General features: G+C 66.0%; 61 protein-coding genes and 1 other RNA gene (2 of these 62 running past the window's edge). 25 read left to right on the plus strand and 37 right to left on the minus strand.

Going from position 1 to position 54,525, the window contains the following annotated elements; all coding sequences use genetic code 11:
* The 3 genes in view from MU449_RS09870 to MU449_RS09880 are tightly spaced (at most 31 nt apart) and all read right to left on the minus strand, a layout consistent with a single transcriptional unit that may run on beyond the window.
* Positions 1–613 carry the 5' portion of a carboxypeptidase M32 gene (locus tag MU449_RS09870; RefSeq protein WP_244737868.1) on the minus strand. The gene continues 860 nt to the left of window position 1, outside the view, so 613 of the gene's 1,473 nt are visible here — the first part of the coding sequence; its start codon is at positions 611–613; its stop codon lies off the left edge, out of view.
* Between the two features lies 1 nt (position 614).
* The gene (gene ctaA, locus MU449_RS09875; protein ID WP_244737870.1) at positions 615–1,760 is read right to left on the minus strand and encodes a heme A synthase; all 1,146 of its coding nucleotides are present in this window, start codon (positions 1,758–1,760) and stop codon (positions 615–617) included.
* Between the two features lie 31 nt (positions 1,761–1,791).
* On the minus strand, positions 1,792–2,280 hold the full coding sequence (locus MU449_RS09880; protein ID WP_244739025.1) for an Lrp/AsnC family transcriptional regulator: 489 nt from the start codon (positions 2,278–2,280) through the stop codon (positions 1,792–1,794).
* A gap of 139 nt (positions 2,281–2,419) precedes the next feature.
* Between MU449_RS09880 and cobA the strand changes: the two genes are divergently transcribed.
* The 6 genes from cobA to MU449_RS09910 are packed head-to-tail and all read left to right on the plus strand — an operon-like array spanning position 2,420 to position 7,170.
* The gene (gene cobA, locus MU449_RS09885; protein ID WP_244737872.1) at positions 2,420–3,184 is read left to right on the plus strand and encodes a uroporphyrinogen-III C-methyltransferase; all 765 of its coding nucleotides are present in this window, start codon (positions 2,420–2,422) and stop codon (positions 3,182–3,184) included.
* A complete protein-coding gene (locus MU449_RS09890) occupies positions 3,181–3,498 on the plus strand; it encodes a DUF2849 domain-containing protein (RefSeq protein WP_244737875.1) in 318 nt (105 codons plus the stop codon). The genes cobA and MU449_RS09890 overlap by 4 nt, the downstream gene beginning before the upstream one ends.
* A gap of 9 nt (positions 3,499–3,507) precedes the next feature.
* Positions 3,508–5,175: a nitrite/sulfite reductase gene (locus MU449_RS09895; RefSeq protein WP_244737876.1), complete on the plus strand. Its 1,668-nt coding sequence runs from the start codon at positions 3,508–3,510 to the stop codon at positions 5,173–5,175.
* On the plus strand, positions 5,165–5,902 hold the full coding sequence (locus tag MU449_RS09900) for a phosphoadenylyl-sulfate reductase (protein WP_244737879.1): 738 nt from the start codon (positions 5,165–5,167) through the stop codon (positions 5,900–5,902). The genes MU449_RS09895 and MU449_RS09900 overlap by 11 nt, the downstream gene beginning before the upstream one ends.
* On the plus strand, positions 5,899–6,294 hold the full coding sequence (locus tag MU449_RS09905; protein ID WP_244737881.1) for a DUF934 domain-containing protein: 396 nt from the start codon (positions 5,899–5,901) through the stop codon (positions 6,292–6,294). The genes MU449_RS09900 and MU449_RS09905 overlap by 4 nt, the downstream gene beginning before the upstream one ends.
* Before the next feature lie 48 nt (positions 6,295–6,342).
* A complete protein-coding gene (locus MU449_RS09910; RefSeq protein WP_244737884.1) occupies positions 6,343–7,170 on the plus strand; it encodes a ferredoxin--NADP reductase in 828 nt (275 codons plus the stop codon).
* Here the strand turns inward: MU449_RS09910 and MU449_RS09915 are convergent.
* Positions 7,167–7,754: a hypothetical protein gene (locus MU449_RS09915; protein WP_244737889.1), complete on the minus strand. Its 588-nt coding sequence runs from the start codon at positions 7,752–7,754 to the stop codon at positions 7,167–7,169. The two genes, MU449_RS09910 and MU449_RS09915, sit on opposite strands and share 4 nt — an antisense overlap.
* Positions 7,755–7,995: 241 nt before the next feature.
* On the opposite strand from MU449_RS09915, the gene infC reads away from it, so the two are divergent.
* Complete coding sequence (gene infC, locus MU449_RS09920) at positions 7,996–8,457, plus strand: translation initiation factor IF-3 (protein WP_244739027.1); 462 nt, start codon at positions 7,996–7,998, stop codon at positions 8,455–8,457.
* An 8-nt stretch (positions 8,458–8,465) separates the two neighbouring features.
* Here infC and MU449_RS09925 read toward each other — a convergent pair whose 3' ends face one another.
* A complete protein-coding gene (locus MU449_RS09925) occupies positions 8,466–8,858 on the minus strand; it encodes a lysozyme inhibitor LprI family protein (protein WP_244737892.1) in 393 nt (130 codons plus the stop codon).
* Positions 8,859–8,951: 93 nt separating this feature from the next.
* Between MU449_RS09925 and pyrC the strand changes: the two genes are divergently transcribed.
* The 3 genes from pyrC (at position 8,952) to MU449_RS09940 (ending at position 12,223) form a co-directional block, all read left to right on the plus strand.
* Positions 8,952–9,986: a dihydroorotase gene (gene pyrC, locus MU449_RS09930; RefSeq protein WP_244737895.1), complete on the plus strand. Its 1,035-nt coding sequence runs from the start codon at positions 8,952–8,954 to the stop codon at positions 9,984–9,986.
* The gene (locus MU449_RS09935) at positions 9,983–10,660 is read left to right on the plus strand and encodes an orotate phosphoribosyltransferase (RefSeq protein ID WP_244737897.1); all 678 of its coding nucleotides are present in this window, start codon (positions 9,983–9,985) and stop codon (positions 10,658–10,660) included. The genes pyrC and MU449_RS09935 overlap by 4 nt, the downstream gene beginning before the upstream one ends.
* An 81-nt stretch (positions 10,661–10,741) precedes the next feature.
* The gene (locus MU449_RS09940; RefSeq protein WP_244737899.1) at positions 10,742–12,223 is read left to right on the plus strand and encodes a replicative DNA helicase; all 1,482 of its coding nucleotides are present in this window, start codon (positions 10,742–10,744) and stop codon (positions 12,221–12,223) included.
* On the opposite strand, the gene MU449_RS09945 is transcribed toward MU449_RS09940, so the two are convergent.
* Together MU449_RS09945 and MU449_RS09950 are read right to left on the minus strand one after the other, a co-directional pair.
* Positions 12,220–12,987 (minus strand): EcsC family protein, encoded by a 768-nt coding sequence (locus MU449_RS09945; RefSeq protein WP_244737901.1) that lies wholly within the window; start codon positions 12,985–12,987, stop codon positions 12,220–12,222. The genes MU449_RS09940 and MU449_RS09945 overlap by 4 nt on opposite strands.
* A 52-nt stretch (positions 12,988–13,039) precedes the next feature.
* The gene (locus MU449_RS09950; RefSeq protein ID WP_244737903.1) at positions 13,040–14,701 is read right to left on the minus strand and encodes a DUF4153 domain-containing protein; all 1,662 of its coding nucleotides are present in this window, start codon (positions 14,699–14,701) and stop codon (positions 13,040–13,042) included.
* 126 nt (positions 14,702–14,827) lie between these two features.
* Between MU449_RS09950 and gatC the strand changes: the two genes are divergently transcribed.
* The 5 genes from gatC (at position 14,828) to rnpB (ending at position 18,367) form a co-directional block, all read left to right on the plus strand.
* Entirely contained in the window at positions 14,828–15,115 is a 288-nt protein-coding gene (gatC, locus tag MU449_RS09955) for an Asp-tRNA(Asn)/Glu-tRNA(Gln) amidotransferase subunit GatC (protein WP_244737904.1), read from the plus strand.
* Positions 15,112–16,590 carry an Asp-tRNA(Asn)/Glu-tRNA(Gln) amidotransferase subunit GatA gene (gatA, locus tag MU449_RS09960; protein WP_244737909.1) on the plus strand — a complete coding sequence of 493 codons (1,479 nt, stop codon included), beginning with the start codon at positions 15,112–15,114 and terminating at the stop codon, positions 16,588–16,590. The genes gatC and gatA overlap by 4 nt, the downstream gene beginning before the upstream one ends.
* A 22-nt stretch (positions 16,591–16,612) precedes the next feature.
* The gene (locus MU449_RS09965; protein ID WP_244737910.1) at positions 16,613–17,317 is read left to right on the plus strand and encodes a hypothetical protein; all 705 of its coding nucleotides are present in this window, start codon (positions 16,613–16,615) and stop codon (positions 17,315–17,317) included.
* Entirely contained in the window at positions 17,314–17,949 is a 636-nt protein-coding gene (locus MU449_RS09970) for an N-acetylmuramoyl-L-alanine amidase (protein ID WP_244739030.1), read from the plus strand. The genes MU449_RS09965 and MU449_RS09970 overlap by 4 nt, the downstream gene beginning before the upstream one ends.
* A 12-nt stretch (positions 17,950–17,961) precedes the next feature.
* Positions 17,962–18,367, plus strand: an RNA gene (rnpB, locus tag MU449_RS09975) — RNase P RNA component class A.
* On the opposite strand, the gene MU449_RS09980 is transcribed toward rnpB, so the two are convergent.
* Entirely contained in the window at positions 18,368–19,129 is a 762-nt protein-coding gene (locus MU449_RS09980; protein ID WP_244737913.1) for a MauE/DoxX family redox-associated membrane protein, read from the minus strand.
* Positions 19,130–19,300: 171 nt separating this feature from the next.
* On the opposite strand from MU449_RS09980, the gene rpmG reads away from it, so the two are divergent.
* On the plus strand, positions 19,301–19,468 hold the full coding sequence (gene rpmG / locus MU449_RS09985; RefSeq protein WP_018301779.1) for a 50S ribosomal protein L33: 168 nt from the start codon (positions 19,301–19,303) through the stop codon (positions 19,466–19,468).
* A 143-nt stretch (positions 19,469–19,611) separates the two neighbouring features.
* On the opposite strand, the gene MU449_RS09990 is transcribed toward rpmG, so the two are convergent.
* Positions 19,612–20,388 (minus strand): Bax inhibitor-1/YccA family protein, encoded by a 777-nt coding sequence (locus MU449_RS09990; RefSeq protein WP_244737915.1) that lies wholly within the window; start codon positions 20,386–20,388, stop codon positions 19,612–19,614.
* Between the two features lie 497 nt (positions 20,389–20,885).
* On the opposite strand from MU449_RS09990, the gene MU449_RS09995 reads away from it, so the two are divergent.
* The 3 genes from MU449_RS09995 (at position 20,886) to MU449_RS10005 (ending at position 22,788) form a co-directional block, all read left to right on the plus strand.
* A complete protein-coding gene (locus MU449_RS09995) occupies positions 20,886–21,242 on the plus strand; it encodes a helix-turn-helix domain-containing protein (RefSeq protein ID WP_244737916.1) in 357 nt (118 codons plus the stop codon).
* Positions 21,243–21,248: 6 nt separating this feature from the next.
* Entirely contained in the window at positions 21,249–22,034 is a 786-nt protein-coding gene (locus tag MU449_RS10000; RefSeq protein ID WP_425310327.1) for an inositol monophosphatase family protein, read from the plus strand.
* A gap of 61 nt (positions 22,035–22,095) precedes the next feature.
* Complete coding sequence (locus tag MU449_RS10005; protein WP_244737918.1) at positions 22,096–22,788, plus strand: metal-dependent hydrolase; 693 nt, start codon at positions 22,096–22,098, stop codon at positions 22,786–22,788.
* Here the strand turns inward: MU449_RS10005 and MU449_RS10010 are convergent.
* Genes MU449_RS10010 through MU449_RS10035 form a run of 6 tightly spaced genes read right to left on the minus strand, consistent with a single transcriptional unit; the run spans position 22,783 to position 28,887 of the window.
* Entirely contained in the window at positions 22,783–23,766 is a 984-nt protein-coding gene (locus tag MU449_RS10010; protein ID WP_244737919.1) for a bile acid:sodium symporter family protein, read from the minus strand. The two genes, MU449_RS10005 and MU449_RS10010, sit on opposite strands and share 6 nt — an antisense overlap.
* A 20-nt stretch (positions 23,767–23,786) precedes the next feature.
* Complete coding sequence (locus MU449_RS10015) at positions 23,787–24,356, minus strand: nucleotidyltransferase family protein (RefSeq protein WP_244737920.1); 570 nt, start codon at positions 24,354–24,356, stop codon at positions 23,787–23,789.
* Positions 24,353–25,252: an XdhC family protein gene (locus tag MU449_RS10020; RefSeq protein WP_244737922.1), complete on the minus strand. Its 900-nt coding sequence runs from the start codon at positions 25,250–25,252 to the stop codon at positions 24,353–24,355. Before MU449_RS10020 ends, MU449_RS10015 begins: the two co-directional genes overlap by 4 nt.
* Positions 25,249–27,429 carry an aldehyde oxidoreductase molybdenum-binding subunit PaoC gene (paoC, locus tag MU449_RS10025; protein ID WP_244737923.1) on the minus strand — a complete coding sequence of 727 codons (2,181 nt, stop codon included), beginning with the start codon at positions 27,427–27,429 and terminating at the stop codon, positions 25,249–25,251. The genes MU449_RS10020 and paoC overlap by 4 nt, the downstream gene beginning before the upstream one ends.
* 1 nt (position 27,430) lies before the next feature.
* The gene (locus MU449_RS10030) at positions 27,431–28,372 is read right to left on the minus strand and encodes an FAD binding domain-containing protein (protein ID WP_244737925.1); all 942 of its coding nucleotides are present in this window, start codon (positions 28,370–28,372) and stop codon (positions 27,431–27,433) included.
* Positions 28,369–28,887: a 2Fe-2S iron-sulfur cluster-binding protein gene (locus MU449_RS10035; RefSeq protein WP_244737930.1), complete on the minus strand. Its 519-nt coding sequence runs from the start codon at positions 28,885–28,887 to the stop codon at positions 28,369–28,371. Before MU449_RS10035 ends, MU449_RS10030 begins: the two co-directional genes overlap by 4 nt.
* 295 nt (positions 28,888–29,182) lie before the next feature.
* Here MU449_RS10035 and MU449_RS10040 point away from each other — a divergent pair, with 295 nt between their 5' ends.
* From MU449_RS10040 to MU449_RS10055, 4 genes are read left to right on the plus strand one after another with little or no spacing between them, the layout of a single operon-like run.
* Positions 29,183–29,527 carry a response regulator gene (locus MU449_RS10040; RefSeq protein ID WP_244737932.1) on the plus strand — a complete coding sequence of 115 codons (345 nt, stop codon included), beginning with the start codon at positions 29,183–29,185 and terminating at the stop codon, positions 29,525–29,527.
* A gap of 53 nt (positions 29,528–29,580) precedes the next feature.
* Entirely contained in the window at positions 29,581–30,363 is a 783-nt protein-coding gene (gene surE, locus MU449_RS10045; protein ID WP_244737933.1) for a 5'/3'-nucleotidase SurE, read from the plus strand.
* Positions 30,360–31,013: a protein-L-isoaspartate(D-aspartate) O-methyltransferase gene (locus MU449_RS10050; RefSeq protein ID WP_244737938.1), complete on the plus strand. Its 654-nt coding sequence runs from the start codon at positions 30,360–30,362 to the stop codon at positions 31,011–31,013. The genes surE and MU449_RS10050 overlap by 4 nt, the downstream gene beginning before the upstream one ends.
* A 35-nt stretch (positions 31,014–31,048) precedes the next feature.
* Positions 31,049–32,092, plus strand: coding sequence for a peptidoglycan DD-metalloendopeptidase family protein (locus tag MU449_RS10055; protein WP_244737940.1), 1,044 nt, complete (start codon positions 31,049–31,051; stop codon positions 32,090–32,092).
* Positions 32,093–32,107: 15 nt separating this feature from the next.
* Here MU449_RS10055 and MU449_RS10060 read toward each other — a convergent pair whose 3' ends face one another.
* The 5 genes from MU449_RS10060 to MU449_RS10080 form a co-directional block, all read right to left on the minus strand.
* Complete coding sequence (locus MU449_RS10060; protein ID WP_244737941.1) at positions 32,108–32,944, minus strand: ATP-binding protein; 837 nt, start codon at positions 32,942–32,944, stop codon at positions 32,108–32,110.
* Positions 32,941–33,825, minus strand: coding sequence for a twin-arginine translocase subunit TatC (gene tatC / locus MU449_RS10065; RefSeq protein ID WP_244737947.1), 885 nt, complete (start codon positions 33,823–33,825; stop codon positions 32,941–32,943). Before tatC ends, MU449_RS10060 begins: the two co-directional genes overlap by 4 nt.
* A gap of 13 nt (positions 33,826–33,838) precedes the next feature.
* A complete protein-coding gene (gene tatB / locus MU449_RS10070; RefSeq protein ID WP_244737953.1) occupies positions 33,839–34,339 on the minus strand; it encodes a Sec-independent protein translocase protein TatB in 501 nt (166 codons plus the stop codon).
* Between the two features lie 3 nt (positions 34,340–34,342).
* The gene (locus tag MU449_RS10075) at positions 34,343–34,564 is read right to left on the minus strand and encodes a twin-arginine translocase TatA/TatE family subunit (RefSeq protein ID WP_244737958.1); all 222 of its coding nucleotides are present in this window, start codon (positions 34,562–34,564) and stop codon (positions 34,343–34,345) included.
* A gap of 103 nt (positions 34,565–34,667) precedes the next feature.
* Entirely contained in the window at positions 34,668–35,444 is a 777-nt protein-coding gene (locus MU449_RS10080; protein WP_244737959.1) for an SDR family oxidoreductase, read from the minus strand.
* Positions 35,445–35,511: 67 nt separating this feature from the next.
* On the opposite strand from MU449_RS10080, the gene MU449_RS10085 reads away from it, so the two are divergent.
* The gene (locus MU449_RS10085) at positions 35,512–37,110 is read left to right on the plus strand and encodes a peptide chain release factor 3 (protein ID WP_244737960.1); all 1,599 of its coding nucleotides are present in this window, start codon (positions 35,512–35,514) and stop codon (positions 37,108–37,110) included.
* 136 nt (positions 37,111–37,246) lie between these two features.
* Positions 37,247–38,644 (plus strand): DEAD/DEAH box helicase, encoded by a 1,398-nt coding sequence (locus MU449_RS10090; protein WP_244737961.1) that lies wholly within the window; start codon positions 37,247–37,249, stop codon positions 38,642–38,644.
* Between the two features lie 34 nt (positions 38,645–38,678).
* Here the strand turns inward: MU449_RS10090 and MU449_RS10095 are convergent, their stop codons facing one another.
* The 17 genes in view from MU449_RS10095 to MU449_RS10175 are tightly spaced (at most 27 nt apart) and all read right to left on the minus strand, a layout consistent with a single transcriptional unit that may run on beyond the window.
* Complete coding sequence (locus MU449_RS10095; RefSeq protein ID WP_244737962.1) at positions 38,679–40,352, minus strand: ribonuclease J; 1,674 nt, start codon at positions 40,350–40,352, stop codon at positions 38,679–38,681.
* Positions 40,349–41,128 carry a type III pantothenate kinase gene (locus tag MU449_RS10100; RefSeq protein WP_244737963.1) on the minus strand — a complete coding sequence of 260 codons (780 nt, stop codon included), beginning with the start codon at positions 41,126–41,128 and terminating at the stop codon, positions 40,349–40,351. The genes MU449_RS10095 and MU449_RS10100 overlap by 4 nt, the downstream gene beginning before the upstream one ends.
* A gap of 1 nt (position 41,129) precedes the next feature.
* Positions 41,130–41,864, minus strand: coding sequence for a biotin--[acetyl-CoA-carboxylase] ligase (locus MU449_RS10105; RefSeq protein ID WP_244737964.1), 735 nt, complete (start codon positions 41,862–41,864; stop codon positions 41,130–41,132).
* The gene (gene nuoN, locus MU449_RS10110) at positions 41,854–43,290 is read right to left on the minus strand and encodes an NADH-quinone oxidoreductase subunit NuoN (RefSeq protein ID WP_244737965.1); all 1,437 of its coding nucleotides are present in this window, start codon (positions 43,288–43,290) and stop codon (positions 41,854–41,856) included. Before nuoN ends, MU449_RS10105 begins: the two co-directional genes overlap by 11 nt.
* 9 nt (positions 43,291–43,299) lie before the next feature.
* A complete protein-coding gene (locus tag MU449_RS10115; protein WP_244737966.1) occupies positions 43,300–44,841 on the minus strand; it encodes an NADH-quinone oxidoreductase subunit M in 1,542 nt (513 codons plus the stop codon).
* Positions 44,841–46,829, minus strand: a complete 1,989-nt coding sequence (gene nuoL, locus MU449_RS10120) for an NADH-quinone oxidoreductase subunit L (protein WP_244737967.1) — start codon at positions 46,827–46,829, stop codon at positions 44,841–44,843. Before nuoL ends, MU449_RS10115 begins: the two co-directional genes overlap by 1 nt.
* Positions 46,830–46,833: 4 nt before the next feature.
* Positions 46,834–47,139 (minus strand): NADH-quinone oxidoreductase subunit NuoK, encoded by a 306-nt coding sequence (nuoK, locus tag MU449_RS10125; RefSeq protein ID WP_244737968.1) that lies wholly within the window; start codon positions 47,137–47,139, stop codon positions 46,834–46,836.
* Positions 47,140–47,166: 27 nt separating this feature from the next.
* Positions 47,167–47,781, minus strand: coding sequence for an NADH-quinone oxidoreductase subunit J (locus tag MU449_RS10130; protein WP_244737969.1), 615 nt, complete (start codon positions 47,779–47,781; stop codon positions 47,167–47,169).
* A 25-nt stretch (positions 47,782–47,806) separates the two neighbouring features.
* Positions 47,807–48,304, minus strand: coding sequence for an NADH-quinone oxidoreductase subunit NuoI (nuoI, locus tag MU449_RS10135; protein ID WP_244737970.1), 498 nt, complete (start codon positions 48,302–48,304; stop codon positions 47,807–47,809).
* Positions 48,305–48,306: 2 nt separating this feature from the next.
* On the minus strand, positions 48,307–49,344 hold the full coding sequence (nuoH, locus tag MU449_RS10140; protein WP_244737971.1) for an NADH-quinone oxidoreductase subunit NuoH: 1,038 nt from the start codon (positions 49,342–49,344) through the stop codon (positions 48,307–48,309).
* Between the two features lie 12 nt (positions 49,345–49,356).
* The gene (locus tag MU449_RS10145; protein WP_244737972.1) at positions 49,357–49,749 is read right to left on the minus strand and encodes a hypothetical protein; all 393 of its coding nucleotides are present in this window, start codon (positions 49,747–49,749) and stop codon (positions 49,357–49,359) included.
* A 5-nt stretch (positions 49,750–49,754) separates the two neighbouring features.
* Positions 49,755–51,755 carry an NADH-quinone oxidoreductase subunit NuoG gene (gene nuoG / locus MU449_RS10150; protein ID WP_244737973.1) on the minus strand — a complete coding sequence of 667 codons (2,001 nt, stop codon included), beginning with the start codon at positions 51,753–51,755 and terminating at the stop codon, positions 49,755–49,757.
* A gap of 22 nt (positions 51,756–51,777) precedes the next feature.
* Positions 51,778–52,122, minus strand: a complete 345-nt coding sequence (locus tag MU449_RS10155; protein WP_244737974.1) for a hypothetical protein — start codon at positions 52,120–52,122, stop codon at positions 51,778–51,780.
* A complete protein-coding gene (gene nuoF, locus MU449_RS10160) occupies positions 52,119–53,414 on the minus strand; it encodes an NADH-quinone oxidoreductase subunit NuoF (protein ID WP_244737975.1) in 1,296 nt (431 codons plus the stop codon). The genes MU449_RS10155 and nuoF overlap by 4 nt, the downstream gene beginning before the upstream one ends.
* Before the next feature lie 7 nt (positions 53,415–53,421).
* Positions 53,422–53,622 carry a DUF5337 family protein gene (locus MU449_RS10165; protein ID WP_244737976.1) on the minus strand — a complete coding sequence of 67 codons (201 nt, stop codon included), beginning with the start codon at positions 53,620–53,622 and terminating at the stop codon, positions 53,422–53,424.
* Entirely contained in the window at positions 53,619–54,506 is an 888-nt protein-coding gene (gene nuoE, locus MU449_RS10170) for an NADH-quinone oxidoreductase subunit NuoE (protein ID WP_244737977.1), read from the minus strand. Before nuoE ends, MU449_RS10165 begins: the two co-directional genes overlap by 4 nt.
* Positions 54,506–54,525 carry the 3' end of an NADH-quinone oxidoreductase subunit D gene (locus MU449_RS10175; protein WP_244737978.1) on the minus strand. 1,186 nt of this gene lie beyond the right edge of the window, so 20 of the gene's 1,206 nt are visible here — the last part of the coding sequence; its start codon lies off the right edge, out of view — the gene reads right to left on this strand; the stop codon is at positions 54,506–54,508. Before MU449_RS10175 ends, nuoE begins: the two co-directional genes overlap by 1 nt.

The raw sequence follows: 54,525 nt of genomic DNA on the forward strand, positions 1-54,525 counted from the left end.
GCGCCAGCCGCAACTGCGCCTCGGTCCCGAACTGGCCCGCAAGGGCGACGGGCTGATGGTCGGCCCCCAGAATCGCCTCGCGCAGCGCGACAAGACGCGGGCGCATCCGGTCGAACACCGCGCCGATCGTGTCGGCGGTCGCCTCCGGTTCGTAATCGTCGATCAGCGCGTCATAAAGATCGCCACCCCCCGCAAGGGCCGCCGCCTCCTCGCGCCGCAAACGCACCACCTGCCCCAGAACCGGCAGGAACGACGCCACGTCGTCCTTTGCCCGCGCTTCCGCCCAGATCCCCTGTGCAAGAGAGGTGACGCGCGCCAGTTCCTCCGCCAGACGTCCCGGCACCTTGGTGCTGCGTTCATAGTTGCGGCGGATCAGACGCAACTGCGCCTGCCCCTCGTCATCGGAGGCTTCGGCCCGTGCCAACCACTCGGCAATGCGCGGATCGGTGCGGCGGGCGTGCAGCACGCCCTCCATCGCCGCCATCTCCTCGCCCCGCTGCTCGGCGGCGCCGCGCGGCATCATCGTTTCCTGATCCCAGCCCAGACGGCCCGACACCTGCGACAATGCCTCGGTCTGGCGCTGGAACGCCATCAGATCCTCATATGCGGTCATGTCACACCCTTCCTCTGATCGTGGCGACACGCGGATATTGCGACAGATAGCGCGCGCGGATGATCGCGACCCACAGGAAGATCGCCCCCAGCTGGTGGGTGATCGCCACATGCAGATGCGCCGCCGTCAGCGCGGTGAAGATGCCCAGCACCACCTGCCCGATCAGCACGGCGAACACGATGTGGAACGCGCGGCGCGTCGCGGCATGGGCCGATTTGCGCCCCCGCAGCCAGACCACCACCCCGAAGGCGAACAGCAGATAGGCCGCCATGCGATGCACGAACTGCACCAGTCCCGGATTCTCGAAGAACGCCCGCCAAACGGCGCCATCCGGCACATAGAAGGCGTCGGCGGGAAAGAAGGATCCGTTCATCAACGGCCATGTCGGGAAGCCGCGCCCGGCGTCGATACCCGCCACCAGCGCCCCCAGCAAAATCTGCAGGAAGGCGAAGTGCATCAGGCCGGTGGACATGGAGAACAGCTTGCCCTCCCGCACCCGCCGCGCCTGCAGCAGCGCCCCCTCGGGCCGACCCAGTAGCAGCGCATACCACGCAAGGAAGCCAAGGATGATGAAGGCCAGCCCCAGATGCGTCGCCAGACGATAGCTCTGGACGGTCACCATGCCGTCTTCCAGCCCCGAGGACACCATCCACCACCCGATCACCCCTTGAAGGCCACCCAGCACCCCGATCAGGAACAGACGCCCCTTCCAGCCCGCCGGGATCTTTCCCGCCACCCAGAAGCCGACAAAGCCCAGCGCCCAGACCAGCCCGACAAAGCGCCCGAGGAACCGGTGCGCCCATTCCCACCAATAGATGGTCTTGAACTGGGCCAGGGTCATGCCCTCGTTCATGATCTGATATTGCGGGCTTTGGCGGTAAAGATCGAACTCCGCCATCCAATGCGCGGCGGACAAGGGCGGGATCGCCCCCGTGACCGGCTTCCATTCCGTGATCGACAGGCCCGCATCCGACAGGCGGGTCAATCCGCCCACCACGACCATCGCGGCCACCAGAACGAACAACACCACCAGCCAGATGCGGATCGCCCCCCGCGCGCCACCCGTTCCACGGTCGATGCCGCCCGAACGGGGCACATCGCGCGCCGCCCCCTCGCCCACATCTTCGAATATGCTGCGTTTCGCCATGATCACGGGCCCTTTCGTTGCGCGGGCGAGACTAGGCCCCCTTCCCCGCCCCTTCAAGGCCGACCGGGAGCACAGTCGTGTGCTTGATCTCCTCCATCGACAACAGGGCCGTGACGTTGTGGATCTTCACCTGGGAAATCAGCGCCTGGTAGAAGCGGTCATAGGCGCGGGCGTTCTCCACCCGCACCTTGACGATGTAATCGACCTCCCCCGCCAGACGGTGGGCCTCCAGCACCTCGGGGCGTTCGCGCAGAACCGTCAGAAACTTCCGCTGCCATTCCCCATCATGTTCGGACGTGCGGATCAACACGAAGAAACACGCCTCCAGCCCAAGCGATTCCGCGTCCAGCAGCGCGGTCTGCCCCAGGATCACCCCCGTTTCGCGCATGCGGCGAATGCGATTCCAGACCGGCGTCTTTGAACTGCCGACCTTGCGCGCAATGTCGTCCAGCGACTGGGACGAATCCCGCTGCAACTCGGCAAGGATCTTCCGGTCGATCTCGTCCAGACGGGCCGTCATTCGTGCAAACTCCTGCTTGGCGGAACCATGTTCCATCTGCCGTCTTTATGTGAACACCTGTCCTTATTGGCAAGGGCGTATGGCGCGATCATGGGACGATGTTCTATCTTGAACAGGCAACGCAGACCCGGAGCCAGCCATGACCCAGTCCCAGCCCCCGATCCTTCCCGTCGCCTTCGTCGGCGCGGGCCCCGGCGCGGCCGAGATGCTGACCCTGGGGGCCCTGCGCGCGATCGAAGGGGCGGATGTGGTGATCCATGACCGCCTGGTCGGGCCGGAGGTTCTGGCCCTGATCCCCGCCCACGTCACCCGTGTCGATGTCAGCAAAGAGGGATTCGGCCCCTCCACCCCGCAAAGCGCGATCAACGCGCTGATTGTGGGCCATGCGCTGACGGGCGCGCGCGTCGTGCGGCTGAAGGGTGGCGATCCCGGCATTTTCGGCCGTCTGGATGAGGAAATGACCGCGCTGGAGGCGCACGGCATTCCGTTCCGTGTCCTGCCGGGCCTCACCTCGGCCACGGTGGCCGCCGCCGCCATCGGCCAAAGCCTGACGCAGCGCGGGCGCAACCGCGGCCTGCGCATCGTGACGGGGCACGACATGGACGGGTTCGCCGATCAGGATTGGGCGGCGCTGGCCCGGACGGGCGAGGTCGCGGCGATCTACATGGGCAAGAAGGCCAGCCGCTTTATCCAAGGCCGCTTGATGATGCATGGCGCGGCCCCCACCACCCCCGTGACGCTGGTCGAAAACGCCTCCCGCGCCGATCAGCGCGTGGTGTCCGCCACGCTCGCCACACTTGCGGACGAGGCGGGCTGCCTGAACGGCCCCGCCATCCTTCTCTACGGCCTCGCCCCCCGCGCGGCTGTCCACGCCCTGACCGATCTGAACGAGGCCACCGGATGAGCCGGAAGTTTTCCCCCAAAGTCGTGACCGCCAACGATCTGCTGGTCGGCGATGTCGTCTATTTCACCGCCGCCGACCAATGGACCCGCAACCACACGGAGGCGGAGCTGATCGAGGATGAGGCCCACGCCCAGATCCGCCTTCTGGACGCCAGCGCCCAGCGCAACGTGATCGTCGGCGCCTATCTGGCCGATGCCCGGGCGGGCGATCACGGCCCCGAACCCGTCCATTTCCGCGAGGTGTTCCGCACCCGCGGCCCGTCGAACTATGCCATGGGAAAACAGGTGGGCGAACGGCCCGGCCCCCGCAGCTGAGGACATCGCATGTACAGCTACAACGATTTCGACGAAGCGTTCGTGCGCGCTCGCGTCGCCCAGTTCAGCCAGCAAGTCGCCCGCCGCATCGACGGCAGCCTGACCGAGGACGAGTTCAAGCCGCTGCGGCTGATGAACGGCCTCTATCTGCAGCTTCACGCCTATATGCTGCGGGTCGCGATCCCGTATGGCACGCTGAACAGCCGCCAGATGCGGCAACTGGCCCATATCGGACGGACGTGGGACAAGGGCTATGGCCATTTCACCACGCGCCAGAACATCCAGTTCAACTGGCCCGTCCTGTCCGACGTGCCCGCGATCCTGTCCGCCCTGGCCGATGTCGAAATGCACGCGATCCAGACCTCAGGCAACTGCGTCCGCAACGTCACGGCGGACCACTTCGCCGGTGCCGCGGCGGATGAGATCGAGGACCCCCGCCCCTATGCGGAGTTGCTGCGCCAATGGTCCACCGACCACCCGGAGTTCCAGTTCCTGCCGCGCAAGTTCAAGATCGCCATCACCGGCAGCCCCAACGACCGCGCCGTGACCAAGGCGCATGACATCGGCCTGCGCATGGTCCGCAATGGCCGGGGCGAGCCGGGGTTCGAGGTGCTGGTGGGCGGCGGTCTTGGCCGCACGCCGATGATCGGCCAGATCGTGCGGGAATTCCTGCCCGTGGCCGACCTGCTGCCGTATGTCGAGGCGATCCTGTCGGTCTACAACATGCTGGGCCGCCGCGACAACAAATACAAGGCGCGGATCAAGATCACCCTGCACGAAACCGGCCGCGACGAGATCCGCCGCTTGGTGGAGGAACGGTTTGCCGAAATCCGTCCCGAGTTCCACGGCCACGATCAGGCCCTGCTGGACGACATCCGCGCGGCCTTCGCCCCGCCCGCCTTCCGCAACGCACCCGTCGACGCGCATACGGCAGCGCAGGTGGCCCCCGCCTATCGCGCATGGGCCGACACGAACCTGACCCGCCACCGCAACGACCAGTATGCCATCGTGACGGTCAGCCTGAAGGCGCATGGCGACACGCCGGGCGATGCGACGTCGGACCAGATGGACGTGCTGGCCGATCTGGCCCGGCGCTTCGGCCATGACGAGCTGCGGATCAGCCATGAGCAGAACGTCATCCTGCCGCATGTCCACAAATCCGACCTGCCCGAGGTTTATGCCGCGCTGAAGGCCGCGGGGCTGGCCACGGCCAATGTCGGGCTCATCTCCGACATCATCGCCTGCCCCGGCATGGATTACTGCGCGCTGGCGACCGCACGGTCGATTCCCGTGGCGCAAGACATCGCCACCCGCTTCGACGACCTGAAGCTGGAGCATGACATCGGTCCGTTGAAGATCAAGATCTCGGGCTGCATCAACGCCTGCGGGCACCATCACGTCGGCCATATCGGGATTCTGGGCCTCGACCGCGCGGGGGTGGAGAACTATCAGATCACCCTTGGCGGCGACGGCACCGAAACCGCCGTCATCGGCGAGCGCGCCGGGCCGGGCTTCGCCTATGACGAGATCGTACCCGCCATCGAACGTCTGGTGCTCGCCTATCTGGACCAGCGCGAGGGGCCGGAGGAAACCTTCCTCGCCGCCTATCGCCGTCTGGGCCTCGCGCCGTTCAAGGCCGCCCTCTATCCGGCGGAAGGGGCGCAGGATGCGGCATGAGCCGATCGCACAGCGGGCGGAGCATCTGAACCACCGCTACCGCAATCACGCGGCGATCTCGGTCATGGAATTGGCCTTGCGGGATCACGACGTGGGGCAGACGGCGCTGGTCTCGTCCTTCGGGGCGGAATCGGTGGTGCTTTTGCATATGGTGTCGGTGCTGGATCCCGACCTGCCGGTGCTGTTCATCGACACGCAGATGCTGTTCATGGAAACCCTGACCTATCAGAAGGATGTCGCGGACAAGCTGGGTCTGACCAACATCCAGACCATCCGCGCCGATCCGGCGGCGGTGGAGTTCGACGACCCCGACGGCACATTGCACCAGTTCAACACCGACGCCTGCTGCGCCCTGCGCAAGACGATCCCGCTGGAACGCGCCCTCGCCCCCTATGACGCGTGGATCACGGGGCGGAAGCGGTTCCAATCCGGCACCCGCGCGGAATTGCCGTTCTTCGAACCCGAGACGGACACGCGCCTGAAGATCAACCCGCTGGCGATGTGGGGACGCGAGGATGTCGAGGATTACATAATCAACAACCGCCTGCCGCGCCATCCGCTGGTCGCCAAGGGCTATCCTTCGATCGGATGCGCGCCCTGCACCAGCCCCGTGAAACCGGGCGAGGATCCCCGTGCGGGTCGCTGGCGGGGCAGCCAGAAAACCGAATGCGGCATTCATTTCGTGAACGGCAAACCCGTTCGCATCGGAAAGGAGGACGCGGCATGAGCGTCATCGTCACGGATCGGGGCTTTGCCCCCGACGATTTCACCGGCCCCGTCACCCCGCTTGCCGAATGGACCGGGGGCGCCGTCGATCTGGCGAACACGGACGACCCCACGGGGCTGGACCTTGGGTCCATCCCAATGATCCGCGTGGCCTTCCCCTCCTCGACGGACGGGCGCGGCTTCACCCTTGCCGCCCGCCTGCGCCGCATGGGCTATGCGGGCCGCCTGCGGGCCGCGGGCCACGTCATCGCCGACCAATACGCCATGGCCCGTCGCGCAGGCTTTGACGAGGTGGAGATTTCCGACGACCTCGCCGCGCGCCAGCCGGAGGATCAGTGGCAGTTCCGCGCGGATTGGCACGCCCACGACTATCAATCCCGCCTGCGCGCCTGACGCCGGGGTTTCCCTCCTCCCCCTCATGCCCTACGAAAAGGATCAGAGATGACCGAGAGCGCCATGACCCTGACCCAACCCGCCCCCGCCGCCAAGGCCTCCCCCGACACGCAGACGGTGACCTCGGTCACGCACTGGACCGATTCGCTGTTCTCCTTCCGCACCACGCGGCCCCAGTCCCTGCGTTTCCGGTCGGGAGAGTTCGTGATGATCGGCCTTCCGGGCGACAACGGCAAACCGATCATGCGCGCCTATTCCATCGCCTCCCCCAACTGGGACGAGGAGCTGGAATTCTACTCCATCAAGGTGCCGGACGGCCCGCTGACCTCCCGCCTGCAGAACATCAAGGAAGGCGACCAGATCATCCTGCGCCCGAAACCCGTGGGGACGCTGGTCCATGACGCGCTTCTGCCGGGCAAACGGGTGTGGTTTCTGGCCACCGGCACGGGCTTTGCCCCCTTCGCCAGCCTGATGCGCGACCCGGAAACCTATGAGAAGTTCGACGAGGTCATCATGATGCACACCTGCCGCACGGCGGAAGAGCTGACCTATGGCCGCGAACTGGTCGAAGGGCTGGAACAGGATGAGCTGTTCGGCGAGATCGTGGCGGGCAAGCTGCGCTACTATCCCACCACCACACGGGAAGATTCGCCGCTGATGGGCCGCATCACCGACAACCTCGCCTCGGGCAAGGTCTTCACCGATCTGGGTCTGGATCCGATGGACCCCGCCACCGACCGCGCGATGGTCTGCGGATCGCTGGCGTTCAATCAGGACGTGATGAAGGTGCTGGAAGGCTTCGGCCTGCACGAAGGGGCCAATTCCGAACCGCGCGAATACGTGGTGGAAAAGGCCTTCGTGGGCGACGGGGTTTAAAGCCCCAAAGCTTCGCGGGCCGAGGCGAGCGCGGCGGCCAGCGTCTCGGGCGTTTGTTCGGCGGCGGCCAGCGCGCGTTTCAGCGTCTCCTTCGCGGCGCCGGGAATGCTTTGGTCGTCGATATAGTCCCGCACCAGCGCGGGGTCGTAGTTTTCGACCGTGAACAGGTCGGCGGGCGACAACTGGCTGATGGCGTCGGTCGCGGCCTGGCTGGCCGCCGCGGCGGCCGCCTGCGCACGATCGGCGGCGGTGGCGGCCGAATCAGCTGCGGCCTGGGCTTCCTCGGACCCGATGGCATTCTCCATCGCGGCCATCGCCTCGGCCGCTGCGTCCGACGCGGCGGCGGCGGCGGCATCGGCGGCGGCGGATGCGTTGGCGGCGGCGGTGGGGGCATCCTCGGGCGCCATCTCGGCGGCTTCCTGCGCCATTTCCGCAGCTTCCTCGGCCTCGGCCTGCGCCATCTCGGCGGCCTCGGCCTGTGCGGCGGCGGCGGCGGCCTCGCGTTCGGCGGGGACATGCACGAACTGATAATAGCCCAGTCCGGCAAGGGCCGCGATGATCACCAGCGCAAAAATGGTCTTCATTGGAACTCCTGATCCCTCAAGGTCCGTGGCGGACCCCATGTTTTCAGCCCAACGCATGACGATACTGGGCCGTTCCCTGCGGCTTTATGGTTGAAAGATAACGCTTGCGGCCCTATTTTGCGCTATGAATTGCAAATGCTGAAGGACGCTGACCATAGCCCGCAGACCCCACAACGCCCCGCCGCAACGTGACACCGGACCGCGCACCAACGATCGCATCCGCGCGCCGGAAATCCGCCTGATCGGTGCCGATGGCGAAAACGTCGGCGTCGTCACGCCGGCGCGCGCCATGGTGATGGCCGCCGATGCCGGCCTCGACCTGGTGGAAATCTCGCCCAATGCGGAACCGCCGGTCTGCAAGATCATGGACTTCGGCAAGTTCAAGTACGAGACGCAGAAGCGCGAGGCCGAGGCCCGCAAGAAGCAGCACGTCATCGAGATCAAGGAAATCAAGTTCCGCCCCGGCACCGACACGCATGATTACGACGTGAAGATGCGGTCGGTCCTGAAGTTCCTTGGCGAAGGCGACAAGGTGAAGGTCACCCTGCGCTTCCGTGGTCGCGAAATGGCCCACCAGGATCTCGGCCTCGATCTGCTGAACCGCGTTGCCGCCGACGTGAACGCGGCGGAAGCGGGCAAGGTCGAATCGATGCCGAAGCTGGAGGGCCGCCAGATGGTCATGATGATCGGCCCGACCAAGTAAGCCCTACCTCACATCGGGCGCGCGATCTCATCCAGTTCGCGCGTCCGGTCCTCGGTCAGACGCGTGCGGCACTGCGCCTCGACCATCGGCTGGATCGATCCGCCCGCATTGATCCACGCCTCCGCCGCACATCCCTTGTCGCGATAGGTGATCCACGCCCGCTGCGCCGCGCGCAAGGCATCCTCGCCGCCGCGCAAAGGTTCCTCCAGCCCCGCATCCACCGCGCGCAGACGCTCCATCGCGCCGTCATAGGCGGTGTTCAGCGCCGCATCCGCCGCCGCGTAATCGTCGCCCGCGCATTGGCTCATCTCGGCCTGCGTGCCGTCGGTGTTGCAGACAGGGGCCTGCGCCAAAGCGGGCAACGGCAAAAACGCCAAGGCAAGTGCTGAAATTCTGAACATGTGGATATCCTTTCACGCGAAAAAGGTAAGCGCGGCCCCCGACCTTGCAAGTCGTGCTGGAAAAAACGGCGACAATCGGCTAGCGCGAGGGCCATGACACACAGCCTCGCGATCCTTCGCCCCGATGACTGGCACCTGCATCTGCGTGACGGCGCGATGCTGAACGCCGTGCTGCCCGAAACCGCCCGCCATTTCGCCCGCGCGATCATCATGCCCAACCTGATTCCCCCCGTGGTGACGGCGGCGGATGCGGCGGCCTATCGCGACCGGATCATGGCCGCCCTGCCCGAAGGGGCGGCGTTCGAACCGCTGATGACCCTTTACCTGACGGAACAGACCGATCCCGCCGATCTGCGTGCGGCGGTGGAGAGCGGTCTGGTCAAGGCCGTCAAACTCTATCCCGCCGGGGCCACGACCAATTCCCACGGCGGCGTGCGCGACTTCGACCGTGTGCGCGGCGTGCTGGAGACGATGGCCGACCTGGGCACCCCCCTGTGCATCCATGGCGAGGTCACGACGCCCGAGGTCGACATCTTCGACCGCGAGGCGGTCTTCATCGACACCGTCCTCGACCCGCTGCGCCGCGCCACCCCCGGCCTGCGCGTGGTGATGGAACACATCACGACCGCCCAGGGCGTGGCCTATGCCCGCGCGGGCACCGATCTGGCGGCGACGATCACGACGCATCATCTGGTCATCAACCGCAACCACATCCTCGTGGGCGGGATCAAGCCGCATTACTACTGCCTGCCCGTCGCCAAGCGCGAGGAACATCGTCTGGCCCTGCGTGAAGCAGCGACCAGCGGCGAGGCGACGTTCTTCCTCGGCACCGATTCGGCCCCGCATACCGACGCGCTGAAGGAACATGCCTGCGGCTGCGCGGGCTGCTTCACCGCCACCAACACGATGTCGATCCTTGCACATGTGTTCGAGGAAGACGGCGCGCTGGACCGGCTGGAGGCCTTCACCTCGCTGAACGGACCTGCCTTTTATCGCCTGCCCACCAACACCGACCGCATCACGCTGGTGAAGGGTGATGCCGTCACCTACCCGTCGAAGATCGACACGGGCGATGGCACCGTCACCGTGTTCGACCCCGGCTTCCCCCTGCACTGGACCGTCAAATGATCCCCACCGCCTTTCCCCCGCGCGACGAAATCGCCCGCCTGACCGCCCGCATGTTGCTGGAGATCAAGGCCGTCCATTTCAACGCCGACACGCCGTTCACGCTGGCATCGGGCCTGCCGTCGCCCACCTATATCGATTGCCGCAAGCTCATCTCCTATCCCCGCATCCGCGCGACGCTGATGGATTTCATGACCGTGACCGTCATGCGCGACGCGGGGTTCGAAGCGTTCGACAACATCGCGGGCGGCGAGACGGCGGGCATCCCCTTCGCCGCCATGGTGGCCGAACGGATGGCCCTGCCCATGACCTATGTGCGCAAGAAGCCGAAAGGGTATGGCCGCAACGCCCGCATCGAAGGCGCCATGACCGAAGGCCAGCGCGTTCTGCTGGTGGAGGATCTGACCACCGACGGCGGATCGAAGCTGTCTTTCGTCGATGCGATTCGCGACACGGGCGCGACCTGCGCCCATACGGCGGTCATCTTCTATTACGGCATCTTCCCCGATACGGAAAAGACGCTGGCCGATCACGGGGTGCAGTTGCACCACCTGTGCACCTGGTGGGACGTGCTGGCCGAAGCCCGCGCCTCCGCCGCCTTTGATGAGGCGACGCTGACCGAAGTCGAATCCTTCCTCAACGCCCCTCGCGCCTGGCAGGACGCCCGCCGCGCGTAAATCCCCCATGCGGCGCATCCCCCTTTGCGCCGCATTCGGCTTCGCGATAAGGTCGGACCAATCCCGAACCAGCGAAGTCCGATGAACGAAATCACCCAGTTCCGCCCGAATCAGGCCCCCGATGCCGATGTCCTGCCCCACAATATCGAGGCGGAACAGCAGCTTCTGGGTGCCATTCTGACGAATAACGACGTGTTCGACCGCATCGCCTCGCTGTGCCGGGCCGAACATTTCTACGACCCCGTCCATGCCCGCATCTTCGAAGTGGCGGCGGCCCGGATCCAGAAGAACGCCCTTGCCTCCCCCGTGACACTGAAGGCGTTTCTGGAGGATGACGCGGGCCTGAAGGAATTGGGCGGCCCCTCCTATCTCGCGCGGCTGGCGGGGGCGGCGATCTCGGCCTTCGCCGCGCGCGATTACGCGCAGATGATCTATGACCTTGCGGTGCGGCGCGAATTGATCGGTCTTGGGCGCGACATTTCGGCCAAGGCGGCCAAGGTGGATGTGGCCTCCGAACCCAAGGAACAGATCGTCGAGGCGGAACAGCGCCTGTATAAGCTGGGTGAACAGGGCGTGGCCGAACGCGGCTTCCAGTCCTTCCTCAAGGCCGTGACGGATGCGGTGAACGTGGCCAACGCCGCCTATCAGCGCGACGGGGGTCTGGCGGGCATTTCCACGGGTCTGGTCGATCTGGACAAGAAGCTGGGCGGTCTGCACCCGTCCGACCTTCTGATCCTTGCAGGGCGTCCGTCGATGGGCAAGACCTCGCTGGCGACCAACATCGCCTTCAACATCGCCAAGGCCTACAAGCGCGGCATCACCCATGACGGGCATGAAGGCGCGGTCGAAGGTGGGGTCGTCGGCTTCTTCAGCCTTGAGATGTCGGCCGAGCAGCTGGCCGCCCGTATCCTGTCCGAGGCGTCCGAGGTTCCCTCCGAACAGATTCGCCGCGGCGACATGACCGAAGGCGAGTTCCGCCGGTTCGTGGAAGCGGCCAAGTCGCTGGAGGCCTGCCCGCTTTACATCGACGACACGCCCGCCCTGCCGATCAGCCAGGTCGCCGCCCGCTGCCGCCGCCTGAAACGGACGCACGGGCTGGACGTGCTGATGGTGGACTACCTCCAGCTTCTCAAAGGCTCCTCCAAGGAAAGCCGGGTGCAGGAGGTGTCGGAGATCACCCAAGGCCTGAAGGCCATCGCCAAGGAATTGAACATCCCCGTCATCGCCCTGTCGCAGCTGTCACGTCAGGTCGAAAGCCGCGAGGACAAGCGGCCCCAGCTCTCGGACCTGCGCGAATCCGGTTCGATCGAGCAGGACGCCGATGTGGTGATGTTCGTTTATCGCGACGAATATTACAAAGAACGCGAAAAGCCGGGCGACCATGATCTGGAGGCCATGGCGAAATGGCAGCAGGTCATGGAACAGGTGCACGGCAAGGCCGAATGCATCATCGGCAAACAGCGCCACGGGCCGATCGGCACGGTGGAACTGTCGTTCGAAGGGCGCTTCACCCGGTTCGGCAATCTTGTCAAACCGTGGCAATCGGGCAGCGACGGCTTCTAACGCAACGCCTTCGCCCCGGCGGCGCGGAAGGCCTGCATCACCTCCCCCTCGGGATGGGCTTTGGCCAGCTTCAGCAGGCCGAACCGCACATGGGCCAGTTCCTGATAATAGGTGATGAAGGCAAGGTTCACCGTCGCCCCCGTCACCGCCCCCAGAACCGGCACCGTCTGCGCGGCCAGCTTCTGGCTCAGCACCGCCGCAAGACGGGGGGCGATGGTCGCGATCATCCCCTGCGCGCCGATCCCCGTCATCGCAAGGCGCGAGGCCAGAAAGGCGGTGTTCACGCCGTCATCCTCCTCGAACGGGGTGCCCGAGCCGAACACGCGCAGGCATTCCAGCCGCACCGCCTCGTCATTCGGGTCGAACCCGTATTCGACCGCCACCTTCTGAATGGCGGCAAAGAAGATCGACACCGTGGCCGGCAGCTCCACCACCGCCGACGGCAGCCCCCCAAGACCGCCCGCGCCCCCCGACAGGACGGCGGCGATGCGGTGCCCGTGCTTGCCCGATGCGGGCAGCCGCGTGCTGGACCGGGCCATGTTGGCCGCGGAATAGCAGCGACGGAGGCCGAAGGCCGTCGCATCCTCGATCCGCGTGCGCATCGCGTCGGGAATATGGGCCATCAGCCCCTCGGCCCGCGACCCGGCGAAGGAAATGACTTTCATCAGCGGTCCGCCCGCCTGCCGCGCGCGGCGGGACAGGGCCGCGATCTCCGCCTCGGTCGCGGGCGTCAACGGGGGAAGGACGGGGGCGCTCTGGGTCATCGGATCCTCATTCATCTTTGTCATAGGTAAGCGCGCCCCGCCCGCGTGCAAGTTACCGCGACAATCGCAGGACGAAGTCCCCCGCCCGCATTTCATTCTGACGGCGGGGGGTCAGCGCCATCTCCCCCTCCAGATAGGCGGCAAGCGCACCGGGGGCGGTGGAATAGATGCCGCTTCCCTCCACCGGCAGCCGTTCCACCACGCCGTCCTTCAGGACCATCCCTTCAACCATGGTCGATTGCCACCCGCTGAGGATCACCGCCTGATCGCCCCCCAGATCGGGCAGGAAATTCGCCACGATCATCAGGCACCCCACCCGCCCGTCCGTCCGGCGATCCCGAAGGCAGGCGCGATGCCACAGGCGGCGCTGTTCGTCGTCCACCGCCCCAAGGATCCGGTCGCGCGCGGCGGCGGCACCCGGCGGGCGCACGGGCATCAGGGCCGACAGGTCCGCCACCGTCACCGGCGCATCCGCCGCCGCAAGGTCGGCCCGCGCCGGCGGCCCCATGCCCCGCGCCCGCAAGTCGGCCAGCGCCCTCTCTCCCGCCAGCCCCCACCGGGTGAACTGCCGTTCGGACAGGTCGGCCCCCGCGATCACCCGGGCCGCCTGACTGTTCGCCGAAATACGCTCGGCGTTCAGGACCGGCGTCATCCACAAGGCAGCCAGCCCGATCGTGACCAGCGCCAGCGCCACATTCGCCCGCCGGATACGCCCCGCCCATCCCGGCCCCCGCAGAACCGCCCCGGCATAGGCCACCCCATAGGACAGGGCGAGCGCCGTGACCGTCACCCCCAGCACCCGCTGCGGCGTCCAGCCATAGTCCGCGATTCGCAACCACAGCGACCAGCCCGCCAGCCCCGCCGGGATCGGCAACAGGACGGCCAGCGCCTGGGTCGCCCACCGCATCCCCCGACGCGGCACCGGCGCATCGCCCGCGCAATCAAGCGCCGTGGTGATCAGCGTCGTGGCAATCGCGCAGACGGCCAGCAGCGTCATCGCCGCCGACAGGGTGCCGAACGTCTCGGACACCCCCTGCACCGGCAGCGCCACCAGAAAGACGCCCAGAACCACAAGAACCACCGGAATCAGCAGGCGCAGCAACATCAGGACGGGGCCCAGCGACACGCGTTCCCCCGCTTCGGCCATGACGGCGATCCCAAGGCCAAGCGCCACCCCCGAGATCAGCCACGGCCCGACCGCCGTATCCATCAGCCGGTCCAGCACGTCGATGCCCACCATCCCCAAAAGGGCCGACGACAGGACGATCACCCCCCACACCACCGCCACGAACAGCCAGCCCGACATCAGGCGCAGGACGATGGCCCACGCCTCCTGAAACAGGACGGCGTAATCCATCATCCGGCCCCGCGCCGCCGCGACCCAGAACGGCAGCGGCAGCAGGATCAGGATCAGGAACGCCCCGACGCCGGAAAAGGCCGTCACCTGATCGCCATGGCGCAGGGACATGAGGTTCAGCAGCGCCACCGCCGGAGCGGTCACGGCCACTGCCCCCAAAGCCGACCGCGCCATCGTCAGCGGGCCGACCATCGCCAGAAAGGAATGGAAGAACGCGGTCATCGTCGCGGCGATCAGCATCGCCTGTCGCGCCGTCAGCAGGTCCGAGGCATAGTAGTCCTCCAGCAGCCAGAATCCCGTGCCCGCAAGCGCGCCCGCGAATGCCAGCGCCAGCCGCCGCCCGATTGCCGTTCCCATCGGATCCCCCATTGCGTCATCCCCCGCCACCATAGCCGCGCCGCCCCACCCCCGAAAGCCCCGCAGGCTTGCGATCCCGCCCCCTGCGCGCTACACCCGAACCCGATAGAAATCCCGGAGCTTTCCATGTCGATCGACACCGAGACCGCCCGCAAGGTCGCGCATCTGGCCCGCATCCGCGTGGACGAGGCCGACCTTCCCGCGCTGGCAGGCGAACTCAGCAACATCCTCGCCCTGATGGAGCAGTTGAACGAGGTCGATGTGGACGGGGTGGAGCCGATGACCTCGGTCACGCCGATGCGCCTGAAACGCCGCGCCGATGTGGTGACGGACGGCGACATGGCCGACCGCGTCCTGAACAACGCCCCCGACGCGCGCGAGGGCTTCTTTGCCGTGCCGAAGGTGGTGGAATGACCGCGAATACCCTGACGATCGACGCCGCCCGCACCGCGCTGAAGGCGCGGGAGATGACCGCGGTGGAACTGACCGAGACCTGCATCGCCGCGATGGAGGCGGGGGGCGCGCTGAACGCCTTCGTGCACAAGACGCCCGAGATCGCGCTGGAACAGGCCCGCGCCGCCGATGCCCGTCTGGCAACCGGCGATGCGCCCGCGCTGTGCGGCATCCCGTTGGGCATCAAGGATCTGTTCTGCACCAAGGGCGTCCCGTCCCAGGCCGCGTCGAACATCCTGGCGGGGTTCAAGCCGGATTACGAATCCACCGTCACGTCGAAGCTGTTCGATGCGGGCGCCGTGATGCTGGGCAAGCTGTCCATGGACGAATTCGCCATGGGCTCGTCCAACGAAAGCGCCTGCTACGGCCCCGCGATCAACCCGTGGAAGGTCGATGACGTGGCTCGCACACCGGGCGGATCGTCGGGCGGGTCGGCGGCGGCGGTCGCGGCGGATCTGTGTCTGGGGGCCACCGGCACCGACACCGGCGGGTCGATCCGTCAGCCCGCCGCCTTCACCGGCATCGTCGGCATCAAGCCCACCTATGGCCGCGTGTCGCGTTGGGGGGTGATCGCCTATGCCTCCAGCCTTGATCAGGCCGGGCCCATGACGAAGACGGTGCGCGATTCGGCCATCATGCTTCAGGCGATGGCCGGGCATGACGAGAAGGATTCGACCTCCGCCGATCTGCCCGTGCCGGATTTCGAGGCGGCGCTGAGCGGCGACATCCGCGGCAAGGTCATCGGCATCCCCCGCGAATACCGCATGGACGGGATGAGCGATGAGATCGACGCCCTGTGGCAACAGGGCACGGCCATGCTGCGCGACGCGGGGGCCGAGGTGCGCGACATCTCCCTTCCCCACACGAAATACGCGCTGCCCGCCTATTACGTCATCGCCCCGGCCGAAGCGTCGTCGAACCTCGCGCGCTATGACGGGGTCCGGTATGGCCACCGCGCGGCTTTGGCGGCGGGCGACGGCATCGTCGACATGTATGAAAAGACCCGCGCCGAGGGCTTCGGCAAAGAGGTCCAGCGCCGGATCATGGTCGGCACCTATGTGCTGTCGGCGGGCTTCTACGACGCCTATTACAACCGCGCGCGCAAGGTGCGGACGCTGATCAAGCGCGATTTCGAAACCGTCTTCGCCGATGGCGTGGACGCGATCCTGACCCCCGCCACCCCATCCGCCGCCTTCGGCATCGGCGAGGTCAGCAGCGCCGACCCGGTCGAGATGTATCTGAACGACGTGTTCACCGTCACGGTGAACCTTGCGGGCCTTCCCGGCGTTTCGGTTCCGGTGGGCGTGGACGCCAATGGGCTGCCCCTTGGTCTGCAACTGATCGGACGGCCGTGGGAGGAAGGATCCCTTCTCAATCACGCCTACGTGTTGGAGCGTGCGGCCGGGTTTGTAGCCAAGCCCGCCAAATGGTGGTAAGCGCGAAAATCAACGTGACGGAATGGTGAAGATGTCGGTGAAGCGGATCGGTTTGGTGGTATCGGTGTCCTTGATCGCGGGGGCGCTTGCGGCGTGTGCGCCTGCGGTGCCCGACAGCAGCTATCAATCCTATATGCGCAATCAGGCGCAGAACCCGATCCCGCCCGCCTATCAGACGGGCGGCGTGTCGCAGGGATTTTCCACCCAAGGCGCGCTTGACGCGATCAACAACGCCGAATCGGGCGGCGCGCCGGCCGTCATGCCTTCGGGCGAACGCCCGCGCGGCAACGCCCCCATGGGCATCCGTGAGGAATCGGGCGAAATGACCGCTGTGCGCGGCAATACCGGCATGTCGAACGAGAACAGCTTCGAGGCGGTGTCGGCCGAACGCTCCATCGCCGAGGATGCGGCGGTGATCGCGCAGAACCGTTCGCAATATGTGCAGGTGCAGCCGACCGCCCTGCCGCAGCGCAGTTCCAATACCCCCAACATCGTCGCCTATGCCTTGCAGACCTCGCATCCGCGGGGGCAGCAGATGTTCGGTCGCTCGTCCATCCGGTTCAGCAATTCGGCGGAACAATGCGCCAAATACGGCTCGCCCGATCTGGCGCAGATCGCGTTTCTTGAGGGGGGCGGCCCGCAGCGGGATCGCAACAACCTCGATCCTGACGGCGACGGCTATGCCTGTTCGTGGGATCCGGCCCCGTTCCGCGCAGGCGTACGCTGACCCTTTCGCCCAATCACGGCCCCCGCCGCATCGCGGCGCCACCTGACCTGATCGTCCTGCACTATACCGGCATGACCAGCTTTGCGGCGGCGCGGGATCGGCTGTGCGATCCACTGGCCGAGGTGTCGGCCCACTGGCTGATCGACGAGGATGGGACCACCCTGCCCCTGGTGGATGAAGCCCGTCGCGCCTGGCACGCGGGGGCGGGATCGTGGCGCGGGCGGGACGACGTGAACTCGCGCTCGATCGGGATCGAGTTGCAGAACAACGGACGTTCGCCATTTCCGGACCCGCAGATGCGCGCGCTTGAGACGCTGCTGCGCGGTATCATGGCGCGGTGGTCCATCCCGCCGCACGGCGTGATCGCCCATTCCGACCTTGCCCCCGGCCGCAAGATCGACCCCGGCCCGCGTTTCGACTGGCGCCGCCTGGCGCGCGAGGGCCTCTCGGTCTGGCCCGCCCCCGCCCCTGCGGGCGATCTGGAGAGCGATCTGACCCGCATCGGCTATGCCGACCACCCGGAGCGTCTGGCGGCCTTCCGCCTGCGCTTTCGGCCCGGCGCGGCGGGTCCTGCGGACAAGATCGACGGCGCGCTTGCGGCGGGCCTTGACGCGGGCGACGGCGGCGCATAACCCCACCCTCGCGCGGATGGCTGGATGATCGCGGGGGGCAACCTTCGAGGAAAGTCCGGACTCCATGAAGACAGGGCGCCGGGTAACACCCGGCCGGGGCAACCCGAGGGAAAGCGCCACAGAGAAGAGTCTGCCGCGCAGGTCGCGGTCAGGGTGAAACGGTGGGGTAAGAGCCCACCGCGGTCCGGGCAACCGGAACGGCACGGCAAGCCCCGCCCGGAGCAATGCCGAATAGGGACCTCGCGCCCCGTAAGGTCCGCGCGCAAGCGGAGACCACGGTGCAGGGATCTTCAGCCCAGAGGTCCGGGTTGGCAGCACGATCCCGTCGGCAACGGCGGGACCAGATGAATGGTCATCAAAGGGGAAACCGTGAATTCGGGCCCCGGAACAAAATCCGGCTTACAGGCCATCCGCGCGCTCAGACCATCGACAGCATCCACAGGGCCATGAAGACCATCATCAGGTTTTCCAACAGCGACACGAAGCCCAGGGGCACGTTGCTGTTGCCGCCGACACAGGCGCATTTCAACTCGCGCTTCTCGACATAGACGGCCTGGAACACCGACACGGCCCCCACGATGCCGATGAACAGGGCCACCGGGATCGACACCCAGCTCAGCACGCCGGTGATCATCAAAAGCCCGGCCCCTGTTTCCGCAAAGGGATAGATGTAGGCATAGGGCACCCAGCGCTTTGCCAAGAGGTCGTAGTTCAGGAAGCTTGACGAGAAGCTTTCGACATCCTGCAATTTCTGAAAACCCAGAAGACACATGGCAAAGGCGATGGTCCATTGCAGCCACGTGGCGAACCCCGCATCCCCCACGACCCACCGTGCCGCCAGCGCCATCAGCGCGGCCAGAGCGAACAGCACGATCACGGGACGATAGGTCAGCGCGTCCTTGGCGGGCAGCGGCTTGCCGAACCACGCGCGCAGCTCGCTGTGCCCGCCGATCCGCTCGCCGTCGATGAAGGTCTGCGGCGTCGTCTCCACACCATGCCTGGCCTTGAAGGCGTCCACCTCCTCCCGCGTGCGCAGGAAATGATCCTCGACCTCGTATCCGTTGCGTTCCAGCAGCGATTTCGACTTCAAGCCAAAGGGACAGACATGCCCGGGCATCACCATCCGATAAAGAACCGCCTTGCGGGTCGCCCGCGCTTCGATCTCTGGAATTGTCGTCATGCCGCACCGTCCTTTCCTGTTGCTGTCAATGTAAGGGGACACCCCCCGGCAACAAGAGTTTTTCCGGGGATGTCCGGCAGAAACACGGTTGACTCTGCCCCCCGCGCGGGTAAAAGGCGGGCTTCTAGGATTTTACCGGGACATGACGCTCCCGACGCAGTGGAGACGATTATGGCGAAGCCGACGACGATCAAGATCCGTCTGAACTCGACGGCGGGCACCGGGCACTTCTATGTGACCAAGAAGAATGCCCGCACCATGACCGAGAAGATGACGGTCCGCAAATACGACCCCGTCAAGCGGGAACACGTGGAATACAAGGAGGGCAAGATCAAGTAAGATCGCCCCTTTCGACCCGATCGAAGCCCCCGGCCCTGCCGCGGGGCTTTTTTCATGCCCGCCTTCTCCATCCCATGCCTCCCCGTCCCATGAAGAAAGCCCCGGAGTTTCCTCCGGGGCTTTGGCATGACGTGCGGCGCGCGTTACTCGCGATTGCCCATGAACTGCAGCAGGAACATGAACAGGTTGATGAAGTCGAGGTAGAGTTGCAGCGCGCCCATGATGGCCGCTTTGCCCAACCACTCGCTGTCGCCCATCTGCGCGTGCTGGATGTAGGTGTTCTTGATGTTCTGCGTGTCATAGGCGGTCAGGCCGGCAAAGATCAGCACGCCGATGGCCGAGATCGCGAACATCAGCGCCGGCGATTGCAGGAAGATGTTGACGATCATCGCCACGACCAGACCGATCACACCCATCATCAGGAAGGTGCCAAGGCCGGTCAGGTTGCGCTTGGTGGTATAGCCGTAAAGCGACAGGCCCGCGAAGGCGATGGCCGTGATCAGGAACGTCTGCGCGATGGATGCGCCCGTGAACACGAGGAAGATCGACGACAGCGACAGCCCCATCAGCACGGCATAACCGTAGAACACGACCTGCGCGGTGGCGGCCGACATGCGGTTGATCATCGCGCTGAACGCGAACACCGCGATCAAGGGCGCGAACATGATCACCCACTTCAGCGGCGAGGCATAGATCGCCGCCCCGAGCGAGGTCAGATACTGACCATTGCCAAGCTGCGCCGCCGCCAGCGACGGATCGGTGGTGGTGGCCAAGCCCGAGATCGCCCAGGCGGCGGCACCGGTCAGCAACATGCCGATCGACATGACGCCATAGACCTTGTTCATGTGGGCGCGCAGACCCGCATCGATCTGTCCCGCGCGCGTACCGGCGCGAACGCCAGCCGTCTGGTATTGAGCCATAGAAACCTCCGTAACTTCCCTCTCGAACCGCCAACTTCCGCCGAGACCGGGGGGTGCGTCCGAATTATGTCAGATATCGGCAGCCGCGCCACTCATTTCAACTGGGAACGCGTGATACGTCAGTGTCGTATCGTCGCAGGCCCCCGGTTTGATTTCGAACCGTTCGGATTGAAATAAAACGGCCCCAGCGCAACCTCGGGTTGCTTTTTTCGCACCGAGTATGTGTGAAAATAAGGGCTGTATTAATATCTGATCCGTGTAGATGATCATCTTTTCGCGCAATGGTCGCTCAGGTCTTCGTCATTGTTGCCAAGTGCCCTATTATCTGCGATGACCCGCGTCGAAGGTGTTGGTGTTCCGTTCGATCCGGGGCGTCATTGCGGCTTCGTCAGCTGGAATGTTGAGTGTTTGAGGCCGCCTGGATGTGCCGGGCCACCTTGTTCAAGGAATTCGCGATGTGGGACTCCCATGTCGCAAGAAGTGCTACGGAGTAACGAATGCCTCATCCTGTCGACACCCATGTGGGCAAACGCATCCGCCATCGCCGGTGGATGATCGGAATGACACAGCAGCAGCTGGCCGACGCCGTCGGCATCAAGTTCCAGCAGATCCAGAAATACGAAACGGGCGCCAACCGCGTCAGCGCGTCGCGGCTTTGGGACATCTCGCTGGTTCTGGGCGTGCCCATGCCGTTCTTCTTCGACGGGATCGAGGCGGGTCAGGACTCGGGCGCCGGAATGGACATGGCCGCCAACAAGGAAGCGATGTATCTGGTGCGCGTCTACAACGCCATCCCGGAAACGCAGCGCCGCCGCCTGTTCGATCTGGCCCGCGCCCTCAGCTCGGTCGCCTGAGGAATAGTGACCGAGCAGGATCATATCGTCGCCACGGCCCATGCCATGGCCGATGCCGCCCGCGCGGCCATCCTGCCGCATTTCCGCAGCAAGGGACTTGAGGCGGACACCAAGTCGGACCTTCTGTTCGACCCGGTGACCGTGGCCGACCGCGAGGCGGAGGCCGCCATGCGCGCCGTGCTGGCCGAACGCCGTCCGCAGGATGCGATCCTGGGCGAGGAAATGGGCCTGACCACCGGCACCAGCGGCATCACCTGGGTGCTCGATCCGATCGACGGCACCCGCGCGTTTTTGTGCGGCACGCCCAGCTGGGGCATCCTGATCGCCGCCGGGGGGCCGGAGGGTCCCGAATTCGGCCTGATCGACCAGCCCTATATCGGAGAGCGGTTCGAGGGCGGCTTCGGCATCGCGCGGATGACCGGCCCCTTGGGCGAACGCGCCCTCGCCACCCGCCCCGCCCGCCCGTTGGAGCAGGCGCTGCTGATGACGACCTTTCCCGAAGTGGGCACCGCCGAGGATGAGACCGCCTTCCGCCGCGTGGCCGCGCAGGTGCGCCTCGTGCGCTATGGCATGGACTGTTACGCCTATGCCCTTCTGGCGGCCGGTCATATCGATCTGGTGATCGAGGCGGGGCTGCACCCCTATGACATTCAGGGGCCCATGGCGGTCATTCTCGCGGCCGGCGGTGTCGTGACCGACTGGACCGGCGGGCCCGCCGCGCAGGGGGGCCGCATTCTGGCCGCCGCCAATCCGCAGGTTCACGCCGCCGCCATGGCACTGTTGAACGCCTGACCCTTCCTTTTTGTCCGCCCGCCGTTAGGTATGGTCGATATCATGGCAAAAAGAGGCTCCCATGAAGCTTACATGGCTTGGACATGCCGGGTTCCGGCTGGAGATCGAAGACGCCGTCCTCCTGATCGACCCGTGGTTCAGCGGCAACCCCGCCTTTCCCGAAGGCCGCGTGGACGAGGTGATCGCCGGCGCGACCCATATCCTGATCACGCACGGGCATGGCGACCACACGGCGGATGCCCTTGCCCTCAGCAAGCAGCATCACATCCCGCTGGTCGGCATCGCCGATCTGATCGGCTGGTGGTCGGGAGAGGAAGGGATCAAGGGCACCGGGTTCAACAAGGGCGGCACGGTGGACCTGAACGGCGCCAAGGTCACAATGGTGAACGCGGTCCACTCCTCCTCTGTCGACGGGCGCACCGGCCCGATCTATGCCGGGACCGAATCCGGCTATATGATCGCCGGTGAGGGGCACACCATCTATCTGTCGGGCGATACGGACATCATGGCCGACATGGACTGGATGGGCGATTACCACAAACCCGACATCGGCATCCTGGCCTGCGGCGGGTTCTATACGATGGACATGGCGCGGGCCGCCTATGCCGCGAAACGGTATTTCGACTTCAAGACCGTGATCCCCTGCCACTACAAAACTTTCCCCGCGCTGGAGCAGTCGGCCCAGCCGCTGATCGACGCCCTGCCCGGCGTCAAGGTCCTGACGCCCGAAGTGCTGGAAACCCTGACCCTATGATGCGACCTGCGCGGCGGCCTCCGGGGCCGCCGCCCGCTGGGCAATGACCGCACAGACCAGAAGCTGGGACATGTGAAAGATCATCACCGGCAGGATCATCAGGCCGATCATGTCCGGCGCGAACAACGCCGCCGCGATGGGCAATCCGCTGGCAAGACTTTTCGTCGATCCGCAGAAGAACAGCGCCGTGCGGTCGGGCCGGTTCATGCCCGATATCCGCCCGATCAGGCGCACGGCCACCATGCCCAGCGCAAGGAACACCAGAACGACCGCGATCAGCGTGCCCAGCGTGACCGGCGGGATCAGGCGCCACAGGCCCGCCGTCGTGCCCGCGCTGAACGCGGCATAGACGATCAGCAGGATCGCCCCCCGGTCCACCACCGTGGTCAGCATCTTGCGACGGCGCACGAAATCCGAAAGCCAGCGACGCAGGCACTGGCCCAGCACGAAGGGCAGCAGGATCTGCAATGCAATCTTCAGCACCGCATCGCCCGACGCCCCGCCCCCGCCCGAATGCAGCAGCACCGCCGCCAATGCGGGTGTCAGGAACACCCCCAGCAAATTCGACAGCGTGGCCGAGCAGATGGCCCCCGACACGTTGCCCCCCGCCATGCCGGTCAGTGCGATGGACGAATTGATGGTGGACGGCAGAACCGACAGGAACAGAAGGCCCAGCGCCAGTTCGTCCCCGATCAGGGGGCGCGCCGCCCAGGCGACCCCGATGCCGAAAATCGGGAACATCACGAATGTGATGCCGAAGCTGAGGCTTTGAAGCCGCCAGTTGGTCAGGCCGGCCATGACCTCGGCCGCGTTCATCCGCACGCCGTAAAGAAAGAACAGAAGGGCAATGGCGCCCATGGTCACATACCCCAGCACGACCGCGGCCATGCCTTGCGCGGGCACGACCGCCCCCAGCACCACCATGCCGATCAGCAGCATCATGTATCCGTCGATGCCGAAGCGTTTGAGAATGCCCATTCCATGCCCCTTCTGTCCCGTCAGGATGGGGATACGAAAGCCCCGTCCGATTGTATAGCCTTCAGATCCTCGGGCCGGTCCACGTCGTGCAGACGGGATGGTGGAAGGGACACAAGCGTGGGTGAGGCTGCGCGCAGCAACGCGCCCGCCCCCCGGTCGCCGGTCAACGCCGTCAGGTCCGAAAGCCATGCGCGCGGGAAGATAACCGGGGGCATCATCACCCCGTCAAGAACCGCACAGGCCGGTCGGGACGGATCGGTTGCCAGCAGCCGGTCGACATCCCCGGCGGTCAGATCCGGCATGTCGCCCAGAAAGACCGCCAGACGGTCCACTGCGCCAAGACGCGACACGGCGGCGGCAAGGCTGTCGCCCTGCCCCCCGGCGGGAATGCGGTGCGTGCTCACCCCCTCCGCCTCGATCACGGGCCGCACGGCGTCGCTGGACACAACCGCCAGACGTTTGGGAAAGCGCGCCACCAGCCGGGCGGCATGGCAGACCATCGGCACACCGCGCACAGGGGTCAGAAGCTTGTCCTCTGCCCCGAACCGCCGCGACGCGCCGGCCGCCAGAAGAACGGCGCCAAGGATCATCGGCGCGCGGCGGTCAGAACATCCGCCAGAACGCCCACCGCCAAGGTGCGCGCGTCACGGGCCGAGGGGATGGTGCCGAACGGATCGGCCATGCGGTCGATCTGCCCCTCCGGCACCCCGGCGGCGATCAGCGCCGCGCGCCGCCGCGCCCGCGCCTGAAAGCTGCCCTGCGCCCCCACGTAAAAGGCGGGCGAGGCCAGTGCCGTCGTCAGGATCGCCGGTTCCCAATCGTGGTCGTGAAAAAACAACGTGACGGCGGTCCGGTCATCGATCGCCACCCCATCGGGCCAGCCGGGCGACAGCAGCGGCGTCGTCGCGAGGTCGGATGGCATGTCGGTGACATCGGGCGAAAACACCTCGACCAGATAACCGGAGGTGCGGGCCAACGAGGCGAAGGTCGCGGCCTCCGGCCCCTTGCCGAAGACCAGATGACGAATTTCGGGCAAGATGCGCAGGGTCAGGCCGTCCGCCTGCGGGGCCGTCGCCAGATGCCCATCCCGCCCCACGGACAGAACCGCCGCCTGCCGTGCGCGCAGGGCGGCGGCGATGCCCGACAACACGGCCCGATCCGGCGCGGGCACGATCAACACGTCCAAGCCCCCACCGCAGGGCAGCGCCAGATCGACGAAGGCCGACCCGCGACCATAGCGCAGAACCTCGGGCCGATCCGCCGCTTCGGCCCGCAAGGCGACGTCCTGATCGATGCAGCCGGAGGAAAGCGATCCCGTCCGCCTCCCGTCCGCCCCGATCGCCATGGCCGCCCCGACGGGCCGATAGGACGGCCCCTCCACCCCCACGATCATCGCCAGCCGCGCCCCGTCCTCGCACAGCGCGGCCAAGGGCATATCGCCCTCGGGCAGGGCGATGATCGGGGCGGGGTGGCCACCGTCCATCATGCGGCCGGCAGATGGTCGATCAAGCGGTCCACCGTCACCGGGTAATCGCGCACGCGGACGCCTGTCGCATCATGCACCGCGTTGGCAATCGCCGCCGCGACGCCGCACAGGCCCAACTCGCCAATCCCCTTGGCCTTCAACGGCGACGAGTTCGGATCGTCGGCGTTCAGGAAGATCACCTCCTGCACCGGGATATCGGCATGGACCGGCACCTCGTATCCCGCCAGATCGTGATTGGCGAAGAAGCCTTGGGTGACATCCACCTCCATCTTCTCGCTCAGCGCGGCGCCAAGGCCCATGGTCATCGCTCCGATCATCTGGCTGTGGGCGGTGACGGGGTTCAGGATGCGGCCCGCATCGGCAACGGCCAGCATCCGGCGCACCCGCACCTCGCCCGTGACGGCATCCACCCCCACCTCCACGAAATGGGCGGCGAAGGTGGCAAGCTCGTATTCCTTCGAGCGGAAATCACCGAACTCCATCTTGTCCTCGGCCACGATCTCCCCCTCGGCGGCCACTTCGGCCAAGGTGCGGGAGACGTTCCCGTCGGTTACCAGCCCGTCGCGGAAATCCAAGGCGTCGGGTTGCGATCCGATGCGCCGCGCCACCGCCTCGCGCAGGGCGATGCAGGCGGCATAGACGCCGCCGGTCGCACTGACCGCGCCGAATTGTCCGCCCGACCCGGCCGACACCGGGAAGGAGGAATCCCCCAGACGCACCTCGACCGCGCCCAGCTCCACCCCCATCATCTCGGCCGCCGTCTGGCCAAGAATGGTATAGCTGCCGGTGCCGATGTCGGTCATGTCGGTTTCCACGATCAGACGCCCGTCCGGCTGCAACCGAACCCGCGCCCCGGAGGGCATGACGGGCGAGCCGCGATACGCCCCCGCCACGCCCTGCCCGATCAGCCAGTTCCCGTCACGGCGTGTGGCCGGTGCGGGTCGGGACGCGTCCCAGCCGAATGCCTCCGCCCCCCGTTCCAGACACTCGATGAAATGCCGGTTGGAAAAGGTGCGGTCCGGGTCTTCCGGCACGGTCTGCGTGTCGTTCAGGATGCGGAACTGCACGGGATCGACGCCTGCGGCCTCTGCCGCCTCGTCTATCGCGATTTCCAGCGCCATCAGACCCGACGCCTCGCCCGGCGCGCGCATCGCATTCGCTTCCGGCAGGTCCAGCGTCGCCAACCGGTTCACCACCAGACGGTTGTCCCCGGCATAGAAATAGCGGGTCTGGTTCGTCGCATCCTCGCCATCGCCGTCCGGCAAGGTGCCGGAGGTGTTGTCATGCGCGATTGCCGTGATGCGCCCATCCGCGTTCATCCCGATGCGCAGGCGCTGGATCGTGGCCGACCGGTGGGTGGTGTTGTTCATCATCATCGGACGGGGCAGCGCCACCTTCACCGCGCGCCCCACCTTGCGGGCCGCAAGGGCGGCCAGAACCGCATCGGCCCGCAGGAACAGCTTTCCGCCGAACCCGCCGCCGATATAGGGGCTGTCGATCCGCACCTTGTCCTTGGGCATCTCCAGCGTGTTCGCCAGACCCTTCTTGCCCCAGGCAATCATCTGGTTGGAGGTCCAGACCGTCACGGCATCCCCCTCCCACGCCGCGATGCTGGCATGGGGTTCCATCATGGCATGGGACTGTCCGGGCGTGGTATAGGTCTGATCGACCGTCACCGCCGCCTTGGCGAAGGCCGCGTCGAAATCGCCGACGGTCTTTTCCAGCGCGACCTCGGTGTCGGCCGCCTCCATGTCGAACCGCCCCTTTTCGGGCGCGTAATCGACGACGATGGCCTGGGCGGCGGCGCGGGCCTGTTCGAACCCTTCGGCCACGACCACGGCGATGGCCTGATGGTAATGCCGCACCTCGTCCCCCCCGAACAGCGACGTGACGTTGTTGCTGTCGGTGGGCAGGGCGTCCATGTCGAGCGTGGTCAGGATATCGACCACACCCGGCATCGCGCGGGCCGCGGTCGTGTCCATCGACCGGATGCGCCCCTTGGCGATGGTCGCCCCAAGGGGATACCCGATCAGCTGATCCGGGGCCACGTCATGCCGCTCATAGGCATAGGGGGCGCGTCCGGTGACCTTCAGCGGCCCTTCGATCCGCGGATGCGGCTTGCCCAGAACGGTCATACGGTCGGCGGGGGTGCCGCCTGCGGGTTTGTCGAATTTCATCTTACGCCCCTTTCAGCAGGTCGGACGCGATCCGGCCCGCCAACGCGAGTTTGAACTTGTTGTCTTCCGTGGGGGTCGCGCCCTTGAAGGTCTCGGCCAGAAAGGCGTCCACATCGGGCAGCAGGTTTTCCGCCGCCTCCACCCGCCACGGGCGCGGGGCCATTCCGCCGAACGCCATCTGCGCCGTGCCGTCGGGCTGCACGATGGCCGCTACCGACACAAGCGCGAAGGCATAGGACGCGCGATCCCGCACCTTGCGATAGGTCTGCACCCCGCCCACGGGCGGCGGCAGCGTCACATGGGTGATGATCTCACCCTGTTTCAACGCCGTCTCAATATGCGGCGTGTCCCCCGGCAGGCGGTGGAACTCCCCCAAGGGGATGTCCCGCGTGGCCCCGGTGGCGTCCGCCACGGTCACCACCGCGCCCAGCGCGCGCAAGGCCACGGCCATATCGCCGGGATAGGTGGCGATGCACGCCTCGCTGACACCGATCACGCCCAATTGCCGGCTGGCCCCCGTCTGCGCCGCGCATCCCGATCCGGGGGTGCGCTTGTTGCAGGCCATGCCCGTATCATAGAAATACGGACACCGTGTGCGCTGCATCAGGTTCCCGGCGGTGGTCGCACGGTTCCGCAACTGCCCCGAGGCCCCGGCCACGATGGCGCGCGACAACACTGGCCAATCCTTACGCACCCGCGCGTCCGCCGCCAGATCGGTGTTGCGCACCAGGGCGCCGATCTTCAGACCGCCATCGGGGGTCGTCTCGATCCCGTCCAGATCCAGCCCATTCACGTCGATCAGATGGGCGGGGGTTTCCACCCCGATCTTCATTAGGTCCAAAAGGTTGGTGCCCCCGGCGATCACCTTCGCCTCGGGCCGGTCCAGGATCATCGTCGCGGCCTCTGCCACCGAACCTGCGCGGTCGTAGGAAAACGCCCTCATGCCCCAGCCTCCACCGAACGCAACGCCGCGAGGATGTTGGCATAGGCGCCGCAGCGGCAGATGTTCCCGCTCATCCGCTCCTTGATCTCGTCATCCGTCATCTCCACCCGGTCCAGATTGGCGGATACGTGGCTGGGAACCCCGGCGCGGATCTCTTCCAGCATCGCCTTGGCCGAACAGATCTGACCGGGCGTGCAATAACCGCACTGATACCCGTCATGCTCCACAAAGGCCGCCTGCAGCGGGTGCATATCCTCGGGCGTTCCAAGTCCCTCGATCGTCGTGACCTCATCCCCTTCATGCATCACGGCCAGGGAAAGGCAGGAGTTCATGCGCCGCCCGTTCACGATGACGGTGCAGGCCCCGCACTGCCCGTGATCGCAACCTTTCTTGGTTCCGGTCAGGCGCAGATGCTCGCGCAGGGCGTCCAGCAGCGTTACGCGCGGGTCGAGGGTAAGGTTCACATCCTTTCCGTTCACGGTCATGCGAACGGCGGTTGGGGCTGCGGTGGTCATGGCTGGCCTCCTGAAATTCGGGCTGGCGATTGGGGCGATGAATTCGGGGCGAAATCGCCCTTTTCACAAGGTGAACGTGACCGGGCGAACACGGTTCCCGTCAATCGCGTGAATCCCAGGGAACCGGATGCCCCCGGCCCCTGTTCATACCCCATCGAACCGCTGGGCGGCCAAGATAAACGATGATCCGGCGGCGAAAAACGAAGGGGCACGGCAGACGGGCGCATCGCGTCCCGATGTCACGAGTGGAGCGAACACAATGATACACGCACCGATAGAGATAAGCGCCGCGCGCGTGCTTGTCGTCGAGGATGAGCCTCTGATCGCCATGCTTATGGAAGATTACCTGAGCGATCTTGGATATTCCGTCATCGGTCCCGCCCGCGGGGTGAGCCAGGGCCTCTCGCTCTTGCAGGCCGAGGCGGTGGATTTCGCCGTTCTGGACGTCAATCTGGCAGGCGAGGTCTCTTTTCCCATCGCGGATGCCCTGGCGGATCGCGGAATCCCCTTCATCTTTGCCAGCGCAAACAGCCGCGCCTGCCTGACCCCGCGGCATTGCGACGCGCCGATGCTGGGCAAACCCTTCGCCTTGGCCGATCTGGAACGTGTTCTGGGCGGCGCGGACCTTCATCACGTCTGAACGGTTGTCGGCGGGGGTTCGCTCGTCTAATCAGGGGGAAACGGAAGGTTCCCATGCGCATCCTGATCACGAACGACGACGGCATCGCCGCCCCCGGCCTGAATGCGTTGACCGAAATCGCCCACACCCTCGCCGGACCCGAGGGTGAGGTGTGGACCGTGGCCCCCGCCTTCGAACAATCGGGGGTCGGCCATTGCATCAGCTATACCCACCCCACCCTGATTTCCCGCCTGGACGACCGCCGCTATGCCGCCGAAGGCAGCCCCGCCGATTGCGTTCTGGCCGCCATCCATGAGGTGTTCGGCGGCGACAAGCCGGATCTGATCCTGTCGGGCGTCAATCGCGGCAACAACGCGGGCGAAAACGTGGTCTATTCCGGCACCGTGGGCGGCGCGATGGAAGGGGCGCTGCAGGGCGTGCCCTCCATCGCCCTGTCGCAATACATGGGCCCCGCCACGCGCGCGCTGGACGATCCCTTCGAGGCCGCCCGCATCCACGGGGCCGATGTGATCCGGCGCCTGCTGGATCGCGGCATCTGGGACGAGGCCGCCTATCGCATCTTCTACAACGTGAACTTCCCGCCCGTGGCCGCCGCCGATGTCAAAGGGTTGCGCGTCGCGCCGCAGGGCTTCCGCACCGGCAGCCATTTCACGACCGAACCGCATCTGTCCCCCTCGGGCAAGCCGTTCTTCTGGATCAAGGGCGGTGCGCAAGGACCGGCCGAACCGGGCAGCGACGTGACCCTGAATCTGGAGGGATACGTCACCGTGACGCCTTTGCGCTGCGATTTGACCGCCCATGACCGCCTGAAGGATCTGGAGGCCGCGCTGGCATGACCGACCGCGCGGAGGACATCGCCGAACGCAAGATGCGCTTTCTCTACGCCCTCCGGTCGAAGGGGGTGACCGATGGCCGCGTCCTGACCGCGATGGAGCGGGTGGATCGCGGTGCCTTCGTCCGCGGCCTCTTCGCCGAACGCGCCTATGAGGATACGCCCCTGCCCATCGCTTGCGGGCAGACGATCAGCCAGCCGTCCATCGTCGGGTTGATGACGCAGGCGCTGGCCATCGCCCCGCGCGACCGCGTGCTGGAGGTGGGGACCGGCTCGGGCTATCAGGCCGCCGTTCTGGCGGGGCTGGCGCGGCGCGTCTATACCATCGACCGTCACCGCCGCCTTGTGCGCGAGGCGGAGGAGACGTTCCGCACCCTCGGCCTGTCCAACATCACCGCCTTTACCGGCGACGGAAGCCACGGCCTGCCCGATCAGGCGCCGTTCGACCGCATCCTTGTCACCGCCGCCGCCGAAGATCCGCCCGGCCCCCTTCTGGCCCAGCTGAAGGTGGACGGTATCATGGTCGTGCCCGTGGGGCAGACCGACGCCGTGCAGACCTTGGTCAAGGTGGTGCGGACCGAGGCGGGGTTCGAATATGAGGAACTCCGCTCGGTCCGGTTCGTGCCGCTGGTCGAAGGCCTTGCGGCAGACTAAAACGGCGGCACGCCGCCATGCGTAAGAGGTTGCCCATGAAAAGATCCCGCCCCCTTCTGGCCCTCTCGGGTCTTGCCCTGATGGCCGCCTGCGCCGCCCCGCAGGACTGGGACCTGCGCCCCGGCCTGAACACCGGCGGCGCGGCTCAGGGGGCCACGCAGGCCCGCCCGCAGCCCGACGCGCGCGGGGTCATCAGCTATCCCAACTATCAGGTCGTGATCGCGGCACCGGGGGAAACCGTCGGCGCCATCGCGGCCCGCATCGGCGCAAGCGCCGATCAGATCGCGCAATACAATGCCATCGCCCCCAACGCCCCACTGCGCGGGGGCGAGGTGATCGCCCTGCCGCCGGGGGCCACGGCCGAAATGGCGTCCCCCATGGTGGGGGGGCCGGTGGCGACCGGCATCCAGACCTCGGGGATCGAGACGACGACCCTGGCCCCCACGCCGGGATCGGCCCCCGCCCCCACGGCCACATCGGGCGCGCAACCGGCGCAGCACCGCGTGGCACGGGGCGAAACGGCCTATTCCATCGCGCGCACCTACAACGTCTCGCCCAAAGCGCTGGCGGAATGGAACGGGCTGGATGACAGCCTGTCGCTGCGCGAAGGCCAGATGCTGATGATCCCCGTGGCCTCCAACACACCGCCCACCCAGACCGCGTCGGCCGCACCGGCCCCGGTCCCGGCCGCGACGCCCCCGGCCCCCGCGCCTGCGCCCGCCGCCAATTCGACCCAGTTCGCCATGCCCGCCAGCGGCAGCATCATCCGCCCCTATGCCAAGGGCCGGAACGAAGGGATCGACATCGGCGCCGCCGCCGGGTCGAACGTGGTGGCCGCCGCCGACGGCACCGTGGCCGCCATCACCCGCGACACCGACCAAGTGCCGATCCTGGTCATCCGCCACCCGGGCGATCTTTTGACCGTCTATGCGGGCATCGACAATGTGAAGGTGGAACGCGGCGCATCGGTATCGCGTGGGCAGTCCATCGCCACGGTGCGGCAGGCCAGCCCCGCCTTCCTGCATTTCGAGGTGCGCAAGGGGTTCGAGAGCGTCGATCCCGCCCCCTATCTGCAGTGAACCTGCGCGGGGTCGCTACAGCGCGACCCCGTGCCGTGCGGCAAGGTCGGTGAAGAACTGCCACGCGACCCGGCCCGACCGTGCGCCGCGCGTGGCCTGCCACTCGATCGCCTCCGCCCGCAGGGTGGCCTCGTCCACCCGCAGACCGTGTTCGGCGCAATAGCCGCGAATCATCGCCAGATAATCGTCCTGCGAACAGGGGTGGAAGCCCAGCCACAGCCCGAAACGGTCGGAGAGTGACACCTTCTCCTCCACCGCCTCGGACGGGTTGATTGCGCTGGACCGTTCGTTCTCGATCATGTCGCGCGGCATCAGGTGGCGGCGGTTCGACGTGGCATAGAGGATCACGTTGTCCGGCCGCCCCTCGATCCCGCCATCCAGCACCGCCTTCAGCGATTTGTAATGCTGGTCGTCATGGCTGAAGGACAGGTCGTCGCAGAACAGGATGAACCGCCGGTCGGGGGCCGCGCGCAAAGCGGTCAGCAGGCGCTGCACGCTGGGCAGATCCTCACGCGCGAGTTCGACCAGCGTCAGGGGCAGCCCCTCCGCCCGGATCGCGCCATGGATCGCCTTCACGAGCGAGCTTTTCCCCATCCCCCGCGCGCCCCAAAGCAACGCATTGTTGGCCGGCAGACCTTGGGCGAAATGGCGGGTGTTGGCCAAAAGCGTGTCGCGCGCGCGGTCGATCCCCACCAGCAGCGAAAGATCGACGCGGGCCACGCGGGCCACCGGCTCCAATCGGTCGGGGGCCGTGTGCCAGACGAACGCCTCCGCCGCGCCCAGATCGGCGGGTTCGGGCGGGGGTGGGGCCAGACGCTCCAGCGCCGCCGCGATCCGCTCCATCTCGGTCATCGCTTGGCCGAATCCGTCACATCGGTGCCGATCTCCTCATCCTCGAACCACAGGCCCTCGGCCCGCAACTCCGCCTCCCGCCGCTTTTCGATGCGGCGGATCAGGAAGATCGACACCTCATACAAGGGATAGACGGCCCCGAACAGGATCACCTGGCTCATCATGTCGGGGGGCGTGGCCACGGCCGACAGGGCCAGGATCGCGACGATCGCGTATTTCCGCACCGACACCAGCCCGGCGGAGGAGATGATCCCGGCCTTGCCCATCAGCGTCAGCAGAACCGGCAGCTGGAAGCACAGGCCGAACGCCATGATGAACTTCATCGTCAGGCCCAGATATTCCTGCGCCGAACCCTGGAACACGATCCCCGCATGGGCGGCGCGGTCCACCACCTCGCCCACTTGCGGGCTTGGCGGGGCGTTCTGCGCCTGCTGGAACGTCAGGAAGAAGTCGAACGCGATCGGCAGAACCACGTAATAGCTGAACGCCGCCCCCAGAAAGAACATGACGGGCGAGGCGATCAGGAACGGCAGGAAAGCCGACTTTTCGGACCGGTAAAGCCCGGGCGCGACGAAGCGCCAAAGCTGGAACGCGATGATCGGAAAGGCCACCACCAGACCGCCGAAAAAGGCGATGTTGACGGAAACGAAGAACCCTTCCTGCAGCCGGATCATGATCAGACCGCATTCCTGCCCGCGTTTGGCCAGCGCGTTGCACACCGGAAAGGACAGGAAGTTGAAGACCTGGTTGGCGAAGGGAAACACCAGGCAGACGGCGGCGATATAGGCAGCCAACGCCCAGATCACGCGCGAGCGCAACTCCTTCAGGTGCTCGATCAGCGGGGCGCTGCTGTCGTCGATGTCGTCTGCGCTTTGGGTCATGCCGTTGGGCCGTTCATTTCTTGGGGGTCGGACGGCGCGGCACGGCGCGACGGCGGGGGCTTTCGGTGAACATGGCGCGACGCCGCACGGCCTTGGGCCGCGCCCGCACGGCGGGGGGCGGCACCGGCACCTCTTTCGGCGGCGGCATGACGGGTGCGGCGGTCACCGAGGCGGCGCTGTGACGGATCTCCTCCGCCTCCACCGCCTTCTTGACCGAGGCATCGCGCGACGATTTCAGCGGATCCCAGCTTTCGAACTTGGTCGCCGCGTTGCGCATCGTGTCAAGCCCCATGGATTTGGGCGACGCGATCTTGCGCAGATCGCCCGCCACGTCATGGACGCCCGATTCCTTGGCCGCATCCTCCATCGCGTGCGAAAACTCACGCGCCATGGATTTCGCCTTCGATGTGAAACGCCCGATCTGCCGGAACATGTCGGGCAGATCCTTGGGACCGACCACGATCAACGCGATGGCCCCGATCAGGACAAGCTCACTCCATCCGATGTCGAACATGCGTCAGAGGTTCTTGCTGCGCTCACGCTCTTCGGGCGTCACGTCGCGCGCGTCGGTGGCGCGCTGCGTCTCGATCTCGTTGTCGCCCTCCTTGATGCCCTTCTTGAACGAGGTGATGCCCTTGCCCACCTCGCCCATCAGCGAGGACACCTTGCCCCGCCCGAACAGCACAAGAACGATCACGGCAATCAGCAGGATGCCCGGAAGGCCGATATTGTTCAGCATGTCGCCACTCCCCAATGTCGAAACGACGTGAATTGATACAGCCCATATCTAAGGGCATCGGGGCCGCGATAACAGCCCCTTTCGCGCGCCCCATCCTCACATTTCAAAGGCTGAGATTCGCGGCCCCCCCGTCGATCAGGATGTTCTGGCCCACGATGAACCGGGCATGGTCGGAACACAGGAACGCGCACATCGCGCCGAAATCCTGCGGCCGGCCATAGGTGCGGGCGGGGATCGTCGCCTCACGCCGGGCGCGCGCCTCATCCTGGGTGATGCCGTCGGCGGCCATCACCCCGGCATCGAGCGAGGCGGAACGGTCCGTCGCGTGGATGCCCGGCAGCAGATTGTTGATGACCACCCCATGCGGCGCGACCTGCCGCGAGGTTCCGGCGACATAGCCCGTCAGCCCCGCCCGCGCGGAATTGGACAGGCCCAGTTGCGGGATGGGCGCTTTCACCGACCCGGAGGTGATGTTGACCACACGCCCCCAGCCCCGTTCGATCATGCCCGGAAGCGCGCCCTTCATCAGCGCGATCGGGGCCAGCATGTTGGCGTCCAGCGCGCGGATGAAATCGTCCCGGTCCCAATCGGACCACATTCCGGGGGGAGGTCCGCCCGCGTTGGTCACGAGGATATCGAACGGCCCCGCCGCCAGAACCCGGCTCTGCCCCTCGGGGGTCGTCACGTCGCAGGCAACCGTCGTGACCCGCACGCCGAACCGCGCGCGAATGTCGGCGGCGGCGGCCTCCAGCGCCTCGGCCCCGCGCGCGTTCATCACCAGATCGACGCCCGCGTCGGCCAGCGCCTCGGCGCAGCCGCGCCCCAACCCCTTGGACGATGCGCAGACCAACGCCCGTTTGCCGCGAATACCCAGATCCATGTCTCACCTCCGTTTTCGGGCACGCTAGCAGATGGACGGGGGCATTCCCATCAGGTAAAGGCAGGCCATGTTGGACAATCGCCCCACCCTTCCGCCCGAAATCGCCCGCCGCCGGACGTTTGCGATCATCTCGCATCCCGACGCGGGGAAAACCACGCTGACCGAGAAGTTCCTGCTGTTCGGCGGCGCGATCCAGATGGCGGGACAGGTCCGCGCCAAGGGCGAGGCGCGGCGCACGCGATCCGACTTCATGAAAATGGAGCAGGATCGCGGCATCTCGGTCTCCGCCTCGGCCATGTCGTTCGAATTCGGCCCCTACCGCTTCAATCTGGTGGACACGCCCGGCCACAGCGACTTCTCCGAAGACACCTACCGCACGCTGACGGCGGTCGATGCGGCGATCATGGTGATCGACGGCGCGAAGGGGGTCGAATCCCAGACGCGCAAGCTGTTCGAGGTCTGCCGCCTGCGCGACCTGCCCATCCTGACCTTCTGCAACAAGATGGACCGCGAATCCCGGGACGTGTTCGAGATCATCGACGAGATTCAGGAAAACCTCGCCATCGACGTGGCCCCCGCCTCGTGGCCCATCGGCATGGGACGTGAGTTCGTCGGCGCCTACGACCTTCTGCACGATCGGCTGGAGATCATGGACCGCGCCGATCGCAACAAGGTGGCCGCATCCATCAAGATCAGCGGTCTGGACGATCCGAAGCTGGCCGACCACATCCCCGCCGACCTGCTTGCCAAGTTCCGCGAGGAGATCGAGATGGCGCGCGAACTGCTGCCCGCCTTCGACCGTCAGGCGTTTCTGGAAGGCCACATGACGCCAATCTGGTTCGGGTCGGCCATCAACTCGTTCGGCGTGAAGGAATTGATGGACGGCATGGGCGAATACGGCCCCGAGCCGCAGCCCCAGACCGCCAAGGAACGCCAGATCGACAGCGCCGAGACAAAGGTCGCGGGCTTCGTGTTTAAGGTGCAGGCCAACATGGACCCCAAGCACCGCGACCGCGTGGCCTTCGTCCGCCTCGCCTCGGGCCATTTCGAACGCGGGATGAAGCTGCTGCATGTCCGCTCGAAAAAGCAGATGGCCGTGTCGAACCCGGTCCTGTTCCTTGCCGCCGACCGCGAACTGGCCGAAGAGGCCTGGGCCGGCGACATCATCGGCATCCCGAACCACGGACAGCTTCGCATCGGCGACGCGCTGACGGAAGGCGAGGCGCTGCACTTCACCGGCATCCCCAGCTTCGCGCCCGAACTGCTGCAGGGCGTGCGCGCGGGTGATCCGATGAAGGCAAAGCATCTGGAAAAGGCGCTGATGCAGTTTGCCGAGGAAGGGGCCGCCAAGGTTTTCAAACCGGCCATCGGATCGGGCTTCATCGTGGGCGTCGTGGGCGCGTTGCAGTTCGAGGTTCTGGCCAGCCGGATCGAACAGGAATACTCGCTTCCCGTGCGGTTCGAACCCTCGGGCTTCACCTCCGCCCGCTGGGTGCAGGGGCCCAAAGCGGCGGTGGACGCGCTGGCGAACGTCAACAAAGGGCACATGGCCACCGACAGCGACGGTGACATCGTCTTTCTGACCCGCCTGCAATGGGACATCGACCGCGTCGTCCGCGACCACCCCGATGTCAAGCTGACGGCCACGAAGGACATGATGGTCTGACGCCATCCACGAAAACTTGACCGCTGTGGGGAAATAGGATAACCCCACGGCAGGTTTTTGCCGATGACGCCGGGGCGCCCGGAATTCACGCGTCCCTGACCCTTTTGCGGTCCGATACCGCAGCTACAGGACGCAGATGACAAAGTTTACCGATCTCGCGCTGGACCCCCGCGTGCTCAAGGCCGTTCAGGAAGCGGGCTACGATTCCCCCACGCCCATTCAGGCGCAGGCCATCCCCCACGCGCTGGAGGGCAAGGACGTCCTTGGCATCGCCCAGACCGGCACGGGCAAGACGGCCAGCTTCACGCTGCCGATGATCACCCTGCTGGGCAAAGGCCGCGCCCGCGCGCGGATGCCCCGCAGCCTGGTCCTCGCCCCCACCCGCGAACTGGCCGCCCAGGTGGCCGAGAATTTCGAAACCTATGCCAAGCACACCAAGCTGACCAAGGCGCTGCTGATCGGCGGCGTGGCCTTTGGCGAACAGGACAAGCTTATCGACCGCGGCGTGGACGTGCTGATCGCGACGCCGGGCCGCCTGCTCGATCATTTCGAACGCGGCAAGCTGCTGCTTCAGGGCGTGCAGATCATGGTGGTGGATGAGGCCGACCGTATGCTCGACATGGGGTTCATCCCCGATATCGAACGCATTTTCAGCCTGACGCCCTTCACCCGCCAGACCTTCTTCTATTCCGCCACCATGGCACCGGAGATCGAGCGGATCACCAACACCTTCCTGCAGAACGCGGTGAAGATCGAGGTGGCGCGCCAGAACTCCACCTCGAACACCATCGAACAGGCGCTGGTCAACGTCACCCCCAGCCGCAAGGACCGCAGCAGCGCCGAAAAGCGTGACGCCCTGCGTGACCTGATCCGGTCGGAGGGCGAGGCCTGCACCAACGCCATCGTCTTCTGCAACCGCAAGATCGAAGTGGACGTGGTGGCGAAGTCCCTGAAGTCGCACGGCTTCAACGCGGCCCCGATCCATGGCGATCTGGAGCAGCGTCAGCGCATGGCGACGCTGGACGGCTTCCGGGAGGGGACGGTGCACATCCTCGTCGCGTCGGACGTGGCGGCGCGCGGGCTGGACGTGCCTTCGGTCAGCCATGTCTTCAACTTCGACGTTCCGACCCACCCCGAGGATTACGTTCACCGCATCGGCCGCACGGGGCGCGCCGGCCGCAAGGGCAAGGCCTTCACCTTGGCCACCCCGACGGACGAGAAATACGTGACGGCGATCGAGGCGCTTGTGGGCCAGCCGATCCCCCGCGCGGCGGTCTCCGCCCCCGTGGCACCGGCGCCCGCCGCTCCCACCGAGGAGCCGCGCGAGGAGCGCACCACCCGCAGCCGCCGTCGTCGCAGCAGCGACCGTGAGGATCGCGCCCCCCGGGCCGAGGCCCCCAAGGCCGAACGTCCGGCAGCGGAACGCGCGCCCGACACGTCCGGCCCCGTCCTGGGCCTTGGGGATCACGTGCCCGATTTCATGCTGCGCAGTTTCGCGGTGCCGGAACGAACCATCACCGACGAGGACGCGTAAGAAAAGGGGCCTCGCGGCCCCTTTTCTTATCCCCTCATTCGTCCGAGAGGCGGGAGATGACCACCGTCACCTCGGGCTTCTTGCCGATTTCGTTCTGACCGATGTTGCGGACCTGGCGGCGGATGCCCTCCTCCAGACGGTCGTCGTCGCGCATCATCTTGGCACCCGCCTTGTCCAGCCAATCGGTCAGATCCCGCTCCAACCCCTCGCTGAACGGGCCGGTGCGGCCGACATTGGACAGGCCCATCGTCTCCACCCACGCCTCGCCCATCAGCTCGTCATTCTCATCGACCAGCAGGGTGACCATGATATGGCCGTTCAGCGCCATGCGGATCCGGTCGCGCACCACGCCGTCGAACGCGCCGATCAGCATTCCGCCGTCCAGATAGACGCGCTTCGGCTCGATCCGCTCCACCGGCACCGGCGTGTTGCCGGTGATGTCCATGACCATGCCGTTGGTCACGATGGTGCTGCGGATGCCCGCCTCGGTCGCCAGACGCGCATGTTCGCGCAGGTGGCGATGCTCGCCATGCATCGGGATCATCATCTGCGGTTTCACGATGGAATGGACGGCCACCAGATCGGGCCGGTTCGCATGGCCCGACACATGGTAAAGACCGCCGCCATCGTCCTGCAGCGTGACGCCCATTTCCGACAGTTGGTTCATGATCCGGCCCACCGACCGCTCATTCCCCGGAATGGTGCGCGAGGAGAAGAGGAACATGTCCCCTTCCTTCAGGTCGATGCCCAGATACTTGCCGCGCGCCAGCTGCGCCGTCGCCGCGCGGCGTTCGCCCTGGCTGCCCGTCACGATCAGCAGCACGTTGTCGCGCGGCATGTCCAGCACCTGTTCGGGGCTGATGGTGGCCGGGAAATCGGTCAGGATGCCGGTTTCCTGCGCCGTCGCCACCATGCGCCGCATCGCGCGGCCCAGAAGGCAGATCGACCGGCCCGACGCCTGCGCCGCATCGGCCAGCGTTTTCAGGCGCGCAACGTTCGATGCGAAGGTCGTGGCGACGACCATGCCCTTGGCATTGCCGATCAGCTCGCGCAACGGCCCGCCCAGCGTGCTTTCCGAACGTCCCGGATGCGGGGTGAACACATTGGTGGAATCGCACATGAGCGCCTTGACCGGACGCTCCGACGCGATCGCCTCGAACGCCGCGGGATCCCATGCCTCGCCCACCACGGGGGCGGGGTCGAGCTTGAAGTCGCCCGTATGCACCACCCGCCCCGCAGGGCTGTCGATCACCAGGGCCGAGCTTTCGGGCACCGAATGGCTGATTGGCACGAACTGCACGTCGAACGGACCGGCGTTGACCACCGCCGGACGCGCCTCCACTACGGTGATCGCGTCCTTGGGAAGGCCGACATCCTGCATCTTGTGCCGCCCGATGGCCGCCGTGAACTTGCGGGCATAGATCGGGGCGTTCAGCTTGGGCCAAAGATGGGCCAAGGCGCCGATGTGATCCTCATGCGCATGGGTGATGAAGATCGCCTCGATCCGGTCGGCCCGCGCCTCCAGCCACGAAATGTCGGGCAGGATCAGGTCGATGCCGGGGGTGGAATCCATGTCGGGGAAGGTCACGCCCAGGTCGATGACGATCAAACGTTCCCGCCCCGGCGCGCCGTGGCCGTATACATAGCAGTTCATGCCAATCTCCCCCGCGCCGCCAATGGGGAGGTAGATCAGCCGTTCATTCGTCATGCCGTGTCCAATTCTAAGTTATGCCTATGGATCAGAACCAGACCCTGCATGGTCAGATCGTCGTCCACGCTGTCAAATAGGTCGAAACCCTGATCGAACAAAGGGGCGAGGCCCCCCGTGCCGATGACTTTCATCGGCCGATCCCGTTCCTGCCGGATGCGACGGACAACGCCCTCGACCAGCCCGATATAGCCCCAATACACGCCCGATTGCATGCAGGCCACCGTATTCGTCCCGATCGCCGCCTGCGGGCGGGAAATGTCCACATGCGGCAGCGCCGCCGCCGCCATGTGCAGCGCCTCAAGGCTCAGGTTCACGCCCGGTGCGATGGCCCCGCCGATATAGGCGCCGTCGTGATCCACCACGTCGAAGGTGGTCGCCGTCCCGAAATCCACGATGACCAGATCGCCGCCATGCCGATGATACCCCGCCACCGTGTTCACCAGCCGGTCCGGCCCCACGGTCGTGCCCTGATCCACGCGCGGCATCACCGGCAGCGCGCAATCGGGCTTGCCCACCACCAGCGGGCGGCAGTTGAAATATCGGTTGCACAGGACACGCAGGTTGAACACCACCCGCGGCGCGGTGGAGGAGATGATTGCATCCGTCACCGTCACATCCGCCCCGCCCAGGTGCAGCAGGCTGGTCAGCCAGACGTAGTATTCGTCCGCCGTCCGCGTGTGATCGGTCGAGATGCGCCAGGTGCCGACGAATTTCGCGCCGTTCCAGATGGAGAAGACCGTGTTGGTGTTTCCGCAGTCGATGGCCAGAAGCATGTCAGGGATCCGCAAAGAAGATGTCGGCGGCGGGAATGGTGATCCGCCCCGCCTCGGTATCAAGCACAAGCGCGCCGTGGTCGTCCACTGTGCGATAGATGCCGGTATGGCTGGCCGTCATGGTGCGGGCGGTAATCCGTTCGCCCACCCGCGCGGCATGGGCCAGAAAATCGTGCCGGATGCCGTCGAACCCCTGGGCCAGCTGCGCCTCGCGCGCGGCGAAGGCGGGGGCGAGGCGGGCCAGAAGCTGCTCCGGCGTCAGGCGAAAGCCGGTCTCGGCCAGAAGGTTGGTCGGGCGGACGGTCGTCGCCTCCACCGCCTCCGCCGGGGGGGATGCGATGAGGTTCACCCCCATGCCGACGGCCAGCAGACCGCCCTGCCCCTCCAGCAGGATGCCCGACAGCTTGCCCCCGTTCAGCAGAACGTCGTTCGGCCATTTCAACGTGAATGCCGTCTCCAGCCCGGTGACCGCGACCAGCGCATCGCGCAAGGACAGCGCCGCCACAAAGGACCGCAGGGCCGCGCGATCCGCAGGGCCGGTTGGCCGGGACACATGGCTGCCATAGAAATTGCCGCGCGGGCTGGACCAGATGCGTCCGCGCCGCCCCCGCCCCGCCGTCTGTTCGACCGCCAGAACCCAGGCCGGGTGGGCGGTCAGACGGAAGCCCTCGGCATTCGTGCTGTCCACGCGGTCAAGGACATGACGCGCGACCCCCTCCGGCCAATCAGCGGACAAGAGAACCCGCCGCAAGGGCCGCCGCACCGTCCACGCCGAACAGGTTCACCACCCCCGCCAGCATGATCACGCCCGACACCATCAGCACGACCCATTGGGTGCGGCCCATTCCGCCGTCCAGCGGGCTGTCCTCTTTCCCGAAATACATCAGGAACACCACCCGCAGGTAGTAATAGGCCCCGATCACCGATCCAAGGACACCCAGAATGGCCAGCCACCACAGCCCCGCATCCACCGCCGCCCGCAGCACATAGAATTTGCCGAAAAAGCCGATGAAGGGCGGCACGCCCGCCATGGAGAAGAACAACGCCAGAAGCGCCAGCGCCTTCAGCGGTTCCTTCTTGGAATAGTTGCTGAGGCTGTCGATCCGGCTGGTGGCGACTCCGTCCCGCTCCATCGTCAGGATGAAGGCGAAGACACCGATGCTCATCGCGACATAGATGGAGACATAGACGAGCATCGCCTGCACCCCCTGCTCGGTCCCCGCCGCCAGCCCCATCAGGGCAAAGCCCACATGCGCGATGGAGGAATAGGCCAGCAGCCGCTTGATGTCCGTCTGGCCGATGCCCGCGATGGATCCCACGAAGATCGACAGCACTGCCAAGACCGCCAGGATCTGTCCCCAATCGCCCGGCAGCGCCCCGAACGCGTCGTGCATCAGGCGCGCCATAAAGGCGAGGCCGGCGATCTTGGGCGCGGTGGCAAAGAAGGCCGTCACCGGCGTCGGCGCACCTTCATAGACATCGGGCGTCCACATGTGGAACGGCGCGGCCGACACCTTGAAGGCGACCCCGGCCAGCATGAACACCATCCCGAACAGCAGCCCCGTCGGCATTCCCTGATCCAGCGTGGACAGGATGCCCGCGAACTGGGTGGTGCCGGCAAACCCATAGGTCAGCGACGCGCCATACAGGAACATCCCCGAGGACAGGGCCCCCAGCACGAAATACTTCATCCCCGCCTCGGACGAGCGGGCGGAATCGCGGCGGAAGCTGGCGATGACGTAAAGCGCCAGCGACTGCAGTTCGATCCCCATGTAAAGCGCGATCAGATCGCCTGCGGATACGGTGACCATCATCCCCACGATCGAAAGGGTGATCAGGATGGGATACTCGAACTTCAAGAGCGACCGGCGCGCCAGGTAATCCTGGCTCATCAGCAGGACCACGGCGGCGGACAGAAGGATCGCCACCTTGGCGAAGCGGGCGAACCCGTCTTCCACGAACATGCCGAAGAAGGCCGTCCGGTCCGGCCCGCCCGCCACCCCGATCATCACGGCCAGCGCGACATAGACCGCCGCCGTCACCCACATCAGAAGGGGGGCCGTCCGGTCCTTGCCCGCATAGACCCCGAAGAGGATGGAGCCGAGCGCGAAGACCGTCAGCAGGAATTCGGGCAGGATGGTGGTGAAATCGGCTTGGGTCATCTTCTGTCCTCAGTTCATCACGGCGCCGACACCCGGATCGGGAATCGGCATCGCGGCCTGAAAGGTCTGGGTCAATTGGGCGGTGGAGGCAGCGATCAGGTCGGTCAGCACCGCCGGATACAGGCCAAGCCACAGGACCATCACGATCAGCGGCGCGAAAATCGCCTTTTCGCGCCAGCTCAGGTCGGTCACGTTCTTCAACGCCTCACGCAGCAGGTCGCCCAGCATGATCCGACGATAGAAACGCAGGCCATAGGCCGCCGCGAGGATCACGCCGCTGGTCGCGAACAACGCCACCCAGGTGTTCGACTGGAACGCGCCCATCAGCGTCAGGAATTCCCCGACAAAACCGCTGGTCCCCGGCAGGCCGACATTGGCCATGGTGAAGAACATGAAGAACAGCGCATAGACCGGCATCCGCGCGACCAGCCCGCCGAAGGCGTCGATCTCCTGCACGCGCAGCCGGTCGATCACCACGCCCGCGCACAGGAACATCCCCGACGCGACGAACCCGTGCGAGATCATCTGCACCACCGCGCCGTCCATGCCCACCTGCGTGGCCGAGAAGATGCCAAGCGTCACGAAGCCCATATGCGCGATGGAGGCATAGGCGATCAGGCGCTTCATGTCCGTCGCGACCAACGCCACCAGCGAGGTATAGACGATGGCGATCGCCGACAGCCACATCATGATGTCCGCCATCACCACCGCCCCTGCGGGGAACATGCCCACCGAAAACCGCAGGAAGCCATAGCCGCCCATCTTCACGAGGATGCCCGACAGGACCAGCGTGGTGGAAATCGGCGCCTCGGCATAGGCGTCCGGCTGCCAGGTGTGCAGCGGCCACATCGGCAGTTTCACCGCGAAGCTCGCAAGGAAGCCGAGGAACAGCAGCGTCTGCAGACCGCCCATCACGCCCATGCCCGCCACCGTGATGGGGGCGGAGGCGAAATCATGCGCCAGAAGCGCCACGATGTCGGTGGTGCCCGCGTCGAAATACATGGCGATCATCGCCACCAGCATCAGCACCGACCCGGCAAAGGTATAAAGGAAGAACTTGAACGCCGCATATAGCCGCGCCTTCCCCCCCCAGATGCCGATCAGCAACGAGGCCGGAATCAGCGTGCCTTCGAAGAAGATGTAGAACAGCACCAGATCCAGCGATGCGAAAACCCCGATCATCAGCGTTTCCAGCACCAGATAGGCGATCATCATCTCCTTCACGCGATAGGTCACGTTCCAGCACGCGCCGATCACCACGGGCATCAGTGCCGTCGTCAGCAAGACGAAGGCCAGCGAGATGCCGTCCACCCCCAGCTTGTAACGCAGGCCCGCGATCCAGGCGTGATCCTCGATGAACTGGAACCCCGGATTGGCGGTATCGAACTGCGCATAAAGGAAAAGCGAGATCAGGAAGGTCGAGACGGTCGCCAGTAGCGCCAGCCATTTCGCGTTGCGTTGCGCCGCGGCATCATCGCCGCGCAGGAACACGGCCAGGATCAGCGCCGCGATCGCCGGAATGAAGGTGACGATGGAAAGAAGGTTGTCCATCAGCGTGCGCCCCCCGAAAGCGTGACCCATGTGACCAGAACGGCCACGCCGACGACCATCGCGAAGGCATAGTGGAAAACATACCCCGACTGCATCCGCTGCGCGAACCGCGTCAGCTTCGGCACGATCCCGAGGGCGACGCCATTCACCGCGCCGTCGATCCCGCGCTCATCCCCCCGACGCCACAAAAGGGTGCCAAGGCAGCGGGCGGGCGTGACGAAGATGCGGTCGAAAAGCTCGTCGAAATACCATTTGTTCAGCAGGAACGCATGGGCGCCCCGCATCCGTTCGGCCATCCGCGCCGGCAGGGCCGGATCCCGGATATACATCGCCCAAGCCAGAACCAGCCCCGACAGCATCGCCACGAACGGCGCGACCTTCACCCAGGCGGGGACGTCATGCGCGGCATGGATCATGTGGTTCTCGGGCCCGAGGAACAGCGCACCCTGCCCCATCGGCACATCTTCCACGATGTGGAACCATGCGCGGACCGCCGCCTCATCCCCGAAGAACGGGCCATACCACAGCGTTCCGGCCAGAACGGCCCCCACGCCCAGCACCGCCAGCGGGATCAGCATCCCGCGCCCGGATTCGTGCGCGTGATCATGCACCTTGGCCGACCCGCGCGGCGCGCCGAAGAAGGTCAGGAAAATCAACCGCCAGGAATAGAACGCGGTCATCGCCGCGGAAATCACCAGCACCCAGAAGACCAGCCCCGACCCGGCATAGGCCGTCTCGATCACCGCATCCTTGGACACGAAGCCCGCAAAGCCGATATGGGTCAGCGGAATCCCCACGCCGGTCAGGGCCAGCGTGCCGACCACCATGGCCCAGAAGGTCGCGGGCATCTTGGCGCGCAGGCCGCCATAGTTGCGCAGATCCTGTTCGCCGCTCATCCCATGGATCACCGAACCGGCGCCAAGGAACAACAAAGCTTTGAAGAAGGCGTGCGTGAACAGGTGGAACATGGCCACGGAATACACACCCATCCCCGCCGCCACGAACATGTATCCCAGCTGCGACATGGTCGAATAGGCGATGACGCGCTTGATATCGGTCTGCACCAGCCCGATGGTCGCGGCCACGAAGGCCGAGGCCGCGCCGATCACCACGACCAGCGTCTGCGCATGGGGCGCGAATTCATAGATGGGCGACATGCGGCACACGAGGAACACGCCCGCCGTCACCATGGTGGCGGCATGGATCAGCGCCGATACCGGCGTCGGCCCCTCCATCGCGTCGGCAAGCCAGGTGTGCAGACCCAGCTGCGCCGATTTCCCCATCGCGCCGATGAACAGAAGGACGCCCACGATCTCGGCCGCGTTCCAGTTGATCGACAGGAAGGACACCTGCATCTGCGCCAGTTCGGGCGCCGCGGCGAACACATCGGTCAATCGGACCGAGTCGGTCAGGAAATACAGCGCGGCGATCGCCAGCAGAAATCCGAAATCTCCCACCCGGTTGACGACGAAGGCCTTGACCGCCGCCGCATTGGCCGACCCCTTGCGGTAATAGAACCCGACCAGAAGATAGGAGACGAGCCCCACCCCTTCCCAGCCGAAGAACAGCTGCACCAGATTGTCCGCCGTCACCAGCGTCAGCATGGCGAAGGTGAACAGCGACAGGAAGGCGAAGAACCGGGCGCGGTAATGTTCGCCCGGGCGGAAATTGTCGTCATGCGCCATATAGCCGAAGCTGTAGAGGTGCACGAGAACCGAGACCGTGTTGACCACGACCAGCATGATCGCGGTCAGACGGTCCACCCGGACCGACCAATCGCCCATCAGGCTGCCGCTTTCGATCCAGCGCATCAGGACGGCCTGCGTCGCCGGACCCTCGAAGTTCAGGAACACGGCCCAGGACAGCATGGCCGCCAGAGCCACCAGCGCCGTCGCCACCACCTGCGCCGCCGTCTCCCCCAGAAGCCGCCAGCCGAACCCGCAGATCAGCGCGCCCAGAAGGGGCGCCAGAACGATGATCGTGGTCATGCCGTCAGCCTTTCATCACGTTGACGTCGTCGACGTCGATCGACCGCTTGTTGCGGAAGAAGGTCACGAGGATCGCAAGGCCGATCGCCGCCTCGGCCGCGGCCACGGTCAGGACGAACATGGTGAAGATCTGCCCCGTCAGATCGCCCAGGAAGCTGGAAAAGGCGACGAGGTTGATGTTCACCGCCAGCAGCATCAGTTCGATCGACATCAGGATGACGATCACATTCCTGCGGTTCAGGAAGATGCCGAAGATGCCGATGACGAACAGCGTCGCCGCGACCACCAGATAATGTTCCAGTCCCACCATAGTCTTCCCTCCAACCGCAAGCGGCCCTTACAGGCCCTGCCCCGGTTTCACGTCCTTCAGTTCCAGCGTCTTCGCCGGGTCGCGCCACATTTGGTGCAGCACGTTCTGCCGCTTCACGTCCGTCCGATGGCTGAGCGTCAGCACGATCGCCCCGATCATGGCGACCAGCAGGATCAACCCCGACATCTGGAACAGCAGCAGATACCGGTCGAACAGGATCAACCCGATCGCGCGCGTGTTCTCGATCTGCACGGGGTCCGGCGTCACCGCCTGCCGCAGACCCATCGCCCCGTCCGCCTGCACCCAGGCGCCCACGCCCAGGGCCAATTGCACCAGAAGGATCACCCCGATCAGCGCGGCGATCGGCGCATGTTTGATCACGCCCGCCTTCAGCTGCGCGAAGTCCACGTCCAGCATCATCACGACGAACAGGAACAGCACCGCCACCGCCCCGACATAGACGATCAGCATCAGCATCGCCACGAACTCCGCCCCCAACAGGACGAACAGGCCGGCCGAGGACAGGAAGGTGGTGATCAGCCACAGCACCGCATGGACCGGGTTGCGGGCCAGCGTCACGCACAGCCCCGCGACGATGGTCACGAAGGCGAAGGCGTAAAAGGCGATATCGGCAACGGTCATGTGGTCATCCCCTGTATCGGGCCGGTCATCGGTAGGGCGCGTCGAGTTCGAGGTTGCGGGCGATCTCCGCCTCCCACCGCGCGCCATTGTCCAGAAGCTTCTGCTTGTCGTAGAACAGCTCTTCCCGCGTTTCGGTCGAGAACTCGAAATTCGGCCCCTCGACGATGGCATCGACGGGACACGCCTCCTGACAGAAACCGCAATAGATGCATTTCGTCATGTCGATGTCATACCGCGTGGTGCGGCGGCTGCCATCCTCGCGCGGTTCGGCGTCGATGGTGATGGCTTGTGCAGGGCACACCGCCTCGCACAGCTTGCAGGCGATGCAGCGTTCCTCGCCATTGGGATAGCGGCGCAGCGCGTGTTCGCCGCGGAATCGGGGGGACAGAGGGCCCTTTTCATGCGGATAGTTGATGGTCTCCTTTGGGGCCGCGAAGTATTTGAACCCCAGCTTGAACCCTTTCAGGAAATCGAACAGCAGCGCGTATTTGGTCGCGCGGGCCCAGTCGATCGTCTGTGCCATCGTCAGCCTCCCATCGCCCAGCGGGCCCAGAAGCCGCCGAACAGTTCGAATTTCGCCAGAAACGCCACCAGAACCACCCAGGCAAGCGACAGTGGCAGGAACACCTTCCAGCCGATCCGCATCAATTGGTCATAGCGGTAGCGGGGCGTGATCGCCTTCACCATGGCGAACATGAAGAAGAAGAACGCCATCTTCGCGACCATCCACAGCACACCGTCGGGCAGGCCCGGAATGGGCGACAGCCAACCGCCGAAGAACAGGATCGACATCAGCGCGCACATCAGGAAGATCGCGATGTATTCGCCCGCCATGAACAGCAGGAACGCGGTGGAGGAGTATTCCACCTGATAGCCCGCGACCAGTTCCGACTCCGCCTCGGGCAGATCGAAGGGCGGGCGGTTGGTTTCCGCCAGCGCGGAAATGAAGAACAGCACCACCATCGGCAGATGCGGCAGCCAATACCAGTTCAACAGCCCGAAATCGCCATCCTGCGCCCGCACGATGTTGCCGAAATTCATCGACCCGGTGGAGATGATGATCCCGATGATGATCAGGCCCAGCGACACCTCATAGGAGATCATCTGCGCCGCCGAGCGGAGCGACCCCAGGAACGGGTATTTGGAGTTCGACGCCCAGCCACCCATGATCACGCCATACACCTCCAGCGCCGAAACGGCGAAGACGAACAGCACGGCCACGTTGATGTTGGCCAGCACCCAGCCATCGGCGAAGGGGATGACGGCAAAGCCCATCATCGCCAGCGTGAAGGACAAAAGCGGCGCCAGGAAGAAGACGAAGCGGTCCGCCCCGGCGGGGACCACGATCTCCTTGAAGACGTATTTCATCGCATCGGCGAAGGTCTGCAGCAGCCCCCACGGCCCCACGACGTTCGGTCCGCGCCGCATCTGAACCGCCGCCCAGATCTTCCGGTCGCCATAGACCATGAAGATCAGCGAGATCATGACGAACGCTACGACCCCCAACGCCTGAAGGGCGACGAGGACGAAGATCCCCAAACCTGTCTGGAAAAAGTCAGCCATCCCGTCCCCTCGTTACACCGTCGGTATTCCGCTTGCCTTGCAAGCGGCAATGGTCGGGCGGGCGTCGATCACCCGCTCCCCGTCCGGCGCGTCCTTCGACAGGGCATAGACGGCATCCGCCACCCAGGCCCCGCCCCGTTTATCGATGTTCGTGCGGATGCGGCGGGCAAAGCCCAAGCCGCGGATCTCCGCATATTGCGCCGCGGCGCAGTCGGTATAGGCGTCGATGTCCGACGAGGCGCGCGGGCGGTCGATCGCCACACGAAACTGCGCCAGTTCGTCATCGATCATGATCGTCTGCACCCCCAGATGGGTCGGCGCGGGCAGCGGCTCGGCCCCCTCCTCCACGGCGGGGATCTCGCGCGGCAGCGTGGTGCAGGCGGACAGGAGAAGAACCACGGCCACCGCCCTCATTCCGCCGCCAGTGGGGCGTTGGCCCGCGCCTGCGCCTGGGCCGACAGTTCCGCCATCAGCACGGACGCCCGCGCGATGGGGTTCGTCTGATAGAAGTCCTTCACCGGCAGACGAAAATCGGCCTGCGCCGGATCGCGCAGCGGCAGCGGCTGCCATGCGTTCTCGGCCACCTGATCGATGCGCCCCAGATGCGGCACGGCGGCCACCAGCTTCTGGCGCAGTTGCGCCAGCGTGTCGAACGGCAGCACCGCGCCCAGTTCCGCCGACAGGGCGCGCAGGATCGCCCAGTTTTCCTTGGCATCGCCCGGCGGGAAGCCCGCGCGCAGCGCCAGTTGCGGACGGCCTTCGGTGTTCACGAACAGCCCGCCTTCTTCGGTATAGGCGGCGGCGGGCAGGATGATGTCCGCCCGGTGCGCGCCGCGATCGCCGTGGCTTCCCTGATAGACGACGATCGGGCCGGCGGCGATTTCCACCTCGTCCGCGCCAAGATTGAAGACGACCTCCGCCCCCTCAAGCGCTGCACGCAGACCGCCTTCGGTCACGGCGCCCACATCCATCGCGCCCACGCGGGCGGCGGCGGTGTGCAGGACCAGAAGCTTCGCCCCGGTGGCCGATGCGAAATCCATCGCCTGCGCCAAAACCGCCTCGCCATCCGCCTCGGACAAGGCGCCCTGGCCTACGATGACGATCCCGCCCTGATCCGCACGTTCCAGCTTGGTCAGGCTGTCTCGGCCCGTGCCGTGATGGGTGTAGTCATAGGTCAGATCGACCGCCGGTCCGACGACGCCCACCGTCGCCCCCGCCATCCACGCCTTGCGGATGCGGGCGTTCAGAACCGGCGCCTCGACCCGCGGGTCGGTGCCGATCAGCGTGATGCTCTTGGCCGTATCGATATCCTCGATCCGCGCGGTGCCGACATAGGCGGAGCGGTTGCCCACCGGCAAACGCGCGCCGTCGGTGCGGCATTCGACCGAACCGCCTTGCCCTTCGACCAGCAGCTTCAGCGCGAAGGCGGCCTCCACCGGCACCAGATCGCCGACCAGACCGGCCACCCGCTTGCCCTTCATCGCGGCGGCGACGGCGGCCAGCGCCTCGCCCCAGGACGCGCGGCGCAGTTTCCCGCCCTCGCGGATATAGGGCACATCCAGACGCTGGCGGCGCAGACCATCCCAGATGAAGCGGCTTTTGTCGCTCAGCCATTCCTCGTTCACGCCGTCATGGTTGCGGGGCAGGATGCGCATCACCTCGCGCCCCTTGGTGTCCACGCGGATGTTCGACCCGAGCGCGTCCATCACATCGACGCTTTCGGTTTTCGTCAGCTCCCACGGGCGGGCCGTGAAGGCATAGGGTTTCGAGGTCAGCGCCCCCACCGGGCACAGGTCGATGATGTTGCCCTGCAGGTTCGAATCCAGCGTCTGGTTCAGGTAGGAGGTGATCTCGGCACTCTCCCCCCGCCCGGTCTGGCCCATCTGCACGATGCCCGCCACCTCGGTCGTGAACCGGACGCAGCGCGTGCAGGAAATGCAGCGCGTCATCGCCGTCTTGACCAACGGGCCAAGGTTCAGCTCTTCCGACGCGCGCTTCGGCTCGCGATAGCGGCTGAAATCCACGCCATAGGCCATCGCCTGATCCTGAAGGTCGCACTCTCCCCCCTGATCGCAGATCGGACAATCCAGCGGGTGGTTGATGAGCAGGAACTCCATCACCCCTTCCCGCGCCTTCTTGACCATGGGGGAGTTCGTCTTGACCACCGGCGGCTCACCGTTCGGGCCGGGGCGCAGATCCTTGATCTGCATCCCGCAGGACGCGGTCGGCTTCGGCGGGCCGCCCACAACCTCCACCAGGCACATCCGGCAGTTGCCCGCGATGGACAGCCGCTCGTGATAGCAGAAGCGCGGAATTTCCACGCCCGCGAACTCGGCGGCCTGAATGATGGTCATCGAGGCGTCGACCTCAAGCTCCTGACCGTCAATGATGATTTTCTTGAGGTTGCTCATCGGCGACCCTTCCCATCTTCCATCATCGGCACGCCCCCGGGAACACCCAGTTCGGCGCCTCGTACCGCCCGACCGCCGCCGGGTTGAATCGCATCATCCGCGCGGCGCAGGCCCGCACGGCCACATCCTTGGCAACCTTCCCCTGATCGTAACGCAAGGGGTCGGTCGGGCTGTAGATCGCGAGGGTCGCCCCTTCGATCGGCGTGGCCCCGTCGGCCGTGATCACATGCCCCACGCCCGCCGGGCGCAGAACCGACACATAAGGCCCGTCGGTCAGCGACGGCGCGGGCACCGGCGCGGTCGTGTCGGCACAGCCGGCCAAAGCCGCCAGTCCCGCCACCGCCATGATGCCCCGCGCGCCCGTCATTCCGCCGCCATCGCCCCCATGCGTCCCGTCCGCTTGGCCTTGATCCGGTCCTCGATCTCCTCGCGGAAATGCCGGACGAGGCCCTGGATCGGCCATGCGGCCGCATCGCCCAGGGCGCAGATCGTGTGGCCCTCGACCTGCTTGGTCACGTTGACCAGCATGTCGATCTCCTCGACCTCCGCCTCGCCCCGCACCAGCCGGTCCATGACCCGCATCATCCAGCCCGTGCCCTCGCGGCAGGGCGTGCACTGGCCGCAGCTTTCATGGGCAAAGAACTTCGACAGCCGCCAGATCGCCTTCACCACATCGGTGGACTGGTCCATGACGATCATGCAGGCGGTCCCGAAGCTGGAGCGGTTTTCCCGCATCCAGTCGTAATCCATCAGCGCCTCGTTGCACAGGTCCGCCGGCAGGATCGGACAGCTTGCGCCCCCCGGGATCACGGCCTTGAGGTTCTTCCACCCGCCGCGCACGCCGCCGCCATGCCGCTCGATCAGCTCGCGCATGGGGATCGACATCGCCTCCTCGACCACGCAGGGCGTGTTGACGTGGCCGGTCATGGCGAACAGCTTCACGCCCGTGTTGTTCGGACGCCCGAAGCTGGAATACCACTCCGCCCCCCGCCGCAGGATCGTCGGCACGACAGACACGGATTCCACGTTGTTCACCGTGGTGGGCGAGCCATACAGCCCCGCCCCCGCCGGGAAGGGCGGCTTCATCCGCGGCATCCCCTTGCGCCCCTCAAGGCTCTCCAGAAGCGCCGTTTCCTCGCCGCAGATATAGGCGCCCGCACCGTGATGCAGGAACACGTCGAAGTCATAGCCCGATCCGCAGGCGTTGCGGCCAATCAGGCCCGCGTCATACGCTTCGTCGATGGCGGCCTGAAGGGCCTCCTTCTCGCGGATGTATTCGCCACGGATATAGATATAGGCCGCGACCGCCCCCATCGCGAAACCGGCGACCAGACACCCTTCGACCAGCGTGTGCGGGTCGTGGCGCATGATCTCGCGGTCCTTGCAGGTCGCGGGTTCGGATTCGTCGGCATTCACCACCAGATAGGCCGGACGCCCGTCCGACTTCTTCGGCATGAACGACCATTTCAGCCCCGTGGGGAACCCGGCCCCGCCGCGGCCCCGCAAGCCGCTGGCCTTCACCTGATCGATGATCCAGTCGCGCCCGTTGGCCAAAAGCCCCGCGGTGTTGTCCCACAGCCCGCGCTTGCGCGCCCCGGCCAGGGAACGGTCATACATGCCATAGATGTTTTGGAAGATACGATCCTGATCCTTCAGCATGATCCCCTCACTCCTTCCCGCGCCAGGCGCGTGTGACGGCCACGGCCCCCCAGATGAACCCGGCCAAGGCCAGCGCGTCGAACACCAGCATCAGTTCCGGGCCCCAACCCTGACGTCCCCCGACGCTCTGGATCAGCATCCAGATCAGCGCGGTGCCCACGATGATCAGGGACGCGCGCCGCCCCTCGGCTCCGATGCCCCCGCTCATGACTTGTCATCCACGGGCTGGCCCGGTTCGGCCTTGGCGGTCCCGCCCGTGGCGACCCCGTCCTCGTCCTTCATCCGCGCGGCGGGCTTCACCGGGGCTTCCTCCTTGGAAATCCCCGTCTCGTCGATCGGATGCCCTGCGCCGGGGGTGGGTTCGGGCGTCGCCGTCTCCGCCACCTCGGGCTGGCGCTGCCACGGGGTGCGCAGCGGCACCTCGGTCCCGTCGATGCGGCGCACGGTGTCGCCCAGATCGACCGCGCGTTGCACCGCGCCGTTCAACTCCAGCCGCTCGCCTTCGGTCAGGGCGGTCGGCCCGCCCTTTGGCTCGGCCCCGAAGCGGCCGTTCTGCGGGCCGGGACGCGGCACGTCCCCTTCGGCAAATCGGTCGATCAGCGCGGCCAGCGTCTCGGGGGTCAGATCCTCGTAATTGTCCTTCCCGATCTGGGCCATGGGCGCGTTGGTGCAGGCGCCCAGACACTCGACCTCCTCCCACGAGAAGCGACCGTCGGCCGAAACCTGGTGCGGATTCGGCGCGATCTTCTCGCGGCAGACGGCGATCAGATCCTCCGCCCCGCAGATCATGCAGGTCGTCGTGCCGCAGATCTGGATATGCGCCACGCTGCCCACGGGCGACAGGTGGAACATGAAATAGAACGTCGCCACTTCCAGCGCGCGGATATAGGCCATGCCCAGCATGTCCGCGACCGTCTCGATCGCCGGACGGCTCAGCCAACCCTCCTGCTCCTGCGCGCGGAACAGCAGGGGGATGATGGCCGAGGCCTGACGACCTTCGGGGTATTTGGTGATCTGACCTTCCGCCCAGGCCAGGTTCGCCGGGGTGAAGGCGAAGCGGTCGGGCTGAACGGGGTGCAAGCGGCGCAGCATCAGCGGTCAACCTCTCCGA

Source organism: Falsirhodobacter halotolerans (genome assembly GCF_022899245.1).
GTDB classification, from domain to species: domain Bacteria; phylum Pseudomonadota; class Alphaproteobacteria; order Rhodobacterales; family Rhodobacteraceae; genus Falsirhodobacter; species Falsirhodobacter halotolerans.

What these genes read in the sequence shown, in the direction of transcription:
- MU449_RS10130 (WP_244737969.1), bottom strand. Translation starts at nt 47,781, where the DNA reads ATGACCGTTGCCGATATCGCCTTTTACGCCTTCGCCTTCGTGACCATC.
- paoC (WP_244737923.1), bottom strand. Translation starts at nt 27,429, where the DNA reads ATGAAATTCGACAAACCCGCAGGCGGCACCCCCGCCGACCGTATGACC.
- MU449_RS10115 (WP_244737966.1), bottom strand. Translation starts at nt 44,841, where the DNA reads ATGGACAACCTTCTTTCCATCGTCACCTTCATTCCGGCGATCGCGGCG.
- rpmG (WP_018301779.1), top strand. Translation starts at nt 19,301, where the DNA reads ATGGCGAAGCCGACGACGATCAAGATCCGTCTGAACTCGACGGCGGGC.
- nuoL (WP_244737967.1), bottom strand. Translation starts at nt 46,829, where the DNA reads ATGACCACGATCATCGTTCTGGCGCCCCTTCTGGGCGCGCTGATCTGC.
- MU449_RS09895 (WP_244737876.1), top strand. Translation starts at nt 3,508, where the DNA reads ATGTACAGCTACAACGATTTCGACGAAGCGTTCGTGCGCGCTCGCGTC.
- MU449_RS09880 (WP_244739025.1), bottom strand. Translation starts at nt 2,280, where the DNA reads ATGACGGCCCGTCTGGACGAGATCGACCGGAAGATCCTTGCCGAGTTG.
- MU449_RS10075 (WP_244737958.1), bottom strand. Translation starts at nt 34,564, where the DNA reads ATGCTGAACAATATCGGCCTTCCGGGCATCCTGCTGATTGCCGTGATC.
- MU449_RS10015 (WP_244737920.1), bottom strand. Translation starts at nt 24,356, where the DNA reads ATGATCCTTGGCGCCGTTCTTCTGGCGGCCGGCGCGTCGCGGCGGTTC.
- MU449_RS09950 (WP_244737903.1), bottom strand. Translation starts at nt 14,701, where the DNA reads ATGGGAACGGCAATCGGGCGGCGGCTGGCGCTGGCATTCGCGGGCGCG.
- MU449_RS09965 (WP_244737910.1), top strand. Translation starts at nt 16,613, where the DNA reads ATGGTGAAGATGTCGGTGAAGCGGATCGGTTTGGTGGTATCGGTGTCC.
- MU449_RS10165 (WP_244737976.1), bottom strand. Translation starts at nt 53,622, where the DNA reads ATGAGCGGGGGCATCGGAGCCGAGGGGCGGCGCGCGTCCCTGATCATC.
- nuoN (WP_244737965.1), bottom strand. Translation starts at nt 43,290, where the DNA reads ATGACCCAAGCCGATTTCACCACCATCCTGCCCGAATTCCTGCTGACG.
- nuoI (WP_244737970.1), bottom strand. Translation starts at nt 48,304, where the DNA reads ATGGCACAGACGATCGACTGGGCCCGCGCGACCAAATACGCGCTGCTG.
- MU449_RS09940 (WP_244737899.1), top strand. Translation starts at nt 10,742, where the DNA reads ATGAACGAAATCACCCAGTTCCGCCCGAATCAGGCCCCCGATGCCGAT.
- MU449_RS10100 (WP_244737963.1), bottom strand. Translation starts at nt 41,128, where the DNA reads ATGCTTCTGGCCATCGACTGCGGAAACACCAACACGGTCTTCTCCATC.
- MU449_RS09890 (WP_244737875.1), top strand. Translation starts at nt 3,181, where the DNA reads ATGAGCCGGAAGTTTTCCCCCAAAGTCGTGACCGCCAACGATCTGCTG.
- MU449_RS10085 (WP_244737960.1), top strand. Translation starts at nt 35,512, where the DNA reads ATGTTGGACAATCGCCCCACCCTTCCGCCCGAAATCGCCCGCCGCCGG.
- MU449_RS10090 (WP_244737961.1), top strand. Translation starts at nt 37,247, where the DNA reads ATGACAAAGTTTACCGATCTCGCGCTGGACCCCCGCGTGCTCAAGGCC.
- MU449_RS10010 (WP_244737919.1), bottom strand. Translation starts at nt 23,766, where the DNA reads ATGGGCATTCTCAAACGCTTCGGCATCGACGGATACATGATGCTGCTG.
- MU449_RS10020 (WP_244737922.1), bottom strand. Translation starts at nt 25,252, where the DNA reads ATGATGGACGGTGGCCACCCCGCCCCGATCATCGCCCTGCCCGAGGGC.
- MU449_RS09980 (WP_244737913.1), bottom strand. Translation starts at nt 19,129, where the DNA reads ATGACGACAATTCCAGAGATCGAAGCGCGGGCGACCCGCAAGGCGGTT.
- nuoE (WP_244737977.1), bottom strand. Translation starts at nt 54,506, where the DNA reads ATGCTGCGCCGCTTGCACCCCGTTCAGCCCGACCGCTTCGCCTTCACC.
- ctaA (WP_244737870.1), bottom strand. Translation starts at nt 1,760, where the DNA reads ATGGCGAAACGCAGCATATTCGAAGATGTGGGCGAGGGGGCGGCGCGC.
- MU449_RS10155 (WP_244737974.1), bottom strand. Translation starts at nt 52,122, where the DNA reads ATGACGGGCGCGCGGGGCATCATGGCGGTGGCGGGACTGGCGGCTTTG.
- MU449_RS10035 (WP_244737930.1), bottom strand. Translation starts at nt 28,887, where the DNA reads ATGACCACCGCAGCCCCAACCGCCGTTCGCATGACCGTGAACGGAAAG.
- gatC (WP_244737904.1), top strand. Translation starts at nt 14,828, where the DNA reads ATGTCGATCGACACCGAGACCGCCCGCAAGGTCGCGCATCTGGCCCGC.
- gatA (WP_244737909.1), top strand. Translation starts at nt 15,112, where the DNA reads ATGACCGCGAATACCCTGACGATCGACGCCGCCCGCACCGCGCTGAAG.
- nuoG (WP_244737973.1), bottom strand. Translation starts at nt 51,755, where the DNA reads ATGAGCAACCTCAAGAAAATCATCATTGACGGTCAGGAGCTTGAGGTC.
- tatB (WP_244737953.1), bottom strand. Translation starts at nt 34,339, where the DNA reads ATGTTCGACATCGGATGGAGTGAGCTTGTCCTGATCGGGGCCATCGCG.
- nuoK (WP_244737968.1), bottom strand. Translation starts at nt 47,139, where the DNA reads ATGGTGGGACTGGAACATTATCTGGTGGTCGCGGCGACGCTGTTCGTC.
- MU449_RS09900 (WP_244737879.1), top strand. Translation starts at nt 5,165, where the DNA reads ATGCGGCATGAGCCGATCGCACAGCGGGCGGAGCATCTGAACCACCGC.
- MU449_RS09905 (WP_244737881.1), top strand. Translation starts at nt 5,899, where the DNA reads ATGAGCGTCATCGTCACGGATCGGGGCTTTGCCCCCGACGATTTCACC.
- MU449_RS10095 (WP_244737962.1), bottom strand. Translation starts at nt 40,352, where the DNA reads ATGACGAATGAACGGCTGATCTACCTCCCCATTGGCGGCGCGGGGGAG.
- MU449_RS10005 (WP_244737918.1), top strand. Translation starts at nt 22,096, where the DNA reads ATGAAGCTTACATGGCTTGGACATGCCGGGTTCCGGCTGGAGATCGAA.
- nuoH (WP_244737971.1), bottom strand. Translation starts at nt 49,344, where the DNA reads ATGGCTGACTTTTTCCAGACAGGTTTGGGGATCTTCGTCCTCGTCGCC.
- MU449_RS09935 (WP_244737897.1), top strand. Translation starts at nt 9,983, where the DNA reads ATGATCCCCACCGCCTTTCCCCCGCGCGACGAAATCGCCCGCCTGACC.
- surE (WP_244737933.1), top strand. Translation starts at nt 29,581, where the DNA reads ATGCGCATCCTGATCACGAACGACGACGGCATCGCCGCCCCCGGCCTG.
- MU449_RS09945 (WP_244737901.1), bottom strand. Translation starts at nt 12,987, where the DNA reads ATGACCCAGAGCGCCCCCGTCCTTCCCCCGTTGACGCCCGCGACCGAG.
- MU449_RS10050 (WP_244737938.1), top strand. Translation starts at nt 30,360, where the DNA reads ATGACCGACCGCGCGGAGGACATCGCCGAACGCAAGATGCGCTTTCTC.
- MU449_RS09995 (WP_244737916.1), top strand. Translation starts at nt 20,886, where the DNA reads ATGCCTCATCCTGTCGACACCCATGTGGGCAAACGCATCCGCCATCGC.
- tatC (WP_244737947.1), bottom strand. Translation starts at nt 33,825, where the DNA reads ATGACCCAAAGCGCAGACGACATCGACGACAGCAGCGCCCCGCTGATC.
- MU449_RS09915 (WP_244737889.1), bottom strand. Translation starts at nt 7,754, where the DNA reads ATGAAGACCATTTTTGCGCTGGTGATCATCGCGGCCCTTGCCGGACTG.
- MU449_RS09910 (WP_244737884.1), top strand. Translation starts at nt 6,343, where the DNA reads ATGACCGAGAGCGCCATGACCCTGACCCAACCCGCCCCCGCCGCCAAG.
- MU449_RS10055 (WP_244737940.1), top strand. Translation starts at nt 31,049, where the DNA reads ATGAAAAGATCCCGCCCCCTTCTGGCCCTCTCGGGTCTTGCCCTGATG.
- pyrC (WP_244737895.1), top strand. Translation starts at nt 8,952, where the DNA reads ATGACACACAGCCTCGCGATCCTTCGCCCCGATGACTGGCACCTGCAT.
- MU449_RS09925 (WP_244737892.1), bottom strand. Translation starts at nt 8,858, where the DNA reads ATGTTCAGAATTTCAGCACTTGCCTTGGCGTTTTTGCCGTTGCCCGCT.
- cobA (WP_244737872.1), top strand. Translation starts at nt 2,420, where the DNA reads ATGACCCAGTCCCAGCCCCCGATCCTTCCCGTCGCCTTCGTCGGCGCG.
- MU449_RS10060 (WP_244737941.1), bottom strand. Translation starts at nt 32,944, where the DNA reads ATGACCGAGATGGAGCGGATCGCGGCGGCGCTGGAGCGTCTGGCCCCA.
- MU449_RS10030 (WP_244737925.1), bottom strand. Translation starts at nt 28,372, where the DNA reads ATGAGGGCGTTTTCCTACGACCGCGCAGGTTCGGTGGCAGAGGCCGCG.
- MU449_RS10080 (WP_244737959.1), bottom strand. Translation starts at nt 35,444, where the DNA reads ATGGATCTGGGTATTCGCGGCAAACGGGCGTTGGTCTGCGCATCGTCC.
- MU449_RS09990 (WP_244737915.1), bottom strand. Translation starts at nt 20,388, where the DNA reads ATGGCTCAATACCAGACGGCTGGCGTTCGCGCCGGTACGCGCGCGGGA.
- nuoF (WP_244737975.1), bottom strand. Translation starts at nt 53,414, where the DNA reads ATGCTGAAGGATCAGGATCGTATCTTCCAAAACATCTATGGCATGTAT.